The 57671-nt window shown below is 72.3% G+C and carries 44 protein-coding genes (1 of these 44 running past the window's edge); 23 read left to right on the top strand and 21 right to left on the bottom strand.

Annotated elements, in window-relative coordinates; genetic code table 11:
• Both LUM46_RS16165 and LUM46_RS16160 read left to right on the top strand, forming a co-directional pair.
• Positions 1-160, top strand: the 3' portion of a protein-coding gene (locus LUM46_RS16165; RefSeq protein WP_274995222.1) for a DUF2277 domain-containing protein. It extends 164 nt beyond the left edge of the window; the window shows 160 of its 324 coding nt (coding positions 165-324); the start codon falls outside the window, past its left edge; its stop codon occupies positions 158-160.
• A gap of 29 nt (positions 161-189) precedes the next feature.
• A complete protein-coding gene (locus tag LUM46_RS16160) occupies positions 190-465 on the top strand; it encodes a hypothetical protein (protein ID WP_374726982.1) in 276 nt (91 codons plus the stop codon).
• 129 nt (positions 466-594) lie between these two features.
• Here LUM46_RS16160 and LUM46_RS16155 read toward each other — a convergent pair whose 3' ends face one another.
• Positions 595-840 (bottom strand): hypothetical protein, encoded by a 246-nt coding sequence (locus LUM46_RS16155; protein WP_274995220.1) that lies wholly within the window; start codon positions 838-840, stop codon positions 595-597.
• Positions 841-982: 142 nt separating this feature from the next.
• Between LUM46_RS16155 and glgX the strand changes: the two genes are divergently transcribed.
• The 3 genes from glgX (at position 983) to LUM46_RS16140 (ending at position 5857) form a co-directional block, all read left to right on the top strand.
• Complete coding sequence (glgX, locus tag LUM46_RS16150) at positions 983-3109, top strand: glycogen debranching protein GlgX (RefSeq protein ID WP_274995219.1); 2127 nt, start codon at positions 983-985, stop codon at positions 3107-3109.
• A gap of 70 nt (positions 3110-3179) precedes the next feature.
• The gene (locus LUM46_RS16145) at positions 3180-4940 is read left to right on the top strand and encodes an alpha-amylase family protein (RefSeq protein WP_274995218.1); all 1761 of its coding nucleotides are present in this window, start codon (positions 3180-3182) and stop codon (positions 4938-4940) included.
• A 56-nt stretch (positions 4941-4996) separates the two neighbouring features.
• On the top strand, positions 4997-5857 hold the full coding sequence (locus LUM46_RS16140; RefSeq protein WP_274995216.1) for a PPK2 family polyphosphate kinase: 861 nt from the start codon (positions 4997-4999) through the stop codon (positions 5855-5857).
• A 12-nt stretch (positions 5858-5869) separates the two neighbouring features.
• Here LUM46_RS16140 and zapE read toward each other — a convergent pair whose 3' ends face one another.
• From zapE to gndA, 6 genes are all read right to left on the bottom strand, one after another.
• Entirely contained in the window at positions 5870-6919 is a 1050-nt protein-coding gene (gene zapE / locus LUM46_RS16135; protein ID WP_274995215.1) for a cell division protein ZapE, read from the bottom strand.
• A 52-nt stretch (positions 6920-6971) separates the two neighbouring features.
• Complete coding sequence (locus LUM46_RS16130) at positions 6972-7619, bottom strand: Rossmann-fold NAD(P)-binding domain-containing protein (RefSeq protein ID WP_274995213.1); 648 nt, start codon at positions 7617-7619, stop codon at positions 6972-6974.
• Positions 7620-7633: 14 nt separating this feature from the next.
• Positions 7634-8086 (bottom strand): DUF805 domain-containing protein, encoded by a 453-nt coding sequence (locus LUM46_RS16125; protein WP_274995212.1) that lies wholly within the window; start codon positions 8084-8086, stop codon positions 7634-7636.
• A 196-nt stretch (positions 8087-8282) separates the two neighbouring features.
• Positions 8283-8717, bottom strand: a complete 435-nt coding sequence (locus LUM46_RS16120) for a DUF805 domain-containing protein (protein WP_274995210.1) — start codon at positions 8715-8717, stop codon at positions 8283-8285.
• Positions 8718-8941: 224 nt separating this feature from the next.
• A complete protein-coding gene (locus LUM46_RS16115; RefSeq protein ID WP_274995209.1) occupies positions 8942-10246 on the bottom strand; it encodes a carboxylate--amine ligase in 1305 nt (434 codons plus the stop codon).
• Positions 10243-11679, bottom strand: a complete 1437-nt coding sequence (gene gndA / locus LUM46_RS16110; protein WP_274995208.1) for an NADP-dependent phosphogluconate dehydrogenase — start codon at positions 11677-11679, stop codon at positions 10243-10245. Before gndA ends, LUM46_RS16115 begins: the two co-directional genes overlap by 4 nt.
• 183 nt (positions 11680-11862) lie before the next feature.
• On the opposite strand from gndA, the gene LUM46_RS16105 reads away from it, so the two are divergent.
• The 7 genes from LUM46_RS16105 (at position 11863) to LUM46_RS16075 (ending at position 21757) form a co-directional block, all read left to right on the top strand.
• Complete coding sequence (locus LUM46_RS16105) at positions 11863-12531, top strand: DUF3000 domain-containing protein (protein ID WP_274995206.1); 669 nt, start codon at positions 11863-11865, stop codon at positions 12529-12531.
• Positions 12528-13805 carry a ribonuclease D gene (locus LUM46_RS16100; protein WP_274995204.1) on the top strand — a complete coding sequence of 426 codons (1278 nt, stop codon included), beginning with the start codon at positions 12528-12530 and terminating at the stop codon, positions 13803-13805. The genes LUM46_RS16105 and LUM46_RS16100 overlap by 4 nt, the downstream gene beginning before the upstream one ends.
• A 33-nt stretch (positions 13806-13838) precedes the next feature.
• Positions 13839-14894 (top strand): lipid II:glycine glycyltransferase FemX, encoded by a 1056-nt coding sequence (locus LUM46_RS16095; RefSeq protein WP_274995203.1) that lies wholly within the window; start codon positions 13839-13841, stop codon positions 14892-14894.
• Between the two features lie 241 nt (positions 14895-15135).
• Entirely contained in the window at positions 15136-16386 is a 1251-nt protein-coding gene (locus LUM46_RS16090) for a thiolase family protein (protein ID WP_274995201.1), read from the top strand.
• A gap of 3 nt (positions 16387-16389) precedes the next feature.
• Positions 16390-18528 carry a 3-hydroxyacyl-CoA dehydrogenase NAD-binding domain-containing protein gene (locus LUM46_RS16085; protein WP_274995200.1) on the top strand — a complete coding sequence of 713 codons (2139 nt, stop codon included), beginning with the start codon at positions 16390-16392 and terminating at the stop codon, positions 18526-18528.
• A gap of 106 nt (positions 18529-18634) precedes the next feature.
• Entirely contained in the window at positions 18635-20419 is a 1785-nt protein-coding gene (locus tag LUM46_RS16080) for an NAD-binding protein (RefSeq protein ID WP_274995199.1), read from the top strand.
• Between the two features lie 48 nt (positions 20420-20467).
• The gene (locus LUM46_RS16075; protein ID WP_274995198.1) at positions 20468-21757 is read left to right on the top strand and encodes an APC family permease; all 1290 of its coding nucleotides are present in this window, start codon (positions 20468-20470) and stop codon (positions 21755-21757) included.
• Here the strand turns inward: LUM46_RS16075 and pdxR are convergent.
• Positions 21711-23135 carry a MocR-like pyridoxine biosynthesis transcription factor PdxR gene (gene pdxR, locus LUM46_RS16070; RefSeq protein ID WP_274995197.1) on the bottom strand — a complete coding sequence of 475 codons (1425 nt, stop codon included), beginning with the start codon at positions 23133-23135 and terminating at the stop codon, positions 21711-21713. The genes LUM46_RS16075 and pdxR overlap by 47 nt on opposite strands.
• Positions 23136-23235: 100 nt before the next feature.
• Between pdxR and LUM46_RS16065 the strand changes: the two genes are divergently transcribed.
• Together LUM46_RS16065 and LUM46_RS16060 are read left to right on the top strand one after the other, a co-directional pair.
• A complete protein-coding gene (locus LUM46_RS16065; RefSeq protein WP_274995196.1) occupies positions 23236-24750 on the top strand; it encodes a hypothetical protein in 1515 nt (504 codons plus the stop codon).
• A 73-nt stretch (positions 24751-24823) separates the two neighbouring features.
• Positions 24824-25468, top strand: a complete 645-nt coding sequence (locus tag LUM46_RS16060; protein ID WP_274995195.1) for a metallophosphoesterase — start codon at positions 24824-24826, stop codon at positions 25466-25468.
• Between the two features lie 163 nt (positions 25469-25631).
• On the opposite strand, the gene LUM46_RS16055 is transcribed toward LUM46_RS16060, so the two are convergent.
• The 3 genes from LUM46_RS16055 to LUM46_RS16045 form a co-directional block, all read right to left on the bottom strand.
• The gene (locus LUM46_RS16055) at positions 25632-25931 is read right to left on the bottom strand and encodes an excisionase family DNA-binding protein (protein WP_274995194.1); all 300 of its coding nucleotides are present in this window, start codon (positions 25929-25931) and stop codon (positions 25632-25634) included.
• Between the two features lie 363 nt (positions 25932-26294).
• A complete protein-coding gene (locus LUM46_RS16050; protein WP_274995193.1) occupies positions 26295-28823 on the bottom strand; it encodes a tetratricopeptide repeat protein in 2529 nt (842 codons plus the stop codon).
• A 66-nt stretch (positions 28824-28889) separates the two neighbouring features.
• Positions 28890-31091 (bottom strand): DEAD/DEAH box helicase, encoded by a 2202-nt coding sequence (locus LUM46_RS16045; RefSeq protein WP_274995192.1) that lies wholly within the window; start codon positions 31089-31091, stop codon positions 28890-28892.
• Positions 31092-31189: 98 nt separating this feature from the next.
• Between LUM46_RS16045 and LUM46_RS16040 the strand changes: the two genes are divergently transcribed.
• The gene (locus LUM46_RS16040; protein WP_274995191.1) at positions 31190-31846 is read left to right on the top strand and encodes a pyridoxamine 5'-phosphate oxidase family protein; all 657 of its coding nucleotides are present in this window, start codon (positions 31190-31192) and stop codon (positions 31844-31846) included.
• Between the two features lie 29 nt (positions 31847-31875).
• On the opposite strand, the gene LUM46_RS16035 is transcribed toward LUM46_RS16040, so the two are convergent.
• The 3 genes from LUM46_RS16035 to dxs form a co-directional block, all read right to left on the bottom strand.
• On the bottom strand, positions 31876-32541 hold the full coding sequence (locus LUM46_RS16035; protein WP_274995190.1) for a GNAT family N-acetyltransferase: 666 nt from the start codon (positions 32539-32541) through the stop codon (positions 31876-31878).
• 131 nt (positions 32542-32672) lie between these two features.
• Positions 32673-33770: a carboxylate-amine ligase gene (locus LUM46_RS16030; RefSeq protein WP_274995189.1), complete on the bottom strand. Its 1098-nt coding sequence runs from the start codon at positions 33768-33770 to the stop codon at positions 32673-32675.
• A 37-nt stretch (positions 33771-33807) separates the two neighbouring features.
• Entirely contained in the window at positions 33808-35697 is a 1890-nt protein-coding gene (dxs, locus tag LUM46_RS16025; RefSeq protein WP_274995188.1) for a 1-deoxy-D-xylulose-5-phosphate synthase, read from the bottom strand.
• Between the two features lie 172 nt (positions 35698-35869).
• Here dxs and LUM46_RS16020 point away from each other — a divergent pair, with 172 nt between their 5' ends.
• Complete coding sequence (locus LUM46_RS16020; RefSeq protein WP_274995187.1) at positions 35870-37321, top strand: GuaB1 family IMP dehydrogenase-related protein; 1452 nt, start codon at positions 35870-35872, stop codon at positions 37319-37321.
• A 13-nt stretch (positions 37322-37334) separates the two neighbouring features.
• Here the strand turns inward: LUM46_RS16020 and LUM46_RS16015 are convergent, their stop codons facing one another.
• On the bottom strand, positions 37335-39401 hold the full coding sequence (locus LUM46_RS16015) for a HelD family protein (protein WP_274995186.1): 2067 nt from the start codon (positions 39399-39401) through the stop codon (positions 37335-37337).
• Between the two features lie 266 nt (positions 39402-39667).
• On the opposite strand from LUM46_RS16015, the gene LUM46_RS16010 reads away from it, so the two are divergent.
• Both LUM46_RS16010 and LUM46_RS16005 read left to right on the top strand, forming a co-directional pair.
• Entirely contained in the window at positions 39668-40558 is an 891-nt protein-coding gene (locus tag LUM46_RS16010) for an aminoglycoside phosphotransferase family protein (RefSeq protein ID WP_274995185.1), read from the top strand.
• Positions 40559-40587: 29 nt separating this feature from the next.
• Positions 40588-41292 carry a DUF4241 domain-containing protein gene (locus LUM46_RS16005; protein WP_274995184.1) on the top strand — a complete coding sequence of 235 codons (705 nt, stop codon included), beginning with the start codon at positions 40588-40590 and terminating at the stop codon, positions 41290-41292.
• Positions 41293-41307: 15 nt separating this feature from the next.
• On the opposite strand, the gene LUM46_RS16000 is transcribed toward LUM46_RS16005, so the two are convergent.
• Genes LUM46_RS16000 through LUM46_RS15985 form a run of 4 tightly spaced genes read right to left on the bottom strand, consistent with a single transcriptional unit; the run spans position 41308 to position 44458 of the window.
• On the bottom strand, positions 41308-42240 hold the full coding sequence (locus LUM46_RS16000; protein ID WP_274995183.1) for a threonine/serine dehydratase: 933 nt from the start codon (positions 42238-42240) through the stop codon (positions 41308-41310).
• Between the two features lie 31 nt (positions 42241-42271).
• Entirely contained in the window at positions 42272-42958 is a 687-nt protein-coding gene (locus tag LUM46_RS15995) for an NUDIX hydrolase (RefSeq protein ID WP_274995182.1), read from the bottom strand.
• 32 nt (positions 42959-42990) lie between these two features.
• Positions 42991-43773, bottom strand: coding sequence for an alpha/beta fold hydrolase (locus tag LUM46_RS15990; RefSeq protein ID WP_274995181.1), 783 nt, complete (start codon positions 43771-43773; stop codon positions 42991-42993).
• Between the two features lie 52 nt (positions 43774-43825).
• On the bottom strand, positions 43826-44458 hold the full coding sequence (locus tag LUM46_RS15985; RefSeq protein ID WP_274995180.1) for a TetR/AcrR family transcriptional regulator: 633 nt from the start codon (positions 44456-44458) through the stop codon (positions 43826-43828).
• 83 nt (positions 44459-44541) lie between these two features.
• Here LUM46_RS15985 and LUM46_RS15980 point away from each other — a divergent pair, with 83 nt between their 5' ends.
• The 5 genes from LUM46_RS15980 to LUM46_RS15960 all read left to right on the top strand — a co-directional run bounded on the left by LUM46_RS15980 (position 44542) and on the right by LUM46_RS15960 (position 53616).
• The gene (locus tag LUM46_RS15980; protein WP_274995179.1) at positions 44542-45456 is read left to right on the top strand and encodes an alpha/beta fold hydrolase; all 915 of its coding nucleotides are present in this window, start codon (positions 44542-44544) and stop codon (positions 45454-45456) included.
• Between the two features lie 105 nt (positions 45457-45561).
• The gene (locus LUM46_RS15975; protein WP_274995178.1) at positions 45562-46179 is read left to right on the top strand and encodes a hypothetical protein; all 618 of its coding nucleotides are present in this window, start codon (positions 45562-45564) and stop codon (positions 46177-46179) included.
• 446 nt (positions 46180-46625) lie between these two features.
• Complete coding sequence (locus LUM46_RS15970; RefSeq protein WP_274995177.1) at positions 46626-47681, top strand: multicopper oxidase domain-containing protein; 1056 nt, start codon at positions 46626-46628, stop codon at positions 47679-47681.
• 23 nt (positions 47682-47704) lie between these two features.
• Positions 47705-51709: a ThuA domain-containing protein gene (locus LUM46_RS15965; RefSeq protein WP_274995175.1), complete on the top strand. Its 4005-nt coding sequence runs from the start codon at positions 47705-47707 to the stop codon at positions 51707-51709.
• Between the two features lie 29 nt (positions 51710-51738).
• Positions 51739-53616, top strand: coding sequence for an OmpL47-type beta-barrel domain-containing protein (locus LUM46_RS15960; RefSeq protein ID WP_274995174.1), 1878 nt, complete (start codon positions 51739-51741; stop codon positions 53614-53616).
• A 181-nt stretch (positions 53617-53797) separates the two neighbouring features.
• Here LUM46_RS15960 and acnA read toward each other — a convergent pair whose 3' ends face one another.
• On the bottom strand, positions 53798-56575 hold the full coding sequence (gene acnA, locus LUM46_RS15955; protein WP_274995173.1) for an aconitate hydratase AcnA: 2778 nt from the start codon (positions 56573-56575) through the stop codon (positions 53798-53800).
• A 142-nt stretch (positions 56576-56717) separates the two neighbouring features.
• Positions 56718-57539 (bottom strand): SGNH/GDSL hydrolase family protein, encoded by an 822-nt coding sequence (locus tag LUM46_RS15950; protein ID WP_274995171.1) that lies wholly within the window; start codon positions 57537-57539, stop codon positions 56718-56720.
• Positions 57540-57671: the final 132 nt, after the last annotated feature.

Genomic DNA, 57671 nt, shown 5'->3' with positions numbered 1-57671 from the left:
CGTGACGCGCCTGCTCGACGCGCTGCCGGAACGCCGTCAGCCGCCGAAGACCGTGCCGCCCCTGCGCCGCGCCGAGGTCCAGGAGCGCATCGCACAGCGCATCAAGGAGCGCGAGGAGCACGAGCGCATGCACGAGCAGGGCATCGCGCACTCGCACTGATCCCGCACTCAGCGCCTACTCTGGCGGGCGTGACCGAACATGCCCCCGTCAGCGCCGCGATGCACCGCGCCAAGGCCGATGCCCGCGCCTCCCACGTCACCGTGGGACTGGTGCGGCACCTGCCCGGCGACCGCGAGGAGATCGACTGCTCGTGCGGCATGACGCTGACGAACGGGCCGCAGTGGTCGCTCGACGAGCACATCCGCCTGCACCGGGCCGAGGCCCGCTACCTGGCACTGAGCCAGGTAGCGCCGGCCGGCATGCCGCGCATCATCCCCGTGGACCCGGGGCGGCTGCCCCGCTGAGGAACGGCTCGAGCATCGGCAGCAGCGCGGCCGGTCAGGTGGCCCGGTCAGGCCAGTGGCACGAGAACCTCCTCGCCGACCGCGCGGACGCGGGCCGGCAAGGAGGCCGCTCTGGGGGCGTCTCTGCCCTCAGAGCTCTTCCGGGTCGTCCCAGGAGACTCCGCTCGAGGCTCCGGAGATGGGGTCGAGGGCGCAGTCGGCGAGGTTGCGCGGCGCCTTGGAGGCGTCTCCGCCGCCGAGCAGTCCGCGGCGGGTTGCGGCGCGGCGGACAGCCGGCGGCGCGATACGTGCGTAGGAAGCATTCGACTCGTCGACCAGATCGGTCGGAACCGAGTCGACTGGGTCGGTGGCGGGCTGGGGTTCCCCCGTGATCATGGTCTCATTCTCGCAGAAGATCGGGGAGTTCGTATCTCCGCTTGGCACAGTATTTCGAATCACCGCGAAGCCTCCACGGCGACGGCACGCCCGGCACGCAGATCTCCCCCCACGTACCCCGACGGGGTGTGATGATCGTCGGATGCAGACCTGGCCTGGGCGCCCCTACCCCCTCGGTGCGACCTTTGACGGCACCGGCACCAACTTCGCGCTCTACTCGTCGGTAGCCGAGAGCGTGGAGCTGTGCCTCCTGACCGACGACGACACCGAGACCCGTATCCCCGTCACGGAGACCGACGCGCACGTGTGGCACGTCTACCTGCCCGGGGTCGGCCCCGGGACGCGGTACGGGTACCGGGTGCACGGGCCGTACGACCCGGCGTCGGGCCATCGCTGCAACCCCGCCAAGCTGCTGCTGGACCCGTACGCCAAGGCCATCGACGGCGACCTCGACGGTGACCCGTCGCTGTTCTCCTACCCGTTCTCGGACGTCGACCAGGCGACCACCGGCACGACGCCGGAGCAGTCCGACTCGCTGGGGCACACCATGGTCTCCGTGGTGGTCAACCCGTTCTTCGACTGGGGCCACGACCGCCCGCCGGCCACGCCGTACCACGAGACGGTGATCTACGAGGCGCACGTCAAGGGCCTCACGATGCGCCACCCGGACGTACCCGACGAGCTGCGCGGCACCTATGCGGGCCTCGCTCACCCGGCCGTGATCGAGCACCTGACCAAGCTGGGTGTCACGGCGATCGAGCTCATGCCCGTGCACCAGTTCGTCACCGACCCCTCCCTCGCGGCGAAGGGCCTGACCAACTACTGGGGCTACAACACGATCGGGTTCTTCGCCCCGCACAACGGGTACGCGGGCTACGGCCGGCGCGGCGAGCAGGTCATGGAGTTCAAGGCGATGGTCAAGGCGCTGCACCAGGCCGGCATCGAGGTGCTGCTCGACGTCGTCTACAACCACACCGCCGAGGGCAACCACCTGGGCCCCACGCTGGGCTTCCGCGGCATCGACAACGCCGCCTACTACCGCCTGGTCGACGGCGACGAGGCGCACTACTTCGACACCACCGGCACCGGCAACTCGCTGCTCATGCGCTCGCCCGCCGTGCTGCAGCTCATCATGGACTCGCTGCGGTACTGGGTGGAGGAGATGCACGTCGACGGGTTCCGCTTCGACCTGGCGGCCACCCTGGCCCGCCAGTTCCACGAGGTCGACCGGCTGAGCGCCTTCTTCGACATCGTGCACCAGGATCCGGTGATCTCCCAGGTCAAGCTGATCGCCGAACCGTGGGACCTGGGCGACGGCGGCTACCAGGTGGGCGGCTTCCCGTCGCTGTGGACCGAGTGGAACGGCCGCTACCGGGACACCGTGCGCGACTTCTGGCGCGGGGAGCCCTCGACCCTGCCCGAGCTCGCCTCCCGCCTGACCGGGTCCAGCGACCTGTACGAGCACAGCGGGCGGATGCCGAGCGCGTCGATCAACTTCGTCACCGCCCACGACGGCTTCACGCTGGCCGACCTCACGTCGTTCAACGAGAAGCACAACGAGGCCAACCGCGAGGACAACAAGGACGGCGAGAGCCACAACCGGTCCTGGAACTGCGGCGTCGAGGGGCCCACCGACGACCCGGAGATCCGGGAGCTGCGCGCCCGTCAGCGCCGCAACCTCCTGGTCACGCTCATGCTGAGCCAGGGTGTGCCGATGATCGCGCACGGCGACGAGCTCGGGCGCACCCAGGACGGCAACAACAACGCCTACTGCCAGGACAACGAGCTCTCGTGGATGGACTGGGAGCTGGACGACGAGCGTGCGGCGCTGCTGCAGTTCGCCCGGCAGGCGGTCCGGCTGCGCCGGGACCACCCGATCCTGCACCGCCGCCGGTTCTTCGACGGCAGCGGCACGGAGGAGCTCGGTGACATCGAGTGGCTCGACCTCACCGGCGCCCGGATGGACGACACGGACTGGCACCAGTCGTACGCCAGGACGGTGGCGGTCTTCCTCAACGGCGACGCGATCTCGGAGACCAGCGTCCGGGGCGAGGCGGTCGTCGACGACTCGTTCCTGCTCCTGCTCAACGCCCATTCCGGGGCCCTGGACTTCACTCTGCCGCCCGGTGCCTACGGAAAGGCCTGGACGGTGGTGCTCGACACGGACGGCAGCGCCGAGCCGGGAACGGTGCTGGACGCCGGTACCGGTCTCACCGTCACAGGACACAGCGTCGTGGTGCTGACCCGCCCGAGTGGAACACCGGGCTAGGCTGTCCGCCGTGACCGGACCGAGGAGTGGAACCGGGGGAACCACACCACCGCCCCGACCAGGGCCTGACATGCCTGTTCCCGGGCCCAGACCGGTGGTGTGGGCCCCGCGCGCGCGCATCATCGAGGTGCTCGTGCCCTACGACCCGTACGAGGAGCCCGAGCACATGCCGCTGCGCCTCGTGGGCGCCGGCGAGCCCGGGTACTGGGGCGCCGACAGCGTGCTGGGGCACGGCACCGACTACGGCTTCTCGATCGACGGCGGCCCCCTCCTGCCCGACCCGCGCAGCGTGTGGCTGCCGCAGGGCATCCACGGGCCCACCCGGGTCTTCGACCCGGCGTTCGAGTGGACCGACGGCTCCTGGTCGCCGCCCGACCTCTCGACGAGCATCCTCATGCACGTCGACGTCGAGACGTTCACGCCGGAAGGCACGCTGGACGCCGCCGCGGCGCTGCTGCCGTCCGTCGCCGAGCTCGGGGTGCACGGCATCGAGCTCGCGCCCGTCGCCGCGTTCGACCCCGCCGCCGGGCCCACCCGCGGGGTACGGCTCTACTCGGTGCACGAGCCCTACGGCGGCCCGCGGGCGCTGCAGCGCTTCATCGACGCCGCGCACTCCGTGGGCCTCGCCGTCGTGCTGGACATCCCCTACCGCTGGGCGGTCGCCGACGAGCTCGGGCTGGAGGCCTACGGCCCGTACCTGACGGGTGGCGGTGGCCGCCCGCGGCCGCCGCGCCCCGACGTCGGCGACGCGGGCGAGCACGCCCTGCAGGCGATGCGCCCCCGAACCGGCCAGGTGCCCCTGGACCGGCCGCGCACGGGCCCCATCCAGCTCCGCACCGGTCAGGTCCCCTCGATCGGCACGCGGGCCGGCAAGGTGCCGTCCGCGCCGACCGTACGCACCGACTACGTGGGCGACCGCATCAACCTCGACGGCAGCGGCAGCCGCGGGCCGCGCGACTTCCTCGTGGACGACGCCAGGCACTGGCTGCGCGAGTACCACGTGGACGGCCTGGTCCTCGACGTCGACGCCCTCGTGGACCGCTCCCCCAACCCGTTCCTCGGGGAGCTGGCGGACTACGTCGTCGGGATGGGCGAGCAGCTCGACCGGCGCTTCAGCCTGCTCGTGGACGGCCCCGGCCGGAGCGACCGGCTGACCACCATCCTGCTGCGCATCCTGTCCGGCCCCGGCCGGACGGAGGACATCCAGGCGCTGCAGATGCTCGCCGACCTGGTGCACCCCTCGGTACGCCGGGCCACCCGCCAGAACAGCGGACGCCGCAACCGGGTCCGGGCCGGCGCGAGCGTCGTCGAGGACATCACCCGGCTCCCCGCCGCCCAGCTCACGGTCCCGTGGGCAGGCGAGGAGAGCCCGGCCACGGCGCTCCTCGGCGTGGACGACGTCGACATCCGGGCCAGCGTGCTCGCCACCGTCATCCTCGCGGGCAACCCGCTCGTGCTCGACACCGTGCACGCGCCGGTGGTCCCGCGCAACGAGAACGAGCGACGGCTGGTGCGCTGGGCGCGCGACCTGATCTCGATCCGGCACGACGTCACCGACGAGCTGGAGCTGCCGCTGGAGATCCGCTCCACCGCCGACCGGTCCGTCGTCGCGGTGCTGCGCGGCCGCCTGGCGTTCGTGCTGAACACCGGCCACGGGCTCGCCGCGCTGCGCCTGGGGAGCCTGCTGCAGCCCGCCGACGGAGCGACGAGGGCACCGCTCCCGGGGGCGTTCAAGCTCGCAGCGGCCTGGGAGCCGGGCGCGACGCGCCTGGTCGGCGACACCCTGACCGTGCCGCCCCGCATGACCGCCGTGCTGCGCGCGGACACCTGACCTGGGAGCCTGAGGGCCTGGCACCGGAGCGTCCCGGTCCCACGAAGGAGGCACCGATGGCGAAGAATCCCGAGAAGCTGTGGAAGACCCCTCCGGAGGAGGCGCTGCGCTGGGTGCGCGGCACCGACCTGACGGCCCTGGACCACTCGTCCACGCCCGGCTGGGCCGGCAAGCGGGCCGACGGCGAGCGGCTGCTGGCGGCGCGCGCCCCCGAGCTCGCCGACCTGCAGGAGCAGCTCTTCGCACACGGCCGCACCGGAGGTGACCGGTCGGTGCTGCTGGTGCTGCAGGGCCTGGACACGGCGGGCAAGGGCGGCATCGTGCGCCACGTCGTCGGCATGGTCGACCCCCAGGGCGTGCAGCACCGGGGGTTCGGAGTACCGACGGCGGAGGAGCAGCAGCACGGCTACCTCTGGCGGATCCGCAACGCGCTCCCCCGGCCCGGGTATCTCGGCGTCTTCGACCGGTCGCACCACGAACAGGTGCTGGTGGTCCGGGTGAACCGGCTCGAGCCGGTCAAGACCTGGCGCAAGCACTTCCGGGAGCTGAACGACTTCGAGGCCGAGGTGGCGGCGTCGGGCACCCTGATCGTGAAGGTGGCGCTCTTCGTGTCCGCGGACGAGCAGAAGGAGCGCCTCGCCGAGCGGCTCGAACGGCCCGACAAGCACTGGAAGTACGACCCGGGCGACATCGACGTCCGCTCGAAGCTCCCGGAGTACCTGGTGGCCTACCAGGAGATGCTGGACCGCACCTCCACGGCGGTGGCGCCCTGGTACGTCGTTCCGGCGAACCGGAAGTGGTACGCGCGCCTGGCGGTCACCGAGCTGCTGACCGATGCCCTGCGCTCGCTCGACCTGGGCTGGCCGGCCGCCACGTTCGACGTGGAGGCCGAGAAGGCCCGCCTCGCGGCGAGCTGACCCGGATCCTGGTCAGAGGAGCTTGCGGCCCTCTTCGGCGAGCGCGCCCAGGCGGGACAGCGCCCGGTAGTACTTCTTGCGGTACCCGCCGGCGAGCATCTCCTGGGTGAACAGGCCCCGGGTGTCCGCGGAACCGCCGAGCAGCACGGGCACGTCGCGGTCGTAGAGGCGGTCCACGAGCACCACGAGGCGCAGTGCCACCTCCTGCGCCGTCACGGGGTGCACGCCCGTCAGCGCGACGACGGAGACGCCGTCGAGCAGCGCACCGTACCGGCTCGGGTGCACGGTGGCGAGGTGCTCGAGCAGGTCGTCGAACGCGTCGAGCGTGGCGCCCGGCCGGGCGGCCGCTGCGGCGGTGACCCGGTCCTCGGTCAGCGGCTCCGAGTCGGTCACGACCTCACGGTGGCGGTAGTCCTCGCCGTCGACCCGCAGGGTCTCGAAGCGGTCGGACAGGGCCTTGATCTCACGCTGGAAGTCCTGGGCGGCGAAGCGGCCCTCGCCGAGTGCGCCGGGCAGGGTGTTCGACGTCGCCGCGAGCGCCACGCCCCGGTCCGCGAGCTCCCGCATGAGGCGGGACATGAGGGTGGTGTCGCCGGCGTCGTCGAGCTCGAACTCGTCGATGCAGACCAGCTTCTTCGCGGCGAGCGCCTCGACGGTCGGGAGGAAGCCGAGCGCTCCGACGAGGTTGGTGTACTCGACGAACGTGCCGTACGCGGCCTTGTCGGTTCCCAGCGCCTCACCGACGGCGTGGGCGAGCGAGGTGAGCAGGTGGGTCTTGCCGACGCCGAACCCGCCGTCGAGGTAGACCGCGGGGGCGGCCTTGCGTCGACTGAACAGGCCGCGCCTCGGGGCCGTGATCTCCTGGGCGATCTCCTGCAGCCGGGCGAGCGCGCGGGCCTGGCTGGGGTGTGCCGGGTTGGCGCGGTAGGTGGCGAACCGGGCGTTCGCGAAGTGCCGCGGCGGCACCAGGTCGGTGACGAGCCGGTCGACAGGGACCTGCGGTCGGACGGCACACAGGGCGGTCGTCGCGGTCTGGCCGTCGGTGGTGGTAGCGGATGTCACGAGTCACCAGATTACCGGCGGGGCGGCCCGCACGGAGGCCGCGAGAGCAAGGTCACACGTGACGGACGGCGGGTGCGGCCGGGTCGTCCAGGATCTCGCCGAGGGCCTGCACCACCTGGGCCGGAGCCCTGGTCTGGGCCGGGTCCTCGTTGCGGCCGTCGCCGGCGACGGCGTGGTCGATCACGAGCTCGTGGAACCGGGGGCCGCTCGACTCCAGCCGGAGCACCTGGACCAGCATCGCCAGGCCCGCGCCGGTGACGCTGATCGCGCCGGAGCCGCTCATCGCCTCGCGGGACGCCGCCCCGTTGAGCACGACGTACGGGTCGCCCGGACCGAGCAGCGGGACGAGCGCGCGGGCGGCGTCGAGGTGCGCGGTGAGGTGGGAGGCCAGCGTGGCGGTCCATTCGGCCTGGTCCGCCTCCAGCAGCGGGGCTCCCTTCTGCCAGCCGCCGATCGAGGCCACCACGGCCCCGGGCAGCGGCACGCCGGTCCGCGCGCAGACGTCGCGGACGGCGTCGGGCAGGGTGCTGAGCGCGGGGCTGCGGACGGGGATCACACCGGGCTGGACGGTGACCCGGTCGGGCAGCTCGCGCCGGGCGGTGGCGAGCACCGGGCGGCCACCGGCAGCCAGGCCGCGGACGACCCGGCTGCCGACGAACCCGCTCGCCCCGACAACGAGGACCGGGCGAGGACTGTTCATTCGCTCAGGCTAGGTCAGGCAGCTGCCGGCTGCGCCGCGGCCTTGGGGTCCGGGCCGTACTGGTTCGGGGCGGGGGTGCCGTTGGTCGCGAACCAGACGATCAGCATGATCGGGCCGACGATCGGGACCAGCAGGAAGAAGACCCAGAAACCGGACCGGCCGGTGTCGTGCAGACGACGGACCATGACGCCCAGGCCCGGCAGGAGCAGCGCGAGGTTGATGAGCGACATGATCAGGTAGCCGGCTGTCAGGGCGCCAGGCATCGCGGGCGGCGCGGCGCCGGCCGCGGAGGCCTCCAGGATGGCAGACATGTACTCGCCGTAGCTCGGCGCGACGAGGACCGCGTAGAGGATCGTCGTGACGATCGTCACGGCCAGGGCGTACCACCAGTACTCGGAGCGACGAGCGCGTCCGTTGAAGACCGCGTACTTGGACAGCACGGTCTTGATCGACTCGATGAACGACATCGGGGGAAAACCTCTCTCACGTTTCATGCCGGAAATCTCCGGCAAGTGCGCACACATTGTTCCCATCCCTCGAACAGAGCACAAGGGCCGGAGCGGGCTAGAACTGGCCAGCGTCCTGCGCTCCCCCACGAGCACGGGGCGATCCCCTCCGCGAAGGACGGGATCGCCCCGCGTCACGCAGGTACGGCGACGTCCGTCAGGGGGCGCCGACCGGCTGCGGCGGCTGCACCTGCGCCCTGGGGTCCGGACCGAACCGGTTGGGGCCGTTCTCGCCGGGCAGCGCGAGCAGCACGATCACGATGATGCCGCCGACGAACGGGACGAGGTTGAGCAGGTAGAACCAGCCCGACCTGCCGGTGTCGTGCAGGCGGCGGATCGCCGCGGAGATCAGAGGCACGAACGTCCCCAGCGCGACGATCCCCCAGAGGGACATGCCGATGGTGCCGAGCACGCCCGGTTCCTGGGTGACCGGGTCCATGGTGACCATGGCCGGGATGATCAGCGTCGCGAAGATGACCACGTACACGGCCGTGACCGCGAGGTACCAGAACCAGTACTCGGCGGGCCGCGCGCGCCCGCTGAAGACGCCGTACCTGCGCAGGCAGGTACGGACGGACTCGAAGAACGACATGTGTTGGATGTTTCCCTTGTGTCTTGTCGGCCGGTGTCTGCCGGCTGACATCGTGTCGACAGGTGTCTTGCGTGTCGGTGCGCGCACAGCTTCTCGGCAGTCCACGCCGCGGACAAGGCGCCGACCAGGGCAGAAGTACCCATGGACGGAGCACGCCGACGTGCCGGACGCCCAGGCCGCCGGAGCGACCTGGGCGTCGGGTACGTCGACGGGGCCCGCCGGGGTCAGTAGCCCGTGGCCGTCGGCTCCGGGTAGTACTGGGCGTACTTGCGGCGGTAGTTCTGCGTGATCGCCTCGACGATGAGCCGGCGCTTGAGGCCGGAGTCACGGTCGTACTTCAGCGGGTTGATCACGTCGCCGCTCGCCTTGAGGGCCTTGAGCCGGGTCTTGAGCTCCGGGTCCAGGACGTACTTGGACAGCAGGCCGAACGGCACCACCGTGTACAGCACGTCGCGCACCGCTCGCACCGGGCGGATCGGCCGGTGCAGCACCCAGTCCTCCACGAGCACGCGGGCCACGTTGGCCCCGCCCGCGGTGACGTAGTAGTTGTTGCGCCCGATCCGCGGGTTCACCTCGAAGTACACGTGCTGCCCCGTACGCGGGTCCAGCTTGTAGTCGAAGTTGGCGAACCCGACGTAGCCGGTCGCGTCGAGGAACCGGGTGGCCGCCTCCATGGCGTCGTCGTACGCCTCCACCAGGATGGCGGCCGGGATGCCCAGCGTGCCCGGCGTGTGCTCCTCCAGGAGCACCCGTCCGGTGGCCAGGAGCGTCACCTCGCCCGACGTGTCGCGGTACGCGGTCAGGGACCGCATCTGCGTCTCGTCGCCCGGGATGAACTCCTGCACGAGGAACGTGCCGGGGAACTTCGCGTCGGCCAGGTGGCCCAGCAGCTCGTCCAGCTCCGCGCGCGAGTCGATGTGGTGGATCTTCGCCTTGCCGGGGAAGTCCACGTAGTACCACTCGGTGCTGCTGGACGGCTTGCCGACCACGGGGTACTGCAGGTCCACCTCGAGACCGGGCACCGCCGCGCGCCCGCCGTCGGCCACCAGCTTGGCGACGTCGACCGCCACCGTGCGCGGCGTCGGGATGCCGAGCTGGTCGCACACCTCCGCGAAACCCTCCTTGCTGCTGACCTGCTCCAGCACCGGCAGCGACGGGTACGGCAGCACGTAGCCCGCCGCCTCCAGCCGCTCCCGGTTCAGGATGACGGTGCGCACGTGCCAGTCCGCGTTCGTCAGCAGGATCAGGACCTTGTCCCGGTGCTGCTGCGCGATGCCCTCGAGCGTGGAGAGGAACACGTCCACCTCGTCCAGGCCGGGTACCACCACGTTCTCGGCGATCGCCGAGTCCTGCATGGCCCGGGTGGCCACCTTCGACAGCACGACGGCGGGGGTCCGGTACTGCTCGTGGAACGCTCGCACCAGGGCGTACATCCCGACGTCGCCGCCGATCCCCACCACCATCATGTCCGGGACGGGAACCTCCCCGCCGCCGCCTTCCAGCCCCTTGTCCGCGGGGAAACCCCTCACGCCTCAGCCTCCGTGCGGTCCCCGGACCACTCGGTGTGGAACGTGCCCTCGCGGTCGACACGCTTGTAGGTGTGCGCGCCGAAGAAGTCGCGCTGTGCCTGCACCAGGGCGGCGGGCAGGCGCTCGGCGCGGACGCCGTCGTAGTACGCCAGCGACGACGAGAACGCCGGCGCGGGCACGCCGTTCTGGGCAGCGCCCGCCACGATGCGGCGCCACGCGGGCAGACCGCTCGCGACGGCGTCGGTGAAGTACGGGTCGGCCAGCAGCAGCGGGAGGTCGCCGTCGCGCTCGTAGGCCTCCGTGATCCGGTCCAGGAACCGGGCACGGATGATGCAGCCGCCGCGCCAGATGCGCGCCATCGCGCCGCGGTCGATCGCCCAGTCGTACTCCACGGCCGCCGCGGCGATCTGGTCGAAGCCCTGCGAGTAGGCGACGACCTTCGAGGCGTACAGGGCCAGACGGACGTCCTCGACGAACGCGTCCCGGTCCTTGACCTCCCACTCCTGCGCGTGCGCGGGCAGCGCCGCTCGGCCCGCCGCGCGCTGCGGCACCGAGCCGGACAGCGAGCGGGCGAACGTGGCCTCCGCGATCCCGGTGATGGGCACGCCCACGTCCAGGCCGTTCTGCACGGTCCAGCGGCCCGTGCCCTTCTGCTCGGCCTGGTCCAGCACGATGTCGACGAACGCCTTGCCCGTCTCGGCGTCCACGTGCTGCAGCACGTCGGCGGTGATCTCGATGAGGAACGACTCCAGGTCGCCCGTGTTCCACTGCGCGAAGATCTCGCCGATCTCCGCCGCCGTGGCACCCAGCCCCTGGCGCAGCAGGTCGTACGCCTCGGCGATGAGCTGCATGTCGGCGTACTCGATGCCGTTGTGCACCATCTTCACGAAGTGCCCGGCGCCGTCGGAGCCCACGTACGTGCAGCACGGGACGCCGTCCACCTTCGCGGAGATGTCCTCCAGGATCGGGCCGAGGGACTCGTACGACTCGGGCGTGCCGCCCGGCATGATCGACGGGCCGTTCAGCGCGCCCTCCTCGCCGCCGGACACGCCGGTGCCCACGAAGTGCAGGCCGTGCTCCTTGAGGGCCGCCTCGCGCCGGATCGTGTCCGGGAAGTGCGCGTTCCCGGCGTCGACCACGATGTCGCCCTCCTCCAGGAGGGGGATCAGCTCGTCGATGACGGCGTCCGTCGGACCGCCGGCCTTGACCATGACGACGACCTTGCGCGGCCGCTCGAGCGACGCGACGAAGTCGGCCATCGTCTCGCTCGGGATGAACTCACCGTCGCTGCCGTGCTCCGCGACCAGTGACCCGGTCTTGGCGAAGGAACGGTTGTGGACCGCCACCGTGTAGCCGTGACGTGCGAAGTTCCGCGCGAGGTTGCGACCCATCACCGCCAGCCCGGTGACGCCGATCTGTGCTGTGCCTGACACGTTCTTGCTCCTTAAGAAGTGGGTACGGGCCGGCGTACGCGCTTCGGCGCGCCGTGGCCCTCGGCCAGCCTAGTCGGCCGAGGTCGGGACGGTGCCGGGCCGTCCGCCGGGCGGGCAGATCACGATCCGGCGACAGCCGCGCGCCTCCGCGGGGAGACCGCCGTGCGGACGTACCGTGAAGTGGTGACCAGCGGCCCGCCCACCGGCGTCCCCGTCGACTTCGCAGCAGCGCTCGCCGACCTGCGGCGTCAGGCCCTGCGCGCCGAGGTGCGCCTCACGGAGATCCCCGCCCCGCGCCGGGTGGCGCCGTACAGCGTGGCGCTCTCGGGCGACGTGCTGCCCGGCACGCCACCGGGGCAGGCCGACCGGGACCATCCCGACGACCACGACCACGCCGAGGAGCCGCTCGCCACGGGCCGCTTCGTCGTCCTGCACGACCCGGCCGGTCAGGAGGCCTGGCACGGCACCTTCCGCGTGGTGACCCTGGTCCGGGCCACGCTCGAGCCCGAGATGGCCGCCGACCCCATGCTGGCCGACGTCGCCTGGTCCTGGGTGGGCGAGTGCCTCGAGTCCGCGGGACTCGTGCGCGGCACGGACACCGTCGCCGACGGCGGCACGGTCACCCGGGTCCTGTCGCAGAGCTACGGCGCGCTGGACGGCACGCCCGACGCGGTCGACCTCGAGATCCGGGCGTCGTGGACGCCGCTCGACACCCAGCTGGGCACCCACCTGCGCGCCTGGGCGACGCTGCTCACCATGGCCGCCGGCGTGCCTCCGCTGCCCGAGGGCGTCGCGGCGCTCACCAGGCGGTTTACCGACCGATCCAAGCAACGCCATACGGTAGGTCCATGACCACCACGGAGCGAGGAGTCCCCGCGGAGACATCGCCGCCCGTGCCGGCACCCGTCACCCCACCCGTCACCCCACTGAGCGAGCCCGCCGACGGGCTGCCCGACGTCGTGGCGACCGAGGGTGCTTTCGCACGTGTCGTCGAGGCGTTCGCGGCCGGCTCCGGGCCGGTGGCGGCCGACGCCGAGCGCGCCTCCGGGTACCGCTACGGGCAGGCCACCTACCTGGTCCAGGTACGGCGGGCGGGCGCAGGCACGGCACTGATCGACCCGATCGAGGTCCCCGACCTCTCACCGCTCGGCGCGGCCGTCGGCGACGCCGAGTTCGTGCTGCACGCCGCCTCCCAGGACCTGCCGGGGCTGGCCGAGCACGGCCTGCGCCCCGCGCGCGTCTTCGACACCGAGCTGGCCGCCCGGCTGCTCGGCATGGAACGCGTGGGGCTCGCCGCCGTCGTGGGCGAGGTGCTCGGGCTGGGCCTGGCGAAGGAGCACTCGGCGGTCGACTGGTCCACCCGCCCGCTGCCCGAGGACTGGCTGCGGTACGCCGCGCTCGACGTCGAGGTGCTCGTCGAGCTGCGTGACCGCCTCGCGGAACGGCTCGCGGACGCCGGCAAGTCCGAGTGGGCTGCCCAGGAGTTCGAGGCGGTGCGCACCGCCGCCCCGCCGGCGCCGCGGGTCGACCCGTGGCGGCGCACGTCCGGCATGCACGTGCTGCGCAACCCGCGCCAGGTCGCCGCCGTCCGGGCGATGTGGCTGGCCCGGGACGCGAGCGCCCAGGCACGTGACATCTCCCCGGGCCGGGTGCTGCCCGACCGGGCGATCGTCGCGGCGGCGAAGGCCATGCCGAAGACGGCCGGCCAGCTCGTGGCACTGCCGGAGTTCGCGGGCAAGGGCACCAAGCGGCGTGCGGCCTACTGGCAGAAGGCGATCGACGAGGCGCGCGCCCTGCCCGAGGCCGAGCTGCCGTCCGTCCGAGGGCCGCGCACCGACGGCCCGCCCCCGCCGCGCACCTGGGGCGACCGCGACCCGACGGCCGCCCGCCGCCTCACGGCGGCCCGCGAGCTCGTGACGGCGCTCTCCGGGGAGCTGCACGTCCCGGTCGAGAACCTGCTGCAGCCCGACGCGCTGCGCCGCCTGTGCTGGACGCCGCCGATGCCGGCCGACGCCGCGGCCATCACCGAGTTCCTGCGGGGTCGCGGCGCCCGGGAGTGGCAGCTGAAGCTGCTGGCGGGCGGCCTGGAGCGGGTGTTCGCCGACGCGGCACCCGAACAGGTGTGAAAGGGCCGCCCCACCCCCAGTAGAGTCGTCCCCATGCCAGCCCTGTCGGAGCCCATCACGCTCGCCGTCGACGTCGTCACCGATCCTTCGACCTGGGACCGCGAGGTTCTCGCCCTGGGCGGACACCCGCTCCAGCTGTGGGGATGGGGCGAGGTCAAGGCCGCGGGCAACTGGCGCGCGCACCGTCTGCGCGTGGTCGAGGACGGCACGACCGTCGGCCTGGCGCAGCTGCTCGTGCGGCCGCTGCCCGCCCAGTTCCGGGCGCTGTCCTACGTGCCGCGCGGACCGGTCGTCGCGCACCACGACGGCGAGACCGCGCAGGCGGTCTTCGGTGTCGGTGACTCCGCCACCCGCAACGCCGTGACGAACACCGTCGTGGAGTGGGCGCGCGAGAACGTGGGCGGCGTCGGCATCACCATCGAGCCGGACTGGCCGGCAGGCACCCAGCTGGACCTGGCCGGGCGGCGGTACGCGCCGAACCAGATCCTGATCCCCAGCACGCTGATCCTCGACCTCACCAAGACGGGCGACGAGCTGCTGGCGGACATGCGCAAGTCCACGCGGTACGAGATCCGCAAGGGCAGCCGCTCGGGCCTCGACATCCGCCGGGTGACGGAGGAGAAGGAGGTGCTGCGGGTGCTCGACGTCTACAAGGAGACCGCCCAGCGCGCCGGCTTCGCCATCCACTCCGACGAGTACTACCTCGACATCCACCGCTCGCTGGGCGACAAGTCGGTGCTGGTGGCCACGTACGTCGACGACGTGCCCGCCTGCTTCGCGTGGTGCGTCAACTCGGCGAGCACCTCGTTCCTGCTGTACGGCGGCGGCAACGACGCCGGCCGCAAGGCCACGGCCACCGCGCCGACCTACTGGCGCACCATCGAGATCGCCCAGGAGCAGGGCCTCGTGCGGTACGACATGAACGGCCTGCTCAACGACGGCATCAGCGACTTCAAGAAGAGCTTCGCCAAGCACACGGACGAGCTGGTCGGCTCGATCGACGTCGCGTTCTCCCGCTGGTACAACACCTGGAACACCGCCTTGCCGACGGCGAAGAAGGTAGTCCGCAAGCTCCGCGGCAACGGCTGACCCCCACCCCCGCCCACACCCTCGTTGAGTGCTGGGTATTTGCGGCTCGCGCACGTCTGAGCCCGCAGATATCCAGCACTCAACGAGGGTTTTTGGGTGGGCGAGACTGCGTTTCAGATGGGTCCGGACCGGGTCTCAGATCGTGCGTGCTTTTTACCGGTACTCGCGGTAGCGTGTATCTCGATCCAGCGGCGTCGCTCACCGGACGTCGCCGTCCCGAAAACCCCCAGGAGTTCTGCTGATGACCGCAGCCCCGGAATCACCGCGTGCCCGCCGTGCGGTACGTGACGTCGTCTTCGTCGACGGCGCCCGTACGCCCTTCGGCAAGGCCAAGCCCGACGGCCTCTACGCAGAGACGCGTGCCGACGACCTCATCGTGAAGGTGGTGCGCGAGCTGCTCCGGCGCCACCCCGAGCTCCCCCCGGAGCGGATCGACGAGGTGGCCATCGCCGCCACCACGCAGCAGGGCGACCAGGGGCTGACGCTCGGCCGCACGGTCGGCATGCTCGCCGGTCTCCCCCAGTCCGTGCCGGGCTACGCCATCGACCGCATGTGCGCCGGGGCCATGACCGCCGCGACCACGACCGCCGCCGGCATCGCCATGGGCGCCGCCGACGTCGTGATCGCGGGCGGGGTGGAGCACATGGGCCGCCACCCGATGGGCTTCGACGCGGACGTGAACCCCCGGTTCGTGGCCGAGAAGCTCGTGGACCCGCAGTCCCTGAACATGGGCGTCACCGCGGAGAACCTGCACGACAAGTTCCCGCAGCTCACCAAGGAGCGCGCCGACCGGTTCGCCGTCGAGTCGCAGGCCAAGTACGCGAAGGCGCTGGCCAACGGCAACATCGACCCCGACCTCGTCCCGGTCGCGGTCCGCTCCTCCGAGCGGGGCTGGGGCCTGGCCACCACCGACGAGCTGCCCCGTCCCGAGACCACCTTCGAGTCCATCCAGGGCCTCAAGACGCCGTTCCGCGCGGGGGGCCGGGTCACCCCCGCCACGTCCTCCCCGCTGACGGACGGCGCGACCGGCGCCATCCTCGCGGCCGGCGACGTCGCCGCCGAGCTGGGCCTGCCCGCGAAGATGCGCATGGTCTCGTACGGCTACGCGGGCGTGCCCCCGGAGATCATGGGCTACGGCCCCGTGCCCTCCACGGACAGGGCCCTGGGGACCGCAGGCCTGACGATCGACGACATCGGCCTGTTCGAGCTGAACGAGGCGTTCGCCGTTCAGGTGCTGTCCTTCCTGGACCACTACGGCATCGCCGACGACGACCCGCGCGTCAACCCGTACGGCGGCGCCATCGCCATGGGCCACCCCCTGGCCGGCTCCGGCGTGCGCCTGATGACGCAGCTCGCCCGGCAGTTCGAGCAGCACCCCGAGGTCCGGTACGGGCTCACCGCCATGTGCGTGGGCCTGGGCCAGGGCGGCAGCGTCATCTGGGAGAACCCCCACCACGCCGACTACTCCGGCCACACGGACGAGGAGAACTGACCAGTGTCTGAGACCCCTTCGACGACCTCCGGCGCCCCTACGGAGCGCGTCACCCACTCCCTGGTCCGCGACGTCGACCTGCCCGGCGGCGCCGGCGTCCTCGCGCTGGTCACGCTCGACAACGGCCTGGACCACACCAAGCCGAACACGTTCGGACCGGCCGGCATGGCCGAGCTCAAGGCGGCGCTCGAGGTCATCCGCACCCGTGCGGAGTCCGGCGAGATCGCTGCCGTCGGCGTCACCGGCAAGCCCTACTTCGTCGCCGCGGGCGCCGACCTCAAGGGCGTCACCGCCGTGCACGGCCACGACGAGGCGCTCGAGCTGGGCCGCATGGGCCACGCCGCGTACACGATCCTCGGCGACCTGCGCGCGACGACCGGTGTGCCGACCTTCGCGTTCGTCAACGGCCTGGCCCTCGGCGGCGGCCTCGAGGTAGCGCTCAACTGCGACTACCGCACCGTGGCGTCCGACGCCGCGGCGCTCGGCCTGCCCGAGACCGGCATCGGCCTCATCCCCGGCTGGGGCGGCGCCTACCTCGTGCCGCGTCTGGTCGGCGTCGAGAAGGCGGTCGAGGTCATCCTCACGCGGCCCGCCGCGAACAAGCCGTACAAGCCGGCCGAGGCCCTCAAGATCGGCCTGGTCGACGAGCTGTTCGAGGCCGCCGACTTCCTGGAGCAGTCCATCATCTGGGCCGCCAAGGTGGTCACCGGAGAGATCGAGGTGCCCCGCCGCGAGCTCGACCCGCAGCCCGTGTGGGACGCCGTCGTCGCCGCCACGAAGGAGCGGCTCGACGCCGTCGTCGGCACGTCGCGCCCCGCACCGCACCGCGCGCTGGAGCTGATCGCCGGCGCCCGGAACGCGATCAGGACCGACGCGTTCGACGCGGAGGACCAGGCCCTGGCGGACCTGATCATGTCCGACGAGATGCGTGCCAGCATCTACGCGTTCAACCTCGTCGGCGGCGGCAAGAAGCCGCAGGGCGCCCCGGACCCCCAGCTCGCCCGCCCGATCACCAAGGTCGGCGTCGTCGGCGCCGGTCTGATGGCCGCGCAGATGGCGTTCCTCTTCGCGCAGCGTCTCGGTGTCCCCGTCGTCATGCGCGACCTGGACCAGGAGCGGGTGGACAAGGGCCTGGCGTTCGTCCGCGAGACCGCGGAGAAGCTCGCCGGCCGCGGACGCCTCTCCCCCGACGCCGCGACCCGCATCGTGTCGTCGGTGTCCGGCACCACCGACATCGGCGAGTTCGCCTCGTGCGACTTCGTGATCGAGGCCGTCACCGAGGTGATGGGGCTCAAGAAGAAGGTGTTCGCCGAGCTGGAGGGCGTCATCTCCCCCGAGACGGTCCTGGCGACCAACACCTCGGCGCTGTCCGTCACCGAGATGGCGGCGGACCTGCAGCACCCCGAGCGCGTGGTCGGCATCCACTTCTTCAACCCGGTGGCCCAGATGCCGCTGGTCGAGGTGATCAACGCGCAGGAGACCTCGGACGAGGCCCTCGCCACGGCGTTCGCCATCACGAAGAAGCTCCGCAAGACGGCGATCATGTCGGCCGACCGCCCCGGCTTCATCGTCAACCGCCTCCTGCTGCTCGTGATGGGCCAGGTCCTTGCCGCCATCGAGAACGGAACGCCGGTCGAGGTGGCCGACCGCGCGCTCGCGCCCCTCGGCTTCCCGATGCCGACCTTCGAGCTGACGGACCTCGTGGGGCCGGCCGTGGCGCACCACGTGCTCACCTCGCTGCGCGAGGACCTCGGCGACCGCATCCCGGAGTCGCCGGGTCTGGCCAAGATCGTCGAGGACGGCGTCCGCGTGGTGCTCGACGCGCCCGCCAAGGGGCTGCCCAAGCCGGTGGACCCGGCCATCCAGGAGGTCTTCGGCCCCGCCCGTCCGGGCGAGCCCGGCGTGCTCGACGCAGACGGCGTGCTCGACTCCGTGCTCACGGCGCTGACCACCGAGATCGGCCTCATGCTGGACGAGGGCGTCGTACCCGGCCCGCAGCAGATCGACCTCGCGATGATCCTCGGCGCCGGCTGGGGCTTCCACACCGGCGGCATCACGCCGTACCTGGACCGCACCGGCTACAGCGAGAAGGTCCTGGGCAAGCGGTTCCTGCCCGACGGCGTGGCGAACGTCCCCGCCTGATCCCGGGACCGGGCCGGTAGCGCCCGACGACTTCACCCGGACCCTCCGACGACGAGCGCGCACGTCGCGCCCTCGTTGTCGGAGGGTCCCGCTACGCTCTGCGACCATGACAGACGCCGGGCATCCGGGCACGCACGCGCACTACGTCGTCGTCGGCGACAACCCCCTCGCCTTCCGCCTGACTCGAGCGCTCAGCACGCGGTTCAAGGGCACCGTAACGGTCATCGTGCCGGACAGCACGTCCCGGTACGCCCAGGAGATGGGGGCGATCGACCGGGTCACCCTCCTCGAGGCGGAGCGCATCGACGAGGAGGCCCTCGCGGACGCCGGAGCGGGCCACGCGTCCGCCGCCGCCCTCGTGCACCAGGACGACGGCGGCAACGTCGCCCTCGCGCTGCTGCTGCGTGAGGCCTGGCCCGAGCTGCACGTCGTGGTCCGGATCTTCGACGAGTCGCTCGGCCGGCACCTGCAGCGCGACCGCTGCACCGTGCTGTCCGCGTCCGCGTTCGCGGCGCCCGAGATCGTCGGCGCCGCGCTGCGCCGCCTCATCCGCCTCCCGGTGGAGCACCGCCGCCTCGTCGCCGTCGTGGACGGCGAGACGTCCCTGGCCACCCGCATGGTGCTGTTCGCGACCGCCGCGGACGGCACCGTCACGGCGCTGCCGAGCGCTGAGGCCCTGCAGGACCTCACGCCGAAGGTCCATCTGGCGGATGCCGCCGAGGACGACGTGCTGCCGGAGGTCAAGGCCGACCTCGAGCCCGACGAGGACGAGGTGGACCCGCACCGGCGCCGGCGGTTCGGCGAGTACCTCCGCACGCTCGCGATCACCTCGGGGTGGAACCTGCTGCTCGCGGCCGGCGTCCTGCTCGTCGTCGTGCTCGTCGGTGCGCTCACGATCATGCTCGCCACCGGTTCGTCCTGGGCCGGTGCGCTGTACGAGGCGGTGCTGCCGTCCCTGGCCGGCAGCGACCCGGACCACGACGCGAACCCGGTGGTCAAGGTCACCCAGGTGGTCCTGACGGTCGTGAGCGTCGCGGTCATCCCGTGGGTCACCGGTGTGGTGGTCGACGGCGTGGTGCGCACCCAGCGCCTGCTCGACGCCGGTTCCCCGCTGCACCCGATGTCGGACCACGTGGTGGTCGTGGGCCTCGGCGATCTCGGCACCCGCATCGTGCGGTCCCTGGACCGGCGCGGTGTGCCGGTGGTCGCCGTCGACTTCGACGAGTCCGCCCGCGGTATCGCCGTCGCGCGCTCCCGCGACGTCCCCGTCGTGATCGGCGACGCCCGCCGCGCGGCGGTCCTGCGTGCCGCGTACGTCGACGCGGCCCAAGCGATCGTGGTGGTCACGAGCGGCGGCGCGACGACCATCGGCATCGGCTTCGCCGCCCGGTCGATCCCCCGGACCAAGGACGCGCCGCGGCAGCTCCGCACGGTCCTGCGGGTCTTCGACAAGGACCTGTCGCGGCGCATCCGGCGCGAGATCCCCGACTCGGTGGGGCTCAGCTCCTCGTTCCTCGCGGCGCCGTCGTTCGCCGCGGCGATGATCGGCCAGGAGGTCAAGGCGACGGTGCCCTACCTGGACCGGGTCCTGGTGCTCGCCGAGATCATGATCATGGAGGGCAGCGAGCTCGCCACCATGCACCCCACCGCCGTCGACTTCGACGGCACCGCGGCGGACGGCGACGACGTGAAGAGCCGGCTGCTGGCGATCCGCACCAAGAACCTGGGAGGCGGTGGGGGCGGCCGCACCATCGAGCCGTCGGAGGGCTGGTACCTGACCGGCGGGACGACGATCGTCGTCATCGCGACCACCGCCGGGCTGCGGCGGCTGCGGACGCTCGCGCGAGCTCCGGCCCTCAGCGGGCAAGCCGCAACTGGCCTGAACGACTGACCCGGGATCGGCCCGTTCGACGGTCCACCGGGCGCATAGCGTCAGGGCATGCAGAACGGACTCAGCGTCCCCCAGGGGGCCGCACTCACCCTCGGTGCCATGCTCGGCACCGGCGTCATCTCCCTCCCGGCCCTCGCGGCGGGTGCGGCAGGCCCGGCGTCCCTGGTCGCGTGGGCGGCGCTCGTGCTCCTGTCCGTGCCGCTCGCTACGACGTTCGCCGCGCTCGGCGCACGCCACCCCGACGGCGGCGGTGTGGCCACCTACGCCCGGCTCGCCTTCGGCGAGCGGGCGTCCACCATGGTCGGCTGGGCCTTCTACGGGACCATCGGCGTGGGCGCTCCCGCAGCGGCCGGCTTCGCCGGCGCGTACGTCGCCGACGCGACGGGCGGCGGTACCGGGACGGCGCTGGCCACCACGGTCGCGATCATCGCGGCGTGCGCGGTCATGAACTGGTTCGACCTGCGGGTGTCCGGCACGGCGCAGCTCGTCATCGCGGGGGCGGTGGCGCTCCTGCTGGCCGTCGCCGTGGTCGTGGCGCTGCCGCACGCTCAGGTCGCCCACCTGACGCCGTTCGCCCCGCACGGCTGGGGCGCGGCGGGTTCCGCGGCGGCGCTGCTGGTCTGGGCCTTCGCCGGCTGGGAGATCCTGGGCTCGCTCTCCGCCGAGTACCGCGACCCTGCCCGGGACATCCCGCGTGCCACGGCCATCGCGGTGGGGGCCGTCGGCGTGCTCTACCTGGGCGTCGCGTTCGCGACGGTGGCGGCGCTCGGGCCGGCGCCTGGTCCCGCGCCGCTCTCGGACCTGCTCGTGCTCGGGTTCGGGGAGAACGCGCGGCCCGTCACCACGGTGCTGGCCGTGCTGCTGACCGTCGGCGCCATCAACGTCTACTTCGCGGGCGGCAGCCGGATGGGCGCCGCACTGGCCCGCGACGGCGCACTCCCGAGGTGGCTCGCCACCGCGCCCGGCCGCACCCCGCGCCGTTCCCTCGCGCTCATCACCGCGGTCGCCCTCGGCACGACGGCGCTGCTCGCCGCCCTGCACCAGTCCACCGACGCGATCGTGCTCATGGCGACAGCCACGTTCTCCCTGCTCTACGTGGTGGGCACGGCCGCGGCGCTGCGGCTCCTGCCGCGGCGAGGCATCAGCTGGTGGTGCGCGGCCGTGTCACTGGTCGCGGCGATCGGGCTGCTCGTGATGACCGGACCGCACATGTTGGGACCGGTGCTCGCCGCACTGGGCGGCCTGGCCTGGGCGACGTGGCGCCGGCGGCGCGCACGCGCCATCGCGGCGGTCACGGCGCCAGCAGATGCTCCAGCACCCGAATACCTGGCCGGATAGTGCTCGTGACCGCACCGCCGATCCCGAGCACGACCCCGTCGCGGTGCGGGCCCACCGCGTAGGTGCCGAGGGAGTCCAGGGCAACCGACCGCCGTCGGGCACGCGCCACGAGCTCCCGCGAGCCCAGCGCGGCGTCCGCGGGCAGGTGGGCCGCCACGTGCAGGCCCGCTGCCGTCGGCACCGGCTCCACCGGGAGGTCCTTCAGGGCGTCGAGCAGGATCTCGTACCGCTCGGTGTAGCGCGCCGAGGCCTTGCGGACGTGGCGGGCGAGCAGCCCGTCGTCGATGAGGCGCGCGAGCGCCGCCTGCACGTGCACGGCGCCGTGTCCGTCGGTGAGCTGACGGGCCGCGAGCAGCGCGTCCCGGAGCGACGACGGCGCCACCAGGTACCCGACACGCAGGCCGGGGAGCAGCGACTTCGAGAACGTGCCGACATAGACGACGCGCCCGTCCCGGTCGAGGGCCTGCAACGACTCCAGCGGACGGCGGGCACGGCGGAACTCGCTGTCGTAGTCGTCCTCGATCACCGCTGCCCCGTGGCGTGCGGCGTGCGCGAGCAGGGCCCGTCGCCGGGCGAGCGACAGCGGCATGCCGAGGGGGAACTGGTGCGACGGCGTGGTGTAGACCAGGCGCGCCCGAGCCGGGATCTTCTCGACGACCAGGCCCTCCGCGTCGACGGGCACCGGCACCACCCGGGCGCCGTGCAGCGTGAAGAGCTCGCGCGCCTCGGGGTAGCCCGGGTCCTCCATGGCGACGACGTCCCCCGGTTCGAGCAGCACGCGCGCCACGAGGTCGAGCGCCTGCTGCGCGCCGGTCGTCGCGACGAGGTCGTCGGGCCCCGCACGGACCCCGCGCGAGCCTGCCACGTAGCGGGCGACGGCCTCCCGGAACCGGGGCAGGCCCGCCGGGCCGGAGTACGAGCCCGCCGTACGACCGGCGCGCGACTCCGCGGCCAGCAGGCGGCGCCAGGTGTCGAAGGGGAAGAGGCTCGCATCCGGGATACCCACCCGGAAGTCGTGCGCGGGGACGGCCACGTCGCCGCTCGTGGGACGTGGGGCCCAGCGCCAGCCTGCCCGGGGACGCAGCGCGCCCGGACGGTGCCGCACGGACGGGGTGTCGCTCGCCGCAGCCGTGGCGAACGTGCCCGACCCGGGCCGCGTCTCCAGGAAACCCTCCGCCACGAGCCGGTCGTAGGCTTCTGTGACGCTCGCGCGCGAGACGCCGAGATCCCTGGCCAGATCCCGGGACGAGGGCAGCCGCTCCCCTGCCGGGATCCTGCCCCCGGTCAGGGCCGCGTGCAGCGCGCGGTAGATGGCATCGGTACGTCCGGTGCGCTGGCTCAGGTCGACGGCGAGGTCCACCCGCTGATCATTGCCCATCACGGAGCTCATTACAGTTCGGACTCAAGGGTCAATTCACCCGGCCGACGAGGACCTTTTCGCCGCTTTCGGGTAGTTATCGGCTCTAGCATCGCGGCTCATGAGCACCGAGACCGCACCGACGGCGAGCCCATCCGAGGAGCCGGGCGACGCGCCCTCCGACAGCACCGACGACACCACCGACGTGACGCCCGCCCGCCCGCTGACCGCCGCCCTGCTCAACCTGAGCGGTCTCGGCCTGGGCTACCTCCACCTGCGGGCCTGGCTCCGCCTGGTCGTCGCGCTGGCCGCCACGGCGGCGCTGGCCTGGCTCGCGCTGCCGATCGAGCGCGAACCGATCGCCGTCTGGTGGGCGCTCGGCTACCTGGGCGCCCTCGGCCTGTTCGCGCTGGACGCGGCACTCCTCGCCCGGCGCCGCACACGGCGCGAGACGCCGCGGCGCACCGTCTGGGCGCCCCGCGCCGCAGGCCGCGTCGGGTGGGCAACCCTCGCCGTCGTCCCGATCCTGGCCCTCGCGTACGTGGTGACGCAGCACGAGGTGCTGGAGCAGCACCTCGCGTACGACCTGGACCGCGCGGAGCAGAGCCTGGACGGGATGCCCAGCGCCTTCGCGTCGTACAAGGAGCCGTACGACGTCGCGTACGCGACGTACCTCCGGACAGCGGCGGAGCACCCGGAGACACGTGCCGCGGGCCGCGTGCCCGGTCTGATCGACGATCTGTACGCCCGGGCCAAGGGCACGGAGGTGTGCAACACGCTCACCGCGGTGCGGCACTTCGCCGAGCCCGGGACGCCCGGCCCGCTCCGGTCCGTCGCGGAGAGCGAGCTGCCCGGTGCCCTCCACGGCTGCGGCATGCAGTTCGTCGAGGACGGGGAGCTCCGGGCCGCGCAGCGGCCGCTGACCGAGCTGATGGCGGACCACCCGGCCAGCGAGCCGGCCGCAGCACTTCCGGACGACCTCGCATCGTGGCGGGACGGCCTGATCAAACGGCTCGCGCAGAAGAACGGCTGCACCGACACGGCCGCGGTGACAGGCTCGACCGGCTTTCTGGCCGGGTTCGATTCCGGCACGCTGAGCGCACTGGCCGACAAGACCCGGAAGCGGGTGCCCGCCGGACTGCTCGAGTGCGCCGTCCGGCAGTTCGAGGCGGAGGACCACTTCGCCGCGGAAGCGAACCTGAAGGGCCTCCTCGACTCGTACCCGAGGGCGAAGGAGGCCAAGTACGCCGAGCGGCTCCAGATCGCTTCTGCCATCGCACGGCTGAGCCCGGAGTCAGGTGTCACGTTCCCCCCGCGCTCCGAGCCCGCAGGCAGCGTGACGCTGACCATCTACAACTACAGCCCGGACCAGTTCGAGATGGTCTACACCGGGCCGGCCACCGGTGTCGTCACGATCGACCCGTGCGAGAACTGCACCTACTACGCCAAGGGCGACCAGCCCGAATGCTCCGGCTACTCCCTCACGATCCCGAGCCAGACCGTCGTTCTCCCCGCAGGCGACTACACCACGGCCACCCGGCAGGACGGCGTCGTCATCCCCTGGCAAGGCGGGGACGCCGACGAGGCGAGCTACACCACCGACAGCTGGTTGTGCACCTGGAACTACGAGCGCTGAGCACCCGACAGGCTCCCGCGCCGCAGAATTCGTTTCCCCGGCGACCCGGGAGCCTGTTGAATGTCGTTCCGACATGACTACGTACTACACGTCCGACCAGCACTTCGGGCACCTGAACATCATCCGCTTCTGCGACCGCCCCTTCCCCGGTGCCCCCGCCATGAACGCCCGGCTCGTCGAGCTCTGGAACGAGACCGTCTCCGACGACGACACCGTGTGGGTGCTGGGCGACGTCGCGCTGGGCGCGCTCGACGAGTCGCTCGCCCACGTCGACCGGCTGGCTGGGCGCAAGATCCTGGTTCCCGGCAACCACGACCGCTGCTGGGAGGGTGAGCGCACGCTGCGCAAGGGCGAACCGGAGGCTCGCGAGCGGCGTCGCACCAAGGAACGACAGCGCTACCTGGACGCGGGCTTCGCCGAGATCCACGACCGGCCCGACCCGGTCGCCGTCGGCGGCCAGAACGTCGTGCTGTCGCACTTCCCGTTCGAGGGCGACTCGCACGGGGAGGACCGGTTCGTGGAGTACCGCCCCGTGGACCGTGGCTCCTGGGTGGTGCACGGCCACGTGCACAACACCTGGCGGCAGCGTGGCCGGCAGATCAACGTCGGCGTCGACGCATGGGGCGGGCGGCCCGTACCCGCTGCGGCCATCGCCGCTCTGCTGGCCGACGGCCCGCGCGACCTGGAGCCGCTGAGCTGGGAACGACCCGAGCCGTGACCCGGTCGGTGGCATCGCCAGTGGTACGGGCCCGTAAGGACAAGAGCGCACGTTCTCAGATGATGAACGTGCGCCCAGGCGTCAGGGGGCGCGGCGTCGCCGGTGTGCGAGGCACGCGCACTGCGTCAGCGGAAGCGCCAGGGCGCCGACCGCCGCGCGGGGGTCATGCGGATACGAGGGACTCCGAGTCGCGGTGCTCGCGGTCCGACTTGTAGGACGCGATCTCCGCTGCGTTGAACATCAGGTCGCTGCCGACCATGTGGTAGTCGATCTCACCTGCCTCGAGAAGGTCGATGACGTGCAGCTTCGACACTCCCAGCAGACGCGCGGCTTCGAGCGCTGTCAGGTCCTGGTCGGGTCGGTTGACTTCTGCTTCCAATGTGATTTCGTTCACACGCCCAGTCTTGCGCCTTGACGCCGCAGGAGTCCAGTCGAATCGGTGCGAGTTGCGAGATTCGATCATGATTCTTTTCTCCCTCACGCTCAAGGATGCGGAAAAGGACGTCAGTGTGTGGGCGCAGACAACTCGGTCATTCCACCTGTCGTCCGCGAGAACACGGGCTTTGTCGCGCCGTTCGAGACGCCGAGGACGGCGGCCGAAGAGAAGGAGCGCGGCAAAGCCTTTCACCCGACCGGAAATAGCGGGTGTGACCTCAGATGGACACTTCCCGGGCGTCATGTGGGCACGATCCATTCACCCGCTCGGAACGCGCTCGACCTCTTCAGGAAAAGGCTTCCGGAGGGTTCAGAACGAGCGCGACCCATGGTCGGGACCAGCTCGTTCCACCTCGCCGAGCACAGCTCTGCGGTGACCGGGACCGAGTCCTCAGACGGTCTGCGCCCCGCCCAGCTCCTCCGCCTCGGCCCGGGCCCGCCGGGCCTCGTCGAACCGCTCCTGGTCGTGCAGCGCGAGCGCCAGCACCCGCAGTGCCTCCGCGAGCCGTGGCGCGTACTTCGGCGCGTTCTGGGCGGCGAGCTCCCGCAGGATCGTCACCGCCTCGCCCGCGGGCTCCACCGCCTCGTCACCGAGCCGGCGGACCGCGAAGATCGAGCCCAGGTTCGTCAGCGACTGCGCCAGCCAGGGCCGGTAGCGGTGCGGGTCGCCGGCGGCCAGCTCACGCCAGGTCCTGGTCGCCTCACGCTCCGCGTTGAGGGCGTCCTGCGGCCGGTCCAGCCGGGAGCAGGTCACCCCGAGGGCGGACAGCGCCTCGGCCAACCCTGGCACGTACCGGCCTGGGTTGTCGGCGGCGAGCCGCCGCTGTACCTCGACCGCCTCCTGCTGCAGCCCGAGCCCTTCGTCCCGCCTGCCGAGGTCGGAGAGCTGTGTGCCCAGCGCCCGGAGGGAGTACGCGAGGTCCGCCAGGTACCGGCCGGGGTTCTCCTCGGCCGTCCGGCGCCGGATCTCGACCGCCTCCTCGAGGTACCGCAGCGCCTCCTGACCCCGGCCCTGGTCCGTGAGCACGCTGCCCATGACCTCCAGGGAGTCGCCCAGCGCCGACATGTGCTCGTCCGGGTCGGAGGCGGCCAGCCGACGCCGGATCTCCAGCGACTCCTCGGCGGCCTGGCCGGCCTCCGCTCCCCGGCCGAGCTCCCGCAGCCGCCGGGCCACGTTCATCAGGGACAGCGCCAGCGCCCCCGTGAACCGGCCGGGGTGACGGCCCGCGATCCGGCGCCCGAGCTCCACCGCCTCACGGCTCGGCGCGAGCGCGGCCAGCGGCTTTCCCAGCTCCGCGAACGTCACGGCCAGGTTCGACACCGCCGCCGTCAGGTCGAGCGTCACCACGCCGGGGTGCTCGGCGTCGACGAGCCGGAGCAGCTCGACCGCCTCCTCCTCGCACCGCAGCGCGTCCTGCGGCCGCCCCTGGTCGGAGAACGTGGTGCCCATGTTCGCGAGCAGCGCGGCCAGGCGCGGCCGGAACCGGTGCGGGTCGGACCCGGCCAGCTCACGGAGCAGGACGACGGCCTGCCGCTCGTAGCGCTCGGCATCCGCGGCGCGGCCCACCTCGCCGAGCGCCATGCCGACGTCGCGCAGGGCCTCGGCGCGGTCCGCGGGGTCACCGGCCGAGGTGGCGGCGAGCGTGCGCAGCGCCAGCTCGGCGCGCAGCTCACCCAGCGCGAGCGACGGGTGCGGGAGCGCCCCGGTGACGGAACGCAGCACGTCACCGTCCTCCGGAAGGACCGCGACCGTCGCTCCGAGCTGGTCGAGGGCTGCGCCCGGGTCCGCCGACCGGCCGTCGAGCCGGTCCGCGACGATGCCGGCCACGCGCAGGGCCGCCCGCCGCGCCGACGGCGTCGCGGCCCCTGCGAGGCACGCCCCGAGCAGCCGTGGTGTGTCCGTCAGCTCGGCCAGCAGGTGCGGGTCCACCAGGCGCCGGGGCAGCGCCCGCTGCGGGTCCAGACCGACCAGCCACCGCCCGACGTCGGCCTCCGCGCCCGGCCGCACACCCGGCACGACGCCCGCCACGCGACGTACGAGGTTCTCCGCCGCGTCCGCGGTGCGCACGCCGGTGAGCGTCGCGGCCGCGACCAGGCAGTCGATGGCCTCGGACCGGAACCCGGGTTCGCCGAGCAGCCCGGCGTCGTCCGCCGAGCGGAACCAGGCCCAGCGCTCGTGCTCGAGCAGCTCGCCGAGAGCGTCGGACACGTCGACGGGCAGCGCGCCCAGCGGCCTCCGCGCCTGCGTGCGCAGGACGGCGCAGAGCGCCGCCGCGTGCAGGTCGAGCATCCGGGCTCCGCCGGGCACCGAGGCGACGGCGACCCGCGGCACGGCGACCCCGAGTGCCCGCGCGTACGGCTCCACGAACGCGGCGACGAGCCGGGCGTCCACCTGCCCGGGGAGCACCTCGGTGGCCAGGTCGTCACCGGCCCGCGCCGGCTCGAGCAGTGCCCGGACCGCCAGGTCGGTCGCGGTGAGCCGGTCGAACCACGGCCCGACACCGCGCGCGACCAGCAGGATGCGGAGCGCGCCGTTGCGGCCGCGAGCAGCCCTCCGGAGGAGCTCCGCGAGCGCCGGGCCGCGCGTCTCGGCGTCGTCGAGCACCAGGAGCGCGGGGGCGCCGTCCGGTACGGCGGCGAGCGCCGCGGGTTCCGCGCCGTCGGGCACGTCGAGGCAGGTCCAGCCGGCGTGGGCCATCGCGTGTGCCGCCTCGCGGGCGAGGCGCGTCTTCCCGACGCCGCGCGGTCCGCTGACCAGCCGGATCGCTACCGCCTCCTGGCCCGTGCACCAGTCGAGGAGTGCCGCGAGCTCGGCGGCGCGCCCCACGAACGGCACCATGCGTCGGGCCGGTGCGAGCAGCCGACCGGGCGAGAGGGTGGGTGTGACCGTCGCACCGGGTGGTGACGTCAGCAGGGACACGACGTCAGTGAACCTCAATCCCGATTGAACCGGATATCACACCCCAATGGATTGCCGACGGTCATCTCATGGTGTGCGGCTCAGTCGTTCCTGCTCCTCGGCCAGGATCGTCCGGGACAGAGAGGTCGCGGACGGCGCCGCGACGTCCACGGCCGAGGGCGAGGCGTCGGTGATCTCGGACTGGCGGGCGAACTCCTCGAAGAGCGCCGACTTGGACCCGAGGATCTCCATCATCCGCTGGTCCACGGACTGCTCGACCAGCAGCCGGTGCACCTGGACCGTGCGCGTCTGGCCCATGCGGTGTGCGCGGGCGACGGCCTGCGCCTCGATGGTGGGCTTGACCTGCGGCTCGCAGAAGATGACCACGCTCGCGGCCTGCACGTTCAAGCCGACTCCCCCGGCGGTGATCTGGCTGACCAGCACGGAGGGCCCATCGGGCTCGGACAGGGCGTCCACCATGGCCTGCCGCTCGTGCACGGGCACCGAGCCGTTCAGCGGGCCGACCGCGAGATCTCCGAGCAGGTCCATCACCTTTTCCAGGACCGACAGGAAGTACGAGAAGACGATGACGCGGCGGCCGCCGTCGACGGCCTCGGTGACCAGCTCCCGCAGGCGCACCAGCTTGGCGGAGTCGGCGGCGTCGGACACCGCGAAGGCGGCCTGCCGCATCGCCATGAAGCTGCCGGCGAGCACGGCGTCGCGGTAGGCGGCGCCGTCCACGGGGCCGAACTGCTCCCACTCCTCGACCTGCACCATCTCGGGCAGCTCGGTGAGCACGTCCTCCTGGTTGCGTCGCAGGTAGGCGGGCGCGACGATCCGGCGGAAGGCCCTGGCTCCGGACAGGTCGGCGTTCGGGTCGAGCTGTCCGGCGACCTCGGGCTGCAGGTAGCCCACCATGTTCTTGAACTCGGCGACCTTGTTCTCCATCGGCGTGCCGGACAGGAACAGGACGCGGTCGGACCGGTCCGCCCAGCGCCGTACCTCGCGGCCGCGGATGGTGTCGGGGTTCTTCACGTAGTGTGCCTCGTCCACGACCAGGAGCGCCGGCGTGAGGTCGTACGGGAGGTCGAGCCGGCCCAGCACCTCGAACGTCGTGATCGCGACGCCGCCGCCGTCGAGCCAGGCGGCCGCCGTCCTCTCCCGGTCGTTGCCGTGCATCACCACCGCCGTCAGGTCGGAGTGCTGCTCCACCTCGCGCTTCCAGTTCGTGACGACGCTCGCCGGGCACACCACCAGCACGTGCGTGCCGCCGGTGGCCACGAGGTGGGCGGCCACGGCGATCGACTGCATGGTCTTGCCCAGGCCCATCTCGTCGCCGAGGATCGTGCGGCGCTGCACCAGCGCATACCTGGCGCCGAACTGCTGGTAGCCGCGCAGGTTGGCGCGCAGCAGGGTGCGGTCCAGCGGCTGCGCCTCGACCCGTCGCACGACGTCGGCGGGCAGGCCGCCCTCGGCGGCCTCGTGGTCGTCGCCCAGGTCCACGACCTGCGACAGCAGCCCGTAGTACTCCGCCGACCGGGCCTCGAAGTCCGCCCACACCTCCGCGGCCTCCGGCGGCTGCCCGACGGCGGCGCGCACCGCCCGCGCGTCGTCCGTGAGCCGCGCGGCGGCCACCTGGTCCGCGAGCGCGGAGACCGCCGCGAAGGCCGCGGCCCTGCGGTCGGCGGGCGCCAGCAGGCGGCGCCAGCGGCTCCCGGCGAGGGCGGCGGGTTCCAGCTGCCCCGGTACGACGGCGGCCGCGCGGCGCGCCTCGTCCAGGTGGCGGTGGCGGGCGTCGGTGGCCAGCCCGAACGCGTACAGGGTCTGGACGAGCACCGTGGCGTACGGGTCGTCGGGGTCCACGTCGATGCGGAACCGCAGGTCGGCGTCCACCTCGTCCGCGAGCTCGCGCGCCGCGCTGGTGGCGAGCTTCGCCGTCCCGGCACCGATGCCCGCCTCGACGAGCCGGTCCGTACCTGCCACGAGCACCTGCGTGACGTGCTTGAACCCTGCCTTCTCCAGGACGGCTACCCGCAGCTTCTTGCGCCGGTCCTCCAGGGCCGAGACGCCGACCGTGCGCAGGTCGGCGTGCACGCGCACCTCGCGGGTGGCCGTGTAGGCGTCGCGGACGCGCTCGCGCAGGCCGACGTCCGCGGTGGTGAGCAGCCGGGCGTCGTCGAGCAGCGCCTGGGCCTGCTCCACGACGCGGCGGGCCGCGCGCACCTTCCAGGGTCGGGGCGAGCCGGCGGGGGCATCGGCGGGGCTAGGGAGGGTGGTCTGCTCGGTCATGGCGCTGCGAGCGTACCCGGATGGTCTGACATGCCCCATTCGCGTGGTGCGCGTCAGTTCACTGGTCGCGACCGGCGTGCCCGGCCTATGTTGAGGTCATGACCCACGAGCTGAGCAGCCGGCCGACCAGGTTCGGCGGAACGACCGTCAGCACCGTCGAGGAGCTCCGCGAGATCATCCCGCCGCCCCTCGGTCCTGCCGCCGGCAAGGTGCGCACCGCCCTGCACGAGCTCGACCGGCAGTGGCTCGAGGCCTCGCCCCTGTGCCTGGTCGCGACGTCGGACGCCGACGGCAACCTCGATGTCTCCCCCAAGGGCGACCCGGCCGGCTCGCTGGTGCGCATCCTGGACGACCGCACCATCGCCATCCCGGAGCGCCCCGGCAACCGGCGCACCGACGGGTATCTCAACGTGCTCGAGAACCCGCACGTGGGCCTGATCTTCGTGATCCCCGGCCGTGGTGACACGCTGCGGGTCAACGGCTCCGCCCGCATCGTGCGCGACGCGCCGTACCTCGCGGAGCTCCAGGTGCGCCGCAACCTCCCGGTGCTCGCCCTCGAGGTCGACATCGAGGAGGTCTTCCACCACTGCTCCAAGGCCTTCCTGCGCTCCAAGGCGTGGGACCCCGACGCGTGGGACCTGGAGACGGTGCCCCGCCGCGCCGTGATCGCGCACACCCTGGAGCGTCCGGAACAGACCCTCGCCGAAGTCGAGCAGCACTACGGCCCGCAGTACGCCGAGACGATCTACGGCTGACCGGCCAGGACCTGGAAGGACCTGAGCGGCTAGGACCGGGGGTCCATCGTGAGCATCGCCCGGACCGGGGCCACACCCTCCAGCGTGACGTCCAGCCGGTGCGCGTCCGGGCGCGCGGCCCACGCCTCGCGCGTCATGCGGTACCGGTTCTCGGTGGCGGGCTCGCCCTGCCGCTCCTGCCGCACGACGCCGTTCGGCGTGTAGCCGAGCGCACGCGTCACCCCGTTCGACTCCGGGTTGTCGTCGAACGCCTCCGTCGTGGCGTCGACGGCATCGAACCCCTCGAACAGCAGGTGCAGGGCCATCAAGCGCATCCGCTTGCCGATGCCCTGGCCGTGGTGGTCCAGGCCCAGCCACGAACCGGTCCCGCCCGTCCGCGTCACGCCGAACGCCCTGCCGCCCACGCTCTGGATGCCGATCGGCTCCCCGTGCCGGAAGACCGCGAGCTCCAGCGCCCAGAGCTCCGGCGACATCTTGCCGCGCGCCGACCAGTGGAACTGCAGGAGACTGCGGCGCACCTCGGCCGGCTCTCCGACGTTCCAGGGAAACACGAACGGCCGCCGCTCGGGCGGGTGGATGCCGGCCACGACGAGGTCCGCCAGGCGGAGCAGCTCGGCGTCGTCGGGCAGGCGCAGCTCGAGGTCGCCGCAGGCGACCCGGAGGCCGAACGGCGGGAAGGCGCTGGCGAGATCCATGCACGAACGGTTCCAGGCTCGCTCCCGGCCGGGCAACCTGAATTCCGGACGGCGACGGAGGGTCGGCCATACCCAGGCGGCGGGACATCGCCGGCAACTACTGGTGAGCGCCGCTCACCGGCCGCGTGAGCTCACAGCAGCGTCGCGTCGGCCGCGCGCCGGGCGACCGCGGCGAGGTCTCCGTCCGCCTCGGCGGCCCAGGACCGCTGGCGCGTCGCCCCGTCCCCGCCGGACCAGAGCCCGCCCAGCAGCTCGGTCACGGTGTCGAGGTCGCCCATGTCCGCCAGTGCGTCACGGACGTGGTCGACCAGCGCGCCGACGACGTCGTGCGCCGCGGCGGGCCGCCAGGTCCGCGGGTCCAGCAGGTCGCCGCCGAGCCCGGAACGTCCGGCCCGCCAGAGCGCCGTGCGCAGGATCTCGACGGGCACGTCGGGCGCCGGGGCGTCGGCCGCCCGCGCGGCCGTCTCGACGAGCCCGCGCGCCAGCGCGGCCAGCAGCGTCGCGATGTCGGCGGAGAGGCACACGTCGGCGACCCGGATCTCGACGGTGGGATAGCGGGCGGACAGCCGTGCGTCGAAGTAGACCATCCCCTCGTCCAGGATGGTGCCGGTCGCGACCAGGCCGTCGACCGCGGCGTGGTACGCCTCCGGGGTGCCGAAGTGGCGCGTCGGGCCCGCCGTGTGCCAGCGCGACCAGACCTGGGAGCGGAAGCTCGCGTACCCGGAGTCGTCGCCCATCCAGTACGGCGAGTTCGAGGACAGCGCCAGGAGCGGCGCGAGCCAGGGCCCGATGCGGTCGAGGACGGCGACGCCCTCGGCGTCGTCCGCCACCGCGACGTGCACGTGACAGCCGCTGGTCAGCTGCTCGCGAGCCGTCAGGCCGAACTCGGCGCGCGCCAGGAGGTACCGGAGCTTGCCGACCGTCGTGCCGGCGAGCGCCAGGGGTGAGGTGCCCAGGGCGGCGATGCGGGCGTCGTGCCGGTCGGCCGCCGCCTGGGCGCCGGCCCGGCCCTCCCGGATCGCGGCGGCGATCTCCTCCAGCGTCGAGTGCGGCGCCGTGGCCGTCTCGATCTGCTCCTCCATGAGCTCGTGCTCGAGCGGCCCGTCGGCCGGCTCCGCACTGCCGAGCACGTCGCGGGCTCGTGGGATGGGGGCCCCGTCGTGCCCGATCAGCATCAGCTCTTCCTCGACGCCGACGGTCCGCCTGGTCGCAGTTCCTGTGCCGCTCACCAGGGAAGTCTCACACGTCTGCGACGGTGCTCGCCGCTCACAGCAGCGCGAGAGCCGCGAGCGCGTCGCGCGTCGCGTCCGCGGCGGTCATCCGCTGCGCCTTGACGATGTGGTCGCGGCTCGCATGGTCGAGGAACGCCACGGGCAGGCCGACGTGCACCTGCGGCGTCCCGATGCCCTGCTCCCCGGCGCGCTGCGCGAGCATGTCACCCACGCCGCCGTCGACCACGCCGTCCTCCAGCGTCACCACGAGGTCGTGCTCGCCGCACAGCTTGACCAGGTTCTCCGGGACGGGCAGCACCCAGGTCGGGGCCGCGACGGTGATCTCGACGCCGTGCGCCGCGAGCGCCGCACCGGTGTCCATGGCGCAGCCCGCCATGGAGCCCACGCCGACGACGAGCACGCGGCGGGTCGCCCCGCCGCTCGAGCCTGCCGGCGAGAACCGCCCCACGACGTCCACGCCGTCGAGCTCCTCGACGGCCGGGATGTCGTCGCCCACGGCGCCCTTGGGGTACCGGACCACGGTGGGCGCGTCGTCGACGTCGACGGCGGCGCGCAGCGCGGCGCGCAGCGTCGTCTCGTCGCGCGGGGCGGCCAGGCGCAGCCCGGGCACGATCCGCAGCATCGCCATGTCCCACATGCCGTTGTGGCTGGCACCGTCGTCACCGGTGATGCCCGCGCGGTCCAGGACGAAGGTGACGCCGGCCTTGTGCAGGGCCACGTCCATGAGCACCTGGTCGAACGCCCGGTTCAGGAACGTCGCGTACACGGCGACGACGGGGTGCAGCCCGGCGAAGGCCATGCCGGCGGCCGAGGTCACGGCGTGCTGCTCGGCGATGCCGACGTCGAAGGTGCGCTCCGGGAACTGCTCCTGGAACGGCGCGAGCCCGACGGGGTGCAGCATGGCGGCGGTGATCGCGACGACGTCGGGCCGCCGGCGGCCGATCTGCACGATCTCGTCGGCGAAGATCTTGGTCCAGCCGAACCGGCTGGGCGCCACGGGCAGCCCGGTCTCGGGGTGGATCACGCCGACGGCATGGAACCGGTCGGCGATGTCCTCCTCGGCGGGCTTGTACCCGCGGCCCTTCTCCGTGATCGCGTGCACGATCACCGGACGGCCGTAGGCCTTGGCGCGGCCGAGCGCCCGCTCGAGCGCCTCGGTGTCGTGGCCGTCGACGGGGCCGATGTACTTGATGCCGAGGTCCTCGAACAGACCCTGCGGGGCCACGACGTCCTTGAGGCCCTTCTTCAGGCCGTGCAGCCAGCGCCAGGCGAAGCGTCCTGGCGGGCCGGAGCGGTGCAGGGCGCGCGTGCCCCAGCTGAGGAAGGCCTCGTAGCCGCTGGTGGTGCGCAGCGTGTCGAGGTGGTTCGCGAGGCCGCCGATGGTCGGCGAGTAGGACCGGCCGTTGTCGTTGACGACGACCACGAGCTTGCGGTCCCGGCTCTCGGCGATGTTGTTCAGCGCCTCCCAGGCCATACCGCCCGTGAGGGCGCCGTCGCCGATGACGGCGACGACGTGGTCGTCCTTGCCCCGCACCTGGTTGGCCTTGGCGATGCCGTCCGCCCAGGACAGCGCGGTGGAGGCGTGGGAGTTCTCCACGACGTCGTGCGGGGACTCGGCGCGGCTCGGGTAGCCCGACATGCCGCCACGCTTGCGCAGCTCCGAGAAGTCCTGCCGGCCCGTGAGCAGCTTGTGCACGTAGGCCTGGTGGCCGGTGTCGAACACGATGGCGTCACGCGGCGAGTCGAAGATCCGGTGCATGGCGATGGTCAGCTCGACGACGCCCAGGTTCGGGCCCAGGTGGCCGCCCGTGCGCGAGACGCTCTCCACGAGGAACCTGCGGATCTCCTCGGCGAGCTCCGGCATCTGGCCGGGCGTCATCGCCCGGACGTCCTCAGGCGAACGGATGTCGCTCAGCAGGCCCATGCTCGTCCTCTCGTCGTGCCCCCAGCAGGGGAATCGGGGCCCCACTCTAAGGGGCTCCGGCCTCTCCACTGTGCCACGAGAGTCTCGCCTCCCTCGGCTGTCTCCGATACCTCCACAACGATGTGGCCGGACTCATAGGCAGGGCGTGCAGAAGTCTTTACTGTTGGTGAACGTGCGATTCCTCCCCGAGCAGAGCCCTGCCACCGACCTCACCTACGGCGACGTCTTCCTCGTGCCGTCGCGCTCGGACGTCACGTCGCGGTTCGACGTCGACCTCGCGTCCGACGACGGCACCGGCACGACGATCCCCGTCGTCGTCGCCAACATGACCGCCGTGGCGGGCCGCCGCATGGCGGAGACCGTCGCGCGGCGCGGCGGTATCGCGATCCTCCCGCAGGACGTCCCGGCCGACGTCGTGGCGGGCGTGGTCGCCGACGTGAAGGCGAAGGACCCCGTCATCGAGACGCCGGTGGTGGTCTCCCCGCACGACACCGTGGCCAGCGTGCTGAACCTGCTCGGCAAGCGCTCGCACGGCGCTGCCGTCGTCGTCGAGGACGACCGGCCCGTCGGCGTCGTGACGGAGTCGGACTGCACCGACGTGGACCGGTTCACCCGGGTCGCCGAGGTGATGTCCGCCGAGCCCCGCATCCTGGACGCCGCCCTCCTGGACAGCCCCGGCGGGCTGGAGGCCGCGTACGACGTGCTGCACTCCGCGCGCCTCGACCTGGCGCCGGTGGTGCGCGACGGGCGCCTCGCGGGAATCCTGACCCGCAAGGGCGCGCTGCGCTCGTCGATCTACTCCCCCGCCCTGGACGCCTCGGGCTCGCTGCGCATCGGGGCCGCCGTCGGTATCAACGGCGACGTCGCCACGAAGGCGAAGGACCTGCTCGCAGCCGGTGTGGACGTGCTCGTGGTCGACACCGCGCACGGCCACCAGACCAAGATGCTCGCCGCCCTGGAGGCCGTACGGTCCGTCGACCCGACCGTGCCGGTGGTGGCGGGCAACGTCGTCACCGCCGCGGGTGTGCGCGACCTGGTGGCCGCGGGCGCCGACATCCTCAAGGTCGGCGTGGGCCCGGGCGCGATGTGCACCACGCGCATGCAGACCGGCGTCGGCCGGCCGCAGTTCTCCGCGGTCCTGGAGTGCGCGGCGGCGGCCCGCGAGCTCGGCAAGCACGTCTGGGCCGACGGCGGCGTGCGTCACCCCCGCGACGTCGCCCTGGCGCTGGCCGCCGGGGCCTCGCAGGTGATGGTGGGCTCCTGGTTCGCCGGCACGCACGAGTCGCCCGGCGACCTGAAGTCCGACGGCACGGGCCGGCTCTACAAGGACTCGTTCGGCATGGCCTCGGCGCGCGCGGTCGCGGCCCGCAACTCCGGTGCGGGGACCGCGTTCGCGCGCGCCCGCAAGGCGCTCTACGAGGAGGGCATCTCCACCGGCAAGATGTACCTCGACCCGGCCCGGCCGGGGGTCGAGGACCTGCTCGACGAGATCACGTCGGGCCTGCGGTCCTCCTGCACCTACGCGGGCGCGCGCTCGCTCGCCGAGTTCTCCGAGCGTGCCGTGGTCGGCATCCAGTCGGCAGCGGGCTACCAGGAGGGCATGCCGGTCGCCACGAGCTGGTGACCACGCCCGAGGGTCACCCGACGATCACCAGGCGCCGGGTCGGGCGGGTCAGCGCCACGTAGAGGTCACGCTCACCGCCCGGCCGGGCGTGCCGGATGCCCTCCGGGTCGGCCACCACCACGGCGTCGAACTCCAGGCCCCGCACCTGGGAGACGGGCACCACACGCACGCCGCCGGCCGGAGAGTCGGACAGGGCCTCGGCCAGGCCGGGCGCCGCGTCGTCGGCGGCCACCACCGCGACGAGGTCGCCGTACGCCACCTCGGTGGCCACCTCCTCGACCACCGCACCGGTGAGGTCGCCGTCCGCCGCCCGACGACGGGGCTCGTCCCCGTTCCGGACCGCGCGGCTCGGCGCCTGCTGCGGGGCGATCTGCGCGAGCAGCGGCGCCGCCGCCGCCAGGACCTCGGCGGTGGTGCGGTAGCAGACCGTCAGGGTGCGCACGTCGGCCCGCTTGGCGAGGTCGCTGCCCAGCGCGTCGGCCCAGGACGCCGCGCCGGTCGCCGGGCCCGCCTGCGCGAGGTCGCCGACCACCGTCATGGACCGGCCGGGGCAGCGGCGCAGCACCGAGCGCCACTGCATGGGCGTCAGCTCCTGCGCCTCGTCCACGACGACGTGCCCGTACGTCCGCGCGGGCGGGCCGTTCAGCAGGTGCTCGGCCTCGTCGAGCAGCGGCAGATGGACGGCGGTCCACGTCCCACCGTCGCCCGGGATGCCGTCGACCGCGAGCTCCGGGTGCGCGTCCAGCACGTCCAGCACCACGTCGGCCGCCTGGAGGTGCGGCCACGCGGCCTCGACGGCCCGCTCCAGCGCGACGTCGTCGGCGAGCTCGGCGCGCAGGGCGCCGGGGTCGAGCTCCGCCACCGCTGCGGCGTGCCCGAAGGCGCCGCCCTCGTCCGGGCCGAACCCGAGCCGCTCCAGGTCCTTCGCGGCGGCCTGGTCGACGTTCACGCCGCCCGTGAGCACCTCGATGTCCTCGTCCAGCTTGGCGAGCATGATCCGGGCGCGCGCCTGCACCTCGTCGGACACGAAGTCCACGACCAGGTCCTTGAACAGCGACCGGGCCTGGTTGTGCGGCAGGCCGGCGCCCCCGGCGGTCGCCCGCGCCTCGGCGAGCGCGTGGGTGTCCATGGTGATCGCGTCGCCGTCGACCATCACGGTGAGCGTGCCGTCGGGCGCCTGGTACCGCCGGACCGTCTCGGCCAGCTCGTCCGCCAGCCGCACGTCTCCCGCGGCGCGGCGCAGGGCGTGGCCCGCCTCGGGGACGTCGGCGAGGTCAAGACCGATGTCGAGGGCGTCGGCGACCAGCCGGTCGGCAGTGGTCATCGCCACGTCGTTCTCCCCCAGGGAAGGCAGCACCTCGGCGATGTAGTCGAGGAAGCGCGAGCCCGGGCCGAGCACGAGCACGCCGTCGGCCCGTGCCTCCTCGAAGCCCGCGAGGACGTACGCGGCGCGGTGCAGGGCGACCACCGTCTTGCCGGTGCCGGGACCGCCCTCCACGACCGTGACGCCGCGGTGGGCGGAGCGGATGATCGCGTCCTGCTCCGCCTGCAGCGTGGACACGACGTCGCGCATCCGTCCGGTGCGCCGGGCGCTGATGGCCTCCAGCAGCGGCCCGTCGCCGACGACGTCCTCCGGCCCGGGCTCGGAGCCGTCCAGGACCTCGTCGCTCACGCGGGTGACCGAGCGGCCCTCCAGGCGCAGGTGCCTGCGCCGGCGCAGGCCCATGGGGTGCGCGGCGGTGGCGGCGTAGAACGGGCGGGCGGCGTCGGCGCGCCAGTCCACGAGCAGCTGGTCGTCGCCGTCGCTCAGGCCGGTGCGGCCGATGTGCAGCGAGCTGCCGTCCGCGTGGTCGATCCGGCCGAAGCAGAGGTGCTGCTCGGCAGCTCGCAGCGTCCGCGCCCGGCGATCGAGCATGCCGACACGCACCTCGCGGGTGAAAGCCTCCTCGGGGTCGGTCGACGAGCCGCGGACGGCCTCGGCCAGGTCCGCGCTGACGCGGGCCACCTCTCCGTCGAGCCGTGCGTACAGGGCGTCGACGTACTCCTGCTCGGCGGACTGCTCGGTCTGGCGTTGCTGCACGGGTCTCCTCGTTGTCTGGGCCTGGTGTCAACGCGGACGGTTCGCAGAACGTTCCCGGGGTCGCACCGCACCCGGGCGTGGCACACGGGCCGCTTCTGTGGCCACCGATGGCTCAGGAACCGGCGGCGCGTCGCCCGGGCGGACCGGCCGGCGCCATCGCCCGCGCCCGGCGACCCGGTACCGTTGACCGCCCGCCCGGCGCAGCCACGCGATACATCCCGGCAACGCACCCGGACTAAGAACGCACCAGGACTAAGGAGGCCGCCGTGGTCGCCGCCGACCTCGACGTGACCGTCGACCTCACCCGATCGCTCCTGAAGGAGCAGCATCCCGACCTCGCGAACCTGCCGCTCGAGCTGGTCGCGAACGGGTGGGACAACGTGATGATCCGGCTGGGCGACGACCTCGCCCTGCGCCTGCCGCGACGCGAGCTCGGGGCACAGCTCATGCGCAACGAGCACCAGGTCCTGCCCCTCCTCGCCCCGCGGCTGCCCGTGCCGGTCCCGAACCCGGTCCGTACCGGCGCGCCGAGCGCGTCGCTCGGCTACCCCTGGCCGTGGGGCATCGTGCGATGGGCCCACGGTGTCCCCGCCGCCACCGTCCCGGCGGCGGAGCGCACACCGTGGGCCGAGCACCTGGCGCAGGTGTTCGTCGCGCTGCACCAGCCGGCGCCCGAGGACGCCCCCGGGAACAGGTTCCGCGGCATCCCCGTCGCGGAGCGGACCGCCACCTTCGAGGACCGCGTCACCCTGCTCCCGGAGCACCTCCACGCCCGAGCCCGCGACCTGTGGGCGGATGCCGCCGACGCCCCGGGGTACGACGGCGTCCCCGTGTGGCTGCACGGCGACCCCCACCCCGCCAACCTGGTGGCCGACGGCGACCGCCTCGCCGCCGTGATCGACTTCGGGGACGTGACCAGCGGCGACCCGGCGTCGGACCTGGGCGCGATGTGGCTCACCTTCGACGCAGAGGGCCGGGACCGCTTCCGCCGCGTGGTGGACGCCTCCGCGCGGGACGGACGCGGCTGGGACGCCGGGATGTGGCGCCGGGCGCAGGGCTGGGCCCTGCTGTACACGACCATCTGCTTCTCCTACCCGGACACCCACCCGATCATGGTCGGCGTCGGCGAGCACGCGGTCGAGCAGCTGTTCGGCTGAGTGTCGGTGGCTCCGGCTACCTTCCTCGCATGTCCTACTTCAGGCCCCTCTTCGCTCTCCTGCCAGGCACACCTGACGGCACGTCCCACCCCCAGACGGTGCACGAGCTCGGCGTGCTGCACGTGCGGTCCGGGCGTGTCGAGGCGTCCGACCCGTACGTGTCCCTGGGCGACGGCCTGGTGACCGCGGTGCCGCCCGGCTCCTACCCGGTGCGCGTCACGGTCGCCGACGTCTCGGAGGAGCGGGACGGCAGCCACGAGCGGGAGGCCTACCTCTCGCTGGTGGTTTCCGACGCGGCGCCGGTCGCCGAGGTGCGGCTCGTCTCGCCGGAGGGCGCCGAACCGTCGGGCGACGGCAAGTTCTACGGCGTTGGGGTCGCTGCCGGGACGGTGGCCTTCGCGGATCCCGAGGCGGTCGCCGCGTACATGCCTCCGCAGGAGGACGAGTGGTACGACGGCGTCTTCGACAACGACTCCGGGTCGTCCTGGTTCGCCCGCCAAGACGACCCTGCCCACTACCGCAACGGCTGCGCCAACGTCACCCTGCCGCTGGCCACGGACGGCGAGAACGTGGTGCTCAGCCACTCCGGCTGGGGCGACGGCTTCTACCCCGTGGTCACCACGCACGACGCCGACGGTGCGCTGCTCGGCGTGCACATCGACCTCCTGGTCGCAGGGCCGGACGAACCGGAGGACGAGGAGGACGAGGAGGCGCCGGTCACTGTCCGAGCCTGAACCGCCGGGGACCGGTCAGAACCGCACGGCGGTCGTGTTGGCCCCGCATACCAGCACCGCGACCCGCTCCCCCGGCGCCGGCACATAGCTCCCGGACAGCACGGCGGCGAGCGCCGCAGCGCCGCCCGGCTCGGCCACCACACGGGCCGTGTCCCAGAGGGAGAGCTGTGCCGACGCGATGGCGTCGTCGGTGACCAGCACCGACTCGGCGACGAACTGCTGGGCCAGCGGGAACATGTGCCGCCCCACCTGGCGGGGTGCCAGCGAGTCGGCGGCGATGCCCTCGGTCGGCGCGTCCACGGGCTCGCCCGCCGCGAGCGCCCGGTGCAGGGTCGGGGAGCCCTCTGGCTCGACGGCGACCACCTTGACGTCCCCGCGGAACCAGGCGGCGATGCCACCGATGAGCCCACCACCACCGACGGCGACGAGCAGCGTGTCGATGTCGGGCAGGTCCTGGGCGATCTCGAGGCCGAGCGTGCCCTGGCCGATCAGCGTCTCGGGCTGGTCGTAGGCGTGCACGGTCATGGCGCCGGTGCCGGCGACGAACTCCTCGCTCGCGGCGAGCGCGTCGGCGTACCGGTCACCGCCGACGACGAGCTTGGCGCCGTACCCGCGGATGCGGTCGGCCTTGGCGGACGAGGTGACGCTCGGCACGAAGACGGTGGCCGGGATCCCGAGCCGGGCGGCCGCGTAGGCGACTGCGGCTCCGTGGTTACCGCCGGAGGCGGCGACCACCCCGGCGTCGGGCACGTCGCGGGTCAGGAGGCTCGTGAACGCACCGCGCGCCTTGAACGAGCCGGAGTGCTGCAGGCACTCGAGCTTGAGCGCGACGGGGTGGGCGGGACGGCCGAAGTCCGCGAGGTCGACGTCCAGCACGGGGGTGCGCCGCACGTGCGGGCGGATCAGGGTCTCGGCGGCGCGGATGGCGTCGCGGGTCACCTCGGTCATCGGGGACTCCTTCGGGCGTCAGTGGTGCGGGTCATGAGATGCCGAGCTCCTTGGTGCGGTCCCAGTCCTCGGTCCAGCCGAGCTGGTCGAACATGGCGTCCAGCACCCCGGCGGTGAATCCCCACACGAGGTGGGTGAGGTCGCCGTCGTGCACGTGGAAGCCCGGGCCCCGCCAGGTCCGGTTGCCGCGGCGGGCGACCACGGTGAAGCGGTTGGCGGGGTCCAGGAGGTCGGCCACGGGGGCGCGGAACACGTGCGCGGACTCGGCGACGTCCACCACGCCGACGGGCGTGGGACGGGACCACCAGCCGAGCACCGGGGTGACCACGTGGTTGCTGACCGGCATGGGCAGCTCGTCGAATGCGCCGAGCACCTCGACACCCGCTGGATCGAGCCCGGTCTCCTCGACCGCCTCGCGGAGGGCGGCCGTCACGGCGTCCTCGCCGTCGTCGGCGCGTCCGCCGGGGAAGGCGACCTGGCCGGCGTGGCTACGGAGCGTGGCCGCCCGCGCCAGCAGCAGGACGTCGAGGTCGTCGGACACCGCGAGGTCGTGGTCGTCACGGTCGGCCGCCAGGTCGTCCAGGACGCCGAAGAGCACCAGGACCGACGCAGGGCGGGCGTCTCCCGTGAAGTCACCGCGGGCGTGCCGCCACGGCCCCTCGAAGCCCTTCTCGGCGAGCGCGACCAGCTGCCTGCGTGCGGATGCGGAAGAACTCACTGCCCGACCTTAACTCCGGTTCCGTCGGACCCTCACCAGAGGAACGACCGGATCGCGGCGGCCACCGCGGCGGGCCGGTCGCGGTGCACCGCGTGCCCGGCGCCCACCACGACGCGCACGCGCACGCTCGGGTTGCGGATCATGAGCTCGACGCCCGTGCGAGGGCGGAACAGTGCCCCGTGGGCGGGGTCGGCGCCCAGCACGAGCGTCGGGACGACGAGGCGGGAGATGACGCCCGTGTACCGCCACGGCGTGTTGTCCCGCAGGGTGCGTGCCACCGCGGTGGCGTCGGCGGCCTTCGCGGCGTCCGCGACCGCCGCCGCGTCGCGCCGGTCCCAGGTGGTGTGCGCCGCCTGCACGGCCTGGGCCGACGGGGGGTGGGTGGCCTCGGCGACCTCCTCCGCGGCGCCGGTCTCGAACCGGTCGTCGGGAAGGTCGAGCGCCGGGTCGAGCAGCACGAGACGGCGCGTGAACCGGCGGTCGGCGACGGCGGCCAGCGCGCCGAGCAGGCCCCCGATGCTGTGCCCCACCACGAGGTCCCAGCCGGTGCCGAGGGCGTGCACGTCGGCGACGTGGTCGGCGAGCAGGTAGGAGTCGGCGCGCGGGCTGGTCCCGTGGCCGCGCAGGTCCGGGGCGACCACCTCGTAGCCGTCCTCGGCGAGGCTCTCCGCGAGCCGCCACCACGTGGCGCCCGACGACACGATGCCGTGCAGCAGGAGCGCCCTGCCGGGACCGGCACCCCAGCGCGTCGTGGCGAGCTCGACGGCCGCAGGTGTTTCGGGAGCACCGTCGGGAACTTCGTGCCGCGTCACCATGAACAGAGGGTAACGACCAGGTGTATACCGGTTTGAACCATCTGGCCCCGGCTCAGCGCAGAGCGTCCGGGTCCGCACCGTGCGCCACCAGGAGGGCCCGGACCGCTGCTTCGGCGCGCCGGTACACGGCGTCGTCGCCGAACAGCAGCGAGCGGTCGTTGGCCGCGTTCAGCAGCGCGTTGATCTCGAACTCCACCTGGTCGGGGTCGGTTCCCGGGGCCAGCTCGCCGGCGTCGGTGGCCGTGCGCACCTGGTGCTCGACGTACGACTCCCAGGACCGATGCGCCGCGACGACCGCGTCCCGCACGGCGCCCTCGCGCATGTCGAACTCGACCTCGACGGTGCGGAAGAAGCAGCCGCCGCGGAACACGCGCGAGCGAGAGTACTCGGTCCAGGCCAGCACCAGCGCCCACAGCCGCGGCAGTCCCCGGGGCGCGGACCGCGCCGGGACGATCACGTGCTCCGTGTAGATCTCCGCCGCCCGCTCCACCGCCGCGAGCTGGAGCTTCTCCTTGGAGCCGAACAGCCCCGCGATCGCGCTCTTGTTCACGGGAGCCGACGCTGCCAGCGCGCCGAACGAGAGCGCGTCCAGACCGAGGACGGAGGCCTCCTGCACGGCGCTGTCCAGCACCGCGCGGCGGGTGCGGTCCCCACGGGCCCGGCGCAGGTCGGTCGACTGGTCCATACAAGAGAGTGTACGACCGTGCGCACATCCGATAGTGTGCGAACGATCGTACAGATTGTTTCGCCGTCCACCGGAGGATCTCCGTGCCCCAGACACAGCGCGTCGCCCGCGCCACGTTCCGCGCCCTCGGCCGCACCGCTCCCCCGCTCGCCCTGGCGCTCGGTGCGGCCACCTACTGGCAGGTCGGCCCGCCGGCGCCGGTCCGGCTCGCCGACCAGCCCGTCCATGACTCCGCCCGCCGCGGCTCGCTCGCGCACCGCCCCACGTTCCGCAGCCCGGCCGGCCAGGACCGGCAGCACGGACCGGGGCGTACCGTCCCGGTCGCCACGTACGCGTGGGGCGACCCCGGCGCGCCGGCCGTCCTGCTGGTCCACGGCTGGCGGTCCCGCGCCTCGGCGTTCGGCCGGATCATCGAGGACCTCACCGGCGCCGGCCTCCGGGTCGTCGCCTATGACGCACCCGCCCACGGCGCCTCCGGCGGACGCCGGCGGAGCGGGCTCGACGACCTCGACATCATCCGCCGGCTGTCCGACGCCGAGGACGCGCCGTGGGCGGCGGTCGTCGGGCACTCCCTCGGCGTGCTCGCCGCCGGGGTCGCGCTGCACGAGGGCGTCCGGGCCGAGCGGTTCACCGGGATCTCCGGCCTCACGTCGGTCCGCGCCACCACGGACGGGTTCATCCGTGCGGCCGGGATCCCCTGGGACCTGCGGGACCGCTTCGCGACCGCCGTCCAGCGGTACGGCCTGCCCGGCCACCCCGACATCTACGAGCGCTTCGACCTGCTGACCCGCGCGGTGCCGGCACCGATTCCCACCCTGTGGGTGCACGACGCCGGCGACCGCATGAACCCGCACGTCCTCTCCGAGCGGCTCCACGATGTCCACGCGGCGTCGAGCGAGCTGTTCACGACCACCGGGCTGGGGCACAACAAGATCCTCGGCGACCCCGCGGTCCGGACCAGGATCCTGGACCACCTGGCGGCACCGGCGTCCGCGTAGCGGGCGCCCGGAAAAACCCATCCGAATGCACGAATGCTTCCCTGACCTGCAGAAACACCCTACGCTTATGCCCGGTTCGTTCCGGTTCCGCAGAGGGGGAAGACGATGGAGCACGCGAGCGACCACGCCCTGGCGGCGACGGCGGTCGGCGTCCTGGCAGCACTGTGGTTCGGCTGGACCGTCCGGCACTCCGGACCGTGGACGCGACTGGCGCCCGTCGTCGGCGTCGTGCTGGCGTCCGGCGTCGTGGCCGTCGCTGTCCTGACAGCCGTACGCACGTGGTCCGACGGCACGGTGGTGACCGGGCGGGTGGTGAGCATCTACGTCGCGGCGCTCCTCGTCCACGCCGGCCTGACCCGGCTGATCACCGGGGCCATCGCGAGCAGGTACCGCCGGGCCGTGGCGGCCGCCAAGGACGACAAGAAGGCCGCCGTCACCCTGGGCAAGTCACGGGTCCACCTGATCCCCACGGTCGTCGCGGTATCCACGGCGGTCCAGGTGGCGATCATCGCCGACACCCTCGATGTACCCGAGCTGCACTTCGGCGCCGCCGCCGGGGTCCTGGCCGCCCTGGCCGCCTGGCCGGTCGGGTGGGCGCTCCGCGCCGTCACCCGCCCGCGGGACCACCGGTCGACGGCAGCCCTCACCCACCCCCTGACAGGGCTGCTGACCGGGGCGGTCCTGGTCGCCACCGCGGTCTGGGTGCTGCTGCCTCCCCCGTAGCCCGCCCCCTGCAGCCCTCTCAGGCCACCACCAGGCCGCCCTCCCAGCCCGTTCGAAGCCCCGTCCCGCACCCGCGGGGCGGGGCTTCGGTCATGTCCAGCATCTCCAGTCACACAGAAGTCTGACGTTGTTCCTTCAACTTTTGCTTGACACTCGGCAGAAGTCGCCATAGGTTCGCAAAGCCACTTTGTGGTGCACAACACGCATGCGAGCCATCCAGGTCTTTCCGGCACGGTGGCCGCATGGGTCGTGAGGGCGTGTCCGCCGCCGTAGACGGTCACGAGCCGACGTCCTTGGAGGGAACGACGATGTGGTCCACCTTCGTGACATCGCTGTCATCCGCGGCGTCGCCGCCGACAGCTTCGCGCGTCTGAACCCCCATCCCCCTGATCCCTGTCTCGTCGGGACGGCCCTGAGGCCTGCCCGACGGTGTCGAACGGAGACGCATGCCTGAGAACAGCCCTGACACCCGATCCCCCCTGGGCGGTATGTCCCGTCGCAGTGTCCTGACCGGCACCCTGGCCGGCCTGATGGCTCCGACCGCGGTACTGGCGCTCGGCGCCGACACGGCCGCGGCGGTCTCGACCAAGCCGGCGCCGGCGCCGACAACCCCGCCCGTCAGCACACAGGGCACCACCCGGCACATCACCATGTACGCCGAGGAGCTCCCGGGCGGGCAGTACGGATACGGTCTGGCTCCGGGCGAGGCCACCATCCCGGGGCCCATGCTCGAGATGTGGGAGGGCGACACGCTCCAGATCGAGCTGGTGAACAACACCGACCGGCGGCTGTCGATCCACCCGCACGGCGTGGACTACAAGACCACGTCGGACGGCAGCCCGTTCAACGACTCGTTCAACGAGCCGGGCGAGACGCGTACCTACACGTGGAGCAGCCACGTGCAGCACCGGGCCGACGACACCCGATGGATCCCGGGCAGCGCCGGTTACTGGCACTACCACGACCACGCGCTGGGTGGCGACCACGGCACCGAGGGCCTGCGCAAGGGGCTCTACGGCGGTCTCATCGTGCGGCGCAAGGGCGACATCCTGCCCGACCGGCAGTACACCGTCGTGTTCAACGACATGACCATCAACAACAAGATGGCGCCCGACACTCCCATGCTCGAGGCGAACCTCGGCGAGAAGGTCGAGATCCTCGCCATCGGCCACGGCGACCAGCTGCACACGTTCCACCTTCACGCCCACCGCTGGGCGGACAACCGCACCGGCTACCTGATGGGCCCCGACGACCCCAGCCAGGTGGTCGACAACGTCGACCTCAACCCCGGTTCCTCGTTCGGGTTCCAGGTCATCGCGGGCGAGGCGGTGGGCCCGGGCGCCTGGATGTACCACTGCCACGTCCAGTTCCACTCGGACGGCGGCATGGCGGGCATCTTCCTCGTGCGCAACGCCGACGGCTCCATGCCGGACGGCGCCCAGGAGGCCATCGACCGCTTCCAGCACCACGAGCACACCGGCCACACCGCTGGTTCCCACTGAAGTTCACGCGCAAAGGAGCAGTGATGGAACGAATCACAACGAGCCCGCCACTCCGCGGAGGGCCCAGCCCACTCAGATCGGCGCGCGGCGCACTGGCCGCGATCGCCGGCGCCGCCCTTCTCGTCAGCATGGCGGCGGTGCCCGCGCAGGCCCAGCGCACGGCGGTCGCCCAGACCCCCTCGGCGGTGGTGGCTCCTGCCGCCACCACGGCGGCGCAGGACGTCACGGTGCTGGTCTTCCACGGCGCACCGGACAAGCAGAACGACCCGGTCACCCTCGCGACCCGGACCATCAGGGAGCTCGGGGCCGAGCACGGTTTCACCGTGGAGACCGCGTCCGACCCCTCGGTCTTCACCGCCAAGAACCTCTCGAAGTACCGCGGCGTCGTCTTCCTGTCCGCGGAGGGCGTCGAGCTCTCCACCGGCCAGGAGGAGCAGCTCAAGGCGTACGTGCAGGGCGGTGGCGGGTTCCTCGGCATCCGTGACGCCGCACGCGCGCAGGACCGCTCACAGTGGTTCACGGGCCTCATCGGCACCCGCCCGGCAGGCAACCTGCCGGACGCCCTCGAGGTCGCCAGCGTCAAGGCGAACGCGGAGAACCCGCCGAACGAGGACGCCGAGAACCTGATCGACGGCGACTCGAACACCAAGTGGCTCGCCTTCGAGCCGACGGCAAAGATCGACCTGACGATGGCGGAGGCCGTCGTGGCCACCCGCTACGCGCTCACCTCCGCCAACGACTTCGACGGCCGCGACCCGAAGAGCTGGACGCTCCAGGGCTCCACCGACGGTACGACCTGGACCGACCTGGACACCCAGACGGACCAGGACTTCCCGGACCGGTTCTCGGCGCAGGACTACCGCTTCGAGAACACGACCGCGTACCAGCACTACCGCCTGGACATCACGGCCAACGCGGGTGACGGTCTCACCCAGCTCGCCGAGATCGAGCTCTTCGACGCCTCCTCGGACGAGGAGCCGGAGCCGGTCGTCCCGATCCAGAAGGCGACCGTCAACGTGGTCGACGACCTGCACCCGGCGGCCGAGGACGTGCCGACCAAGTGGACCCGCTCGGACCGGTGGCTCAACTGGTCGCCGAACCCCGTGGGCGAGGTGCACACCATCGCGCAGGTCCAGGAGTGGGACTACAAGCCGGGTGAGGGCGCCAACGGCGCCTTCCACCCGGTGACGTGGTGCCGTGACTACGACGGCGGCCGCTCCTTCTACACCGGCATGGGCGGCACGGCGGCGAGCTACTCGCAGCCCGAGTTCCGCAACCACCTGCTCGGCGGTCTGCTCTGGTCCACCGGTATGTCCCGCGGGGACTGCCAGGCGACCATCGCCGACAACTACGAGTCCCAGCGCCTGACCCTGAAGAACACCGCGGGCACGCTCGACCAGGTCGGTGAGCCGCACGGGCTGACCGTCGCCCCCGACGGCGGCGTCTTCTACATCGGCAAGGCCGCCTGCGCGACGGGTCCCGTCGTGTCGTGGGACGACCCGAAGGTCGGCCTCGGCTGTGGCACCGTCCACCGCTGGGACCCGGAGACCGAGAAGACCAAGCTCCTGACCACGCTCGACGTCATGGGCCACCGCGGTAGCGGCAGCGAGCTCGTCAAGAACGAGGAGGGTCTGCTCGGCATCACCCTCGACCCGAAGTTCGAGGAGAACAGCTGGGTCTACCTCTACTGGATGCCGCACGAGTCGATCGACCGCGAGCGCCGCGTCGGTCTGCGCACGGTGTCGCGCTTCACGTACGACTCCGAGGCCGACGCGATCGACCAGTCCACGCGCAAGGACCTGCTGGAGTGGGAGACGCAGATCCACAGCTGCTGCCACGCCGGTGGTGGCATGGACTTCGACAACGAGGGCAACCTCTACATCGGTTCCGGTGACAGCAACTCGTCCGGTGGCTCGCAGGGCTACTCCGGCAACAACTGGACCCAGGAGTACGCGGGCATCTCGTTCCAGGACGCGCGCCGCACCTCCGGCAACACGAACGACCTGAACGGCAAGATCCTGCGGATCCACCCGGAGCCGGACGGCACCTACACGATCCCCGAGGGCAACCTGTTCCCCGAGGGCGAGTACCCGGCCGACAAGACGCGCCAGGAGATCTACGTCATGGGCGTGCGGAACATCTCGCGCCTCGACTACGACGAGAAGAACGACTGGCTGACCGCCGCCTGGGTGGGGCCGGACGCCGGCTCGCCGAGCCCGGAGCTCGGCCCGGCCAAGTACGAGACCGCCACGATCATCACGTCGGCGGGCAACCAGGGCTGGCCGTACTGCATGGGCAACAAGCAGCCCTACCGTGACCGGAGCAACGAGGACGCGAGCGTCCTGACCGGCTGGTACGACTGCGACAACCTGAAGAACACCTCGCCGCGCAACACGGGCCTCGTGGACATCCCGCCGGCCCGCGCGAACATGATCTGGTACTCACCCGACGGCGGCGGCCCGGTCTTCCCGGCCGGCGAGGACGGTGTGCCCACCTACGAGGCGGACGAGGCCACCTACACCCAGCCGTACCTGCGCGGCGGCGGTCAGGCCATCATGAACGGCCCGACGTACCACCGCTCGGAGGTCGACACCGACAGCGGCGTCGCGTGGCCGGAGCACTGGGACAACAAGTGGTTCCTGGGCGACCAGTCCAACTCGAACAACCGCGTGGCCGTCACGGTGAACCCGGACACGGTCGAGGAGGCCGGCGCACCCCTGTTCGCAGAGGACCTGCGCCGCATCGTCCAGGGCGGCAACGGCAACACGCAGCTGCAGAGCTGGATGGACGCGAAGTTCGGTCCGGACGGTGCCCTGTACCTGCTCGACTACGGCAGCGGCTTCTTCACGCTGCACGAGAACCAGAAGCTCACCCGGATCACCTACACGGGCGGCCCGGCGACCCCGGCGCCCGCCGGCTCCGGCGCCAGCGTGCAGAGCAACCCGCTGACCGTCGCCTTCACCGGCGGAAAGTCCGGCGGCGTCTCCTACGCCTGGGACTTCGGCGACGGGAGCACCTCGACCGAGGCGAACCCGAAGCACACCTACGCCCGTGTCGGCAGCTACGACGCGAAGCTCACGGTGACCTACGCCGACGGTGAGACCACGACGCTCGACGTGCCGGTCGAGACCACCTGCACCATCCCGGACGACCGGGCCACGGTGTGGATGGGCGAGACGAACTCCGGCGTCACGAACGACGACCTGGGCGGCTGCACCATCAACGACCTGATCAACGACGAGGCGCAGTGGGACACCAACGCCAAGTTCGTGAACCATGTCACCGCTGTGGCGAAGCAGCTGCGGGCCGACAAGGTGATCACGGCCAAGGAGGAGAAGGCGCTCGTCTCGGCCGCCACGAAGTCGGGCATCGGCGCGCGGGGCACCACCGGGTACCGGTGGCTGTTCGACGGCACGGCGGAGACGCTCGACGACTGGCGTCAGGCACCCGGAGGCAACTTCGACCTGCAGGACGACGGTTCGATCCGCGCACGTGGTGGGCTCGGCATGCTGTGGCACCCGGGCGAGGAGCTGGCGGACTTCTCGCTGAAGCTGCAGTTCAAGGACGTCGCGCGGGGTGACGGGTTCGCCAACAGCGGTGTCTTCACCCGGTTCCCGGACCCCCGGGTCGCCAAGGAGGACCGCCCGGACTGCGGTCAGCTGACCGACGCCGAGGCGTGGGTGGCGATCTACTGCGGCCACGAGATCCAGATCTACGACGGTCCGACGGGCGAACCCCAGAAGACCGGTTCGGTGTACAACTTCGACCCGGTCGCGCTGCCCGACGCGGGCGCGACCCCGAAAGGCGTCTGGAACGACTACGAGATCAAGGTGGTCGGCCAGAAGTACACGATCATCCGCAACGGCGTGGTGATCAACGAGTTCGAGAACTCACCGGGCAAGGAGTCCTCGCGCGCGGGTGACCCGCCGAGCGACATGAGGCAGTTCCTGAAGGGCTTCATCGGTCTGCAGAACCACGGTGACGCGGACGCCATGGAGTTCCGCAACATCCGGGTGCGTGACTTGTGACCACGCCCACGAAGACGAGAGGCACCCCCATGTTGAGACGAAAGGTGTCCCGCCTGCTGGCGGGAGCAGCGGTCGGTGCCCTGGTGGCACTGCCGCTGGCACCGGCGGTGGTCACGGCGGCGCCCGCCGCCCTGACCGCTGCCCAGTCCCCCGCCCAGTCGCCCGCCCTCGCGGCGGTCGACGAGACAGCGGCCGACCAGGTCCTGACCTTCACCGGGGACAACAGCGTCACGGACTACGCCTCGGCCCCGGAGACCGCCACGGCGGGCCCGGCGACGATCGTGTTCGAGAACAGCGCGGCGACCGGCAACAACATCGGCATGTCGCACACGCTCACGTTCGACACGAGCACACCGGGGTACAACCACGACGTCACCCTGGACATCCTGGCCAACCCGTTCGACGCCAACGGTGGTCGGTACGAGGCGGAGGTCGACCTGAAGCCGGGCACGTACCGGTACTTCTGCGCGATCCCCGGCCACGGCACGATGGCCGGTGAGCTGGTGGTCACCGAAGCGCCGGCGGACGACACCACGGCGCCGACCGTCACGGCGGACGTCGCCGGGCAGCAGGACGCCGACGGTGCCTACATCGGCGCGGCCACGGTGGCACTGACCGCGCAGGACGCCGAGTCGGGCGTCGCCTCCGTCGAGTACTCGGTCAACGGTGGCGCCTACCAGGCGTACACGGAGCCGTTCGTCCTGGACCAGCCGGGCATGTACATGGTCGAGACCCGGGCCACGGACAACGCGGGCAACGTCTCGACGCCCGAGATGGTGCACATCGAGGTCGTGTCAGCCGACGGCGAGGACACCACGGCACCCGTCGTGGACGCCGAGGTGACCGGCGAGCTCGACTCGTCGGGCGCCTACATCGCCTCGGCGACCGTGACCGTCGCGGCCCAGGACGCAGGTTCGGGCGTCGCCTCCGTCGAGTACGCGCTCGACGGCGGTGCGTACGCGCCGTACACGGAGCCGGTCGTCGTCGACACCGCGGGCGAGCACACGGTGACCTACCGGGCCACGGACGTCGCGGGCAACGTCTCGGCGGAAGGGTCGGCCACGTTCACGGTGGTCGCCCAGGCCGAGGACACGACGGCGCCGACCGTCACCGCGGAGATCACGGGTTCGCAGGACTTCGACGGGTACTACCGCGGCTCGGCCACGGTCCAGCTGCTCGCCGAGGACACCGGGTCCGGTGTGGCAAGCGTCGAGTATGCGCTCGACGGCGAGGCGTTCACGCCCTACACCGCGCCGATCACCATCGACACGCTCGGTGAGCACACCGTGACCTTCCGGGCCACGGACAACGCGGGCAACGTCTCGGAGGTCGGCTCGGCCGACCTGGTGGTCGTCGAGGAGGGCCCGGCACCGGACGGCACGCCGCCGATCGCCTCGGCGGAGGTGCGCGGAGAGCAGGACGCCGAGGGTGCCTACATCGGCACGGCGACGATCTCCATCAGCGCACGCGACTCCGGTTCCGGGGTCGCGCTCATCGAGTACGCGCTCGGCGACGAGGCGTTCCGGGAGTTCACCGCGCAGATCGAGGTCACGGAGCCCGGTGCGCACGCCCTGCGGTACCGGGCGACGGACAACGCCGGGAACGTCACCCGCACGGGCACCCTGCGGTTCTCGGTCGCCTGGACCGAGACCGACGCCTGCCCCGCCTCCGACGAGCGCCCCACGGTGATCATCGGTGGCGTGGACAGCAAGGTCGCGAACGTCGACACCGGGAACGGCTGCACCATCGCTGACCTCGTCGACGAGACGTGGCCGTGGGTGGACAACGGCACGTTCGTCGCCCACGTCACCGAGGTCACGACCCCGCTCGTGGAGGACGGCACCATCACCAAGAAGGAGCAGTCCCAGATGGCCAGGGCCGCCAAGCGGTCCGGGATCGGGGGCTGAGCCGAACCGCGGCACCACGTAGGACGACGGCGCCCCGCCCCTCCTCACGGAGGGGCGGGGCGCCGTCGTTCTGGACCTGCGGGTCAGCGGCTCAGGCTCTGTTTTCTGTCGCCTGAGCCTGCGGTTCCGCTACAGGCGGGTGCCTCGTTCCTCGGCCCCCACCCTGCGCTGCACCTCCGGCTCAGGCGACGAGCTGGCGCAGCACGTACTGCAGGATGCCGCCGTTGCGGTAGTAGTCCGCCTCGCCCGGGGTGTCGATCCGGACCACGGCGTCGAACTCGACCTGCGAGCCGTCCGCCTTGGTGGCCGTGACCTTGACCGTCTCGGGCGTGACGCCCTCGTTCAGCGCCGTGACGCCGGTGACGTCGAAGGTCTCCGTGCCGTCCAGGCCCAGCGACTCGGCGTTCTGACCGGCCGGGAACTGCAGCGGCAGCACGCCCATGCCGATGAGGTTCGAGCGGTGGATGCGCTCGAAGCTCTCCGTGATGACGGCCTTGACGCCCAGGAGCGCGGTGCCCTTGGCGGCCCAGTCACGCGACGAGCCGGAGCCGTACTCCTTGCCGCCGAGCACCACGAGCGGGATGCCGGCCGCGGCGTAGTCCTGCGCGGCGTCGTAGATCGTGTCCTGTGCGTTCTTCACGAAGTTGAACGTGAAGCCGCCCTCGACGCCCGCGCCGTTGTTCTCCGAGGCCAGGAGCTGGTTACGGAGACGGATGTTCGCGAACGTGCCGCGGATCATGACCTCGTGGTTGCCACGGCGCGAGCCGTAGGAGTTGAAGTCGCGACGGCCCACGCCGTGCTCGGCGAGGTACGTGCCCGCCGGGCTGTCCGGCTTGATGGAGCCGGCCGGGCTGATGTGGTCGGTTGTGACCGAGTCGCCGAGCTTGGCGAGCACTCGGGCGCCCGAGAAGTCGGTGACGGGCTCCGGCGTCATGCCCATGCCGTCGAAGTACGGGGGCTTGCGCACGTACGTCGACTCGGGGTCCCAGGCGAACGTGTCGCCCTCGGGGGTCTCCAGGGCGGCCCAGCGCTCGTCGCCCTTGAACACGTCGGCGTAGTCCGCCTCGAACATCTTGCGGTCGATGGACGACGCGATGGTCTTCTCGACCTCGTCCGGCGTGGGCCACAGGTCCCGGAGGAACACCGGGTTGCCCGCCTCGTCGCGACCCAGCGGGTCGTGCTCGAAGTCGAACTCCATGGTGCCGGCCAGGGCGTACGCGATGACCAGCGGCGGGGACGCCAGGTAGTTCATCTTGACGTCCGGGTTGATGCGGCCCTCGAAGTTACGGTTGCCCGAGAGCACCGAGACGACCGACAGGTCGTGCTCGTTGACGGCCTCCGAGACCTTCTCGTCCAGCGGGCCCGAGTTGCCGATGCACGTGGCGCAGCCGTAGCCGACCAGGTGGAAGCCCAGCTTCTCGAGGTACGGCCAGAGGCCGGCCTTCTCGTAGTAGTTGGTCACGACCTGCGAGCCGGGGGCCATGGAGGTCTTGACCCACGGCTTGGCCTCGAGGCCCTTCTCGACGGCGTTCTTCGCGAGCAGCGCCGCGGCGATCATGACCGACGGGTTCGAGGTGTTGGTGCACGACGTGATCGACGCGATGGCGACGGCGCCGTGGAACAGCTCGAACTCCTTGCCCTCGCTGTTCGTGACGTGCACGTGCTTGCGGCCGTTCGGCGTGATGGCCGGCGAGTCGGACGCGGGGAACGACTCCTTCTCGGCCTCGTCCACCTGGTCCAGCACGTCGGGCGCGTAGGTCGGCAGGTCACGCGTGAACGCGGCCTTGGCGTTCGTCAGCTCGATGCGGTCCTGCGGGCGCTTCGGCCCGGCGATCGAGGGGACGACGGTGGACAGGTCGAGCTCGAGGTACTCGGAGTACACCGGCTCCGGGGTGTCGGCGTCGTGCCACAGGCCCTGCTCCTTGGCGTAGGCCTCGACGAGCGCGACCTGCTCCTCGGAGCGGCCGGTCAGGCGCAGGTAGTCGACGGTGACGGAGTCGATCGGGAAGATCGCGGCGGTCGAGCCGAACTCCGGCGACATGTTGCCGATGGTGGCGCGGTTCGCGAGCGGCACCTGGGCCACGCCCTCGCCGTAGAACTCGACGAACTTGCCGACCACACCGTGCTGGCGCAGCATCTGCGTGATCGTGAGCACGACGTCGGTCGCGGTCACGGCGGCCGGGATCGAGCCGCTCAGCTTGAAGCCGACGACGCGCGGGATGAGCATCGAGACCGGCTGCCCGAGCATCGCGGCCTCGGCCTCGATGCCGCCGACGCCCCAGCCCAGCACACCCAGGCCGTTGACCATGGTGGTGTGCGAGTCGGTGCCGACGCAGGTGTCGGGGTAGGCCCGCAGCACCGGCGCCTCGCCGCCCACGGAGACCTCGCGGGTCATGACGGTACGCGCCAGGTACTCGATGTTGACCTGGTGCACGATGCCGGTGCCCGGCGGGACGACCTTGAAGTCGTCGAACGCCGTCTGGCCCCAGCGCAGGAACTGGTAGCGCTCGTGGTTGCGCTGGTACTCGAACTCGACGTTGCGCTCGAACGCGTCGGCACGGCCGGCGACGTCGATCTGCACGGAGTGGTCGATGACCATCTCGGCGGGTGCCAGCGGGTTGACCCGGGTGGCGTCGCCGCCGAGCGCGGCGACGGCCTCACGCATGGTGGCGAGGTCCACGACGCAGGGCACACCGGTGAAGTCCTGCATGATCACGCGCGCCGGCGTGAACTGGATCTCGGTGTCGGGCTGCGCGTCCGGGTCCCAGGACGCGAGGGCGCGCACGTGGTCGGCGGTGATGTTCGCGCCGTCCTCCGTGCGCAGGAGGTTCTCGGCGAGGATCTTCAGGGAGTACGGGAGGCGCTCGACCCCCTCGACCGCGTTGAGCCGGAAGATCTCGTAGGACGTGCCCGAGACCTCCAGCGTTCCCTTCGATCCGAACGTGTCCACGGTGCTCACTGTGGCTCCTTCTGCGGGGCTGACGGTGCGTCGGCTCTCACAGGCGCGGTCATCGCGCAACGGAGCCTTCGCATGGGTTCCAGGGGGCTTCACCCAGCGTAAGCCGGGCTGCTCGGGCCAGCATAACGCATATATCTTGACGTCAAGATATCTGCGAGACCACCCGGCGCGAGATGGCGGCGTAGCCCCGGTCGTTGACGTGCGTGCCGTCCGCATCGATGTACCGGTCCCTGACCACGTCGGGGTCGAGCATCGAGACGTACGTCGCCCCGTGCCTCTCCGCCGCCGCTCGCACGGCGCTGTCCAGGGCGCGTGCCTCGAGCCCGATCTCCCACGGCGTGGACGGCCCGACCGCGATGATCTCGGCGTCCGGGAAGCGCCGCGCGGCCAGCTCGTACGTGTCGGCGACCGCGCGGAACACGCGCGCGGGCGTCTCGCGCAGCTCCGGGAAGTCGTTCTGGCCCCCGGCGATCACGACGAGGTCGATGCCGCGAGGACCCACCGAGCGCAGCTGCTCCGCGTACGACAGCCGGTCCTGGTCCGGGTAGCGGCTCACGAACCCGGTGCCGCCGTCAGCGACGTTGCGCTCGGTCCAGCCCATCTCGCGGGCGACGATCGTGCTCCAGCGCTTCGACGGCGCCGACGCGCGCTGGCCGACCGTGTACGAGTCGCCGACGAACAGCGCGACGGGCGGCTTCGCCCCGCTCGCCCGCTCGGCGGTCCGCCCTGCGGCCTGCTCGGCGTTCTCCGCCGACGGGACGGGGGTCGGGCTCGGCGTCGGGGTCGGGGTCGGCGCCACGCTCGGGGTCGGCGTCGGCCCCCTCGTCGACGTCGCCGCCGGCTGCCCTCCGCCGTCACCGACCGTCATGCCGCCGCCACCGGCGACCATGCCCACGACGACGGCCACGACGAACGCCGCCATCACACCCGCGACGATCCCGCCGCCCACTAGCCACCGCTTCACGAGGCGCATCCTATGCGCCCGGCGAGGTCAGACCTGCCGGTCCAGGACCGCTACCGCCTCGACGTGGTGCGTGTGCGGGAACGAGTATCCAGAGCCGCGATGCAGGTCAGAGCGCTGCATCGCCAGCGCCCT

The organism is Promicromonospora iranensis, from assembly GCF_028994805.1.
Lineage (GTDB): Bacteria > Actinomycetota > Actinomycetes > Actinomycetales > Cellulomonadaceae > Promicromonospora > Promicromonospora iranensis.
Note: the sequence above shows the minus strand (reverse complement) of the source record. Positions and strands in the feature narration are given on the sequence as shown.

Excerpts from the sequence above, each read along its gene's own strand:
- LUM46_RS16155 (WP_274995220.1), bottom strand. The coding sequence starts at position 840 with ATGATCACGGGGGAACCCCAGCCCGCCACCGACCCAGTCGACTCGGTT.
- glgX (WP_274995219.1), top strand. The coding sequence starts at position 983 with ATGCAGACCTGGCCTGGGCGCCCCTACCCCCTCGGTGCGACCTTTGAC.
- LUM46_RS16145 (WP_274995218.1), top strand. The coding sequence starts at position 3,180 with ATGCCTGTTCCCGGGCCCAGACCGGTGGTGTGGGCCCCGCGCGCGCGC.
- LUM46_RS16140 (WP_274995216.1), top strand. The coding sequence starts at position 4,997 with ATGGCGAAGAATCCCGAGAAGCTGTGGAAGACCCCTCCGGAGGAGGCG.
- LUM46_RS16130 (WP_274995213.1), bottom strand. The coding sequence starts at position 7,619 with ATGAACAGTCCTCGCCCGGTCCTCGTTGTCGGGGCGAGCGGGTTCGTC.
- LUM46_RS16125 (WP_274995212.1), bottom strand. The coding sequence starts at position 8,086 with ATGTCGTTCATCGAGTCGATCAAGACCGTGCTGTCCAAGTACGCGGTC.
- LUM46_RS16120 (WP_274995210.1), bottom strand. The coding sequence starts at position 8,717 with ATGTCGTTCTTCGAGTCCGTCCGTACCTGCCTGCGCAGGTACGGCGTC.
- LUM46_RS16100 (WP_274995204.1), top strand. The coding sequence starts at position 12,528 with ATGACCACCACGGAGCGAGGAGTCCCCGCGGAGACATCGCCGCCCGTG.
- LUM46_RS16095 (WP_274995203.1), top strand. The coding sequence starts at position 13,839 with ATGCCAGCCCTGTCGGAGCCCATCACGCTCGCCGTCGACGTCGTCACC.
- LUM46_RS16090 (WP_274995201.1), top strand. The coding sequence starts at position 15,136 with ATGACCGCAGCCCCGGAATCACCGCGTGCCCGCCGTGCGGTACGTGAC.
- LUM46_RS16080 (WP_274995199.1), top strand. The coding sequence starts at position 18,635 with ATGACAGACGCCGGGCATCCGGGCACGCACGCGCACTACGTCGTCGTC.
- LUM46_RS16075 (WP_274995198.1), top strand. The coding sequence starts at position 20,468 with ATGCAGAACGGACTCAGCGTCCCCCAGGGGGCCGCACTCACCCTCGGT.
- pdxR (WP_274995197.1), bottom strand. The coding sequence starts at position 23,135 with ATGGGCAATGATCAGCGGGTGGACCTCGCCGTCGACCTGAGCCAGCGC.
- LUM46_RS16065 (WP_274995196.1), top strand. The coding sequence starts at position 23,236 with ATGAGCACCGAGACCGCACCGACGGCGAGCCCATCCGAGGAGCCGGGC.
- LUM46_RS16060 (WP_274995195.1), top strand. The coding sequence starts at position 24,824 with ATGACTACGTACTACACGTCCGACCAGCACTTCGGGCACCTGAACATC.
- LUM46_RS16055 (WP_274995194.1), bottom strand. The coding sequence starts at position 25,931 with ATGATCGAATCTCGCAACTCGCACCGATTCGACTGGACTCCTGCGGCG.
- LUM46_RS16045 (WP_274995192.1), bottom strand. The coding sequence starts at position 31,091 with ATGACCGAGCAGACCACCCTCCCTAGCCCCGCCGATGCCCCCGCCGGC.
- LUM46_RS16040 (WP_274995191.1), top strand. The coding sequence starts at position 31,190 with ATGACCCACGAGCTGAGCAGCCGGCCGACCAGGTTCGGCGGAACGACC.
- LUM46_RS16035 (WP_274995190.1), bottom strand. The coding sequence starts at position 32,541 with ATGGATCTCGCCAGCGCCTTCCCGCCGTTCGGCCTCCGGGTCGCCTGC.
- dxs (WP_274995188.1), bottom strand. The coding sequence starts at position 35,697 with ATGGGCCTGCTGAGCGACATCCGTTCGCCTGAGGACGTCCGGGCGATG.
- LUM46_RS16005 (WP_274995184.1), top strand. The coding sequence starts at position 40,588 with ATGTCCTACTTCAGGCCCCTCTTCGCTCTCCTGCCAGGCACACCTGAC.
- LUM46_RS16000 (WP_274995183.1), bottom strand. The coding sequence starts at position 42,240 with ATGACCGAGGTGACCCGCGACGCCATCCGCGCCGCCGAGACCCTGATC.
- LUM46_RS15990 (WP_274995181.1), bottom strand. The coding sequence starts at position 43,773 with ATGGTGACGCGGCACGAAGTTCCCGACGGTGCTCCCGAAACACCTGCG.
- LUM46_RS15985 (WP_274995180.1), bottom strand. The coding sequence starts at position 44,458 with ATGGACCAGTCGACCGACCTGCGCCGGGCCCGTGGGGACCGCACCCGC.
- LUM46_RS15975 (WP_274995178.1), top strand. The coding sequence starts at position 45,562 with ATGGAGCACGCGAGCGACCACGCCCTGGCGGCGACGGCGGTCGGCGTC.
- LUM46_RS15970 (WP_274995177.1), top strand. The coding sequence starts at position 46,626 with ATGCCTGAGAACAGCCCTGACACCCGATCCCCCCTGGGCGGTATGTCC.
- LUM46_RS15965 (WP_274995175.1), top strand. The coding sequence starts at position 47,705 with ATGGAACGAATCACAACGAGCCCGCCACTCCGCGGAGGGCCCAGCCCA.
- LUM46_RS15960 (WP_274995174.1), top strand. The coding sequence starts at position 51,739 with ATGTTGAGACGAAAGGTGTCCCGCCTGCTGGCGGGAGCAGCGGTCGGT.